We start from the raw sequence: 54,525 nt of genomic DNA, 5'->3' as shown, positions 1-54,525 counted from the left end.
GGCGGCCATGGCACGATGTTCGACTACCCCATCTCCGAGCCGCTAGCCCGTCTGGTCGAACGCTTCGATCGTTCGGGCAAGGTCGTCGGGGCGGTCTGCCACGGCCCGGCCGGCCTGGTCGCGGCACGCAAGGCGGATGGCTCGCCCTTCGTCGCCGGTCGTCGCCTCGCCGCCTTCACGGACAGCGAGGAACGGGCCGTCGGCCTGGACCGCGCGGTCCCGTTCCTGCTGGAGACGCGCCTGCGCGAACTCGGCGCCCGGCATGAAGGCGCGCCGGACTTCACGCCCTTCGCCCTGCGCGATGGCCGGCTGGTGACGGGGCAGAACCCGGCCTCGGCAGGACCGGCCGCGGCGCTCGTGATGGAAGCGCTCCTGCAGGAGGCGGCGCGATGAACTACCTGCACACGATGATCCGCGTGGCCGATCCCGCGGCGACGCTTCACTTCCTGGAGCTGCTCGGCCTCCGCGAACTGCGCCGGGTGGAGAATCCTGCCGGACGGTTCACGCTGATCTTCCTGGCCGCACCAGGCGACATTGACGCGCAGGGCCGCGGTCGGGCGGAAGTCGAGCTCACCTGGAACTGGCCGCCGGAGGATGGCAGCGCGCCGGAAACCTACAGCGGTGGGCGGAACTTCGGCCACCTCGCCTACCGGGTCGACGACATCTACGAGACATGCGGGCGCCTGATGGCAGCCGGGGTGACGATCAACCGCCCACCGCGGGACGGCCACATGGCCTTCGTGAAGACCCCGGACGGCATTTCCATCGAGTTGCTGCAGCGGGGCGAGCCCCTGCCCCGGGCGGAACCCTGGGCGTCCATGCCGAATACCGGCTCATGGTGAAATCTCCGGCGACCGCATGCCATGGTCACCCGCCATGGCATGCGGCGCCGTGAGCATGTGCGTCGCGTCGGTCCTGTCGCGTCATCCAAGTTGAAGCTGGGCGGAGCGCAGTGCCACCATGCAGGAGGGGCCTGAGGGGCTGCCCCCTCAGTTGCTGCTCACCGCCGGCGCCAAGCCCACACTCTTCGCCGCCGGATGCCCCGGATTGCGGAAGCGCAGCTCGCCCTCCGGCGCGCAATCGCCCAGCGCGAAGAATTCCTGCCGCGTCGTGCAGGTCACCGCCACCACCAGCTTCGCCTCGGGCTCCGTCAGGAAGCGGCGGATCACGCCCTCCAGCTCCAGCGTGTCGCGCAGCGCGTGCCATTCGGCGGCTTCGAGGTCATCGAGGAACACCGCCACGATCCCCGGCCGCGTGCCGGTGAAGCGCGTGGTCGCCGCCGCGGAGACGCGGCGCTTCACGGCCAGCGAGATTTCATTCTCCCGCCCCGCCCGCGCCGCCATCACCATCACCGATCCGCTGGAAGGGTCCGCCGTCACGGCCAGATGCGCCTCCACGCCGAACACCTCGCGCAGGCGGGCCGGCAGGGCACGCTGCGGGTCGCTCGCCGCCTGGGCGCCGGCCAGCACCAGCGGGTCGAGCTTCAGGATGGCATCGGCGCTCGAATCCTGGCGCTTCTGCGTGGCGAGCATGGTCGAGATGCGGCCATGCAGCTCGGAGAGCTGGGTCTGGTCGGTCACCCCCTCGGGCAGCGTCATCTTCAGGATGTAGCGGCCGGGATGCGCGGCGAGCCAGGTCTGCAGCTCGGGGTTCACCCGGTCCACCAGCTGCGCCCAGTCGCCCTTGTGCAGCGGGCGGCCTTCCTCGGCCGAGACGGTCTCGCACACCACCTCGGCCTCGGCGCCGTCGCGGCGGATCAGCAGGTCATGCGCCGTGCCGTGCAGCAGCCCGTCGAAGCACACCTCGAAACCGCGCGCGCGCAGCAGGGCCGCGGTGCGGATCAGGTGGAACAGCGGCACCAGCGTGGCATCGCCGGAAAGCCCATCGCCCACCAGGGCGCGCAGCCGCGCGCGCGGCCCGGCCGGCAGGGACTTGGCGAGCTCCGCCGCCTCCCGCGCGAAGGCCAGCACGCGGCGCTCGGCGCGGCCGGCCTTGGCCAGCAATTCGGGGCGCGAGAGCCGCGCCAGGATCAGCTCCAGCGCATGGCGCTGCTGCATGGCCCGGCCCGAGAGCGAGCCCGGCTGCACCCGCGCGCCCAGATCCGCCAGGCGTTTGCGCCAGGCCGCCCCGCCCGCGAGGGCGACGAAGGCCTGGACAGCGGCCGGGTCGGGCTGGGGATCCGGGTGGGTCATGGGCTCTCGGTGAATTCAGGGGACGGCGAAGCATGCCATGTCCGGAAGTTTAGCCGTTTCGTTGCCGTTTCTCAACCGGCCTCAACCGCGCGGCAGGCGCCCGACCGCCGGTGCGTCCGGATTTTGTGCCCGATGGCGCAGCAGATGATCGGCCAGCACGCAGGCCAGCATCGCTTCGCCCACCGGCACGGCGCGAATGCCCACGCAGGGGTCATGCCGGCCCTTGGTCAGGATGTCGGTGTTCCGGCCTTCCACCGTGACGGCCTGGCGCGGCGTGAGGATGGAGGAGGTGGGCTTCACCGCGAAGCGCGCGATGATGGGCTGGCCGGTGGAGATGCCGCCCAGCATGCCGCCCGCGTGATTCGCCAGGAACTCGACCGAGCCATCCTGCCGCATGCGCATCTCGTCCGCATTCTCCTCGCCCGAGAGCTCCGCCGCGGCAAACCCATCGCCGATCTCGACCCCCTTCACCGCGTTGATGGACATGAGTGCCGCGGCGATATCGGCATCGAGCTTGCCATAGATCGGCGCCCCCAGGCCCACCGGCACGCCCTCGGCCTGCACCTCGATCACGGCGCCGATGGAAGAGCCCGCCTTGCGCACGCCGGCCAGCAGCGCCTCCCAGCGCGTGGCGGCGGCAGCGTCGGGGCACCAGAACTCATTCTGCTCGGTCTGGCTCCAATCCCAGGCGGCGCGGTCCACGCGGTCCCGCCCGATCTGCGTCAGCGCGCCGCGGATCACCACGCCCTCGCCCAGCACGCGCCGGGCGATGGCGCCGGCGGCGACGCGCATCGCCGTCTCCCGCGCCGAGGCCCGGCCGCCGCCGCGATAGTCGCGCAGCCCGTATTTCCACTCATAGGCGATGTCGGCATGGCCGGGGCGGAAGCTCTTCGCGATCTCGCCGTAATCCTTGCTGCGCTGGTCCTGGTTCTCGATGACCAGCGCGATGGGCGTGCCGGTGGTGCGCCCCTCGAAGACGCCCGAGAGGATGCGGACCTGGTCCGGCTCCTGCCGCTGCGTCACATATCTGCCCGAGCCGGGGCGGCGCTTGTCGAGGAAGGGCTGGATCCAGGCCTCATCCAGCGGCAGGCCGGGCGGGCAGCCATCCACCACGCAGCCGATGGCCGGCCCATGGGACTCGCCCCAGGTGGTGACGCGGAAGAGATGGCCGAAGCTGTTGTGCGACATGGTGGCTGGCCAGTTACCCCAGATCGCGCAAGGACGGAACGCTCAGCGCGGGGCGAGGAGGCAGGTGAAGCCGAGCGCGCGTGTTTCCGGCGTGGGGCGCACCGTGCGGGTCCGCACCGAATCCGCGTCGCAGAGGCCGCTCGTCTGCAGGGTGATCGCCTGCCCGGCAACGGTCAGCGCGACGTCCAGGCGGCTGCCCGCCATACAGCGGTGGCGCGCCACATCGGCCATGACCTCGGCGGCGCTGCGCAGCGGCTCATGGCCCGAGGCCGCGCAGACGGGCGCCTGCTGCGCCCGGGACGCGGAGGGCAGAAGGAGGCCAAGCAAGGCGAGGAGGGCGAGGCGCATGGCGGGCTCCGATCCTGGCGGGGCGCGGCGCGCGAAGCCAGCCACCTGGATGCGCCCCCCGGGAGGTGGCAGCCTGTGGCGCAATGCGCCATCCGGCAAGCCTGCGCGCCACGCTGATCCTCCTGCTCCTGGCCGCGGCGCCCCCGGCCGCGGCGCAGGTGACGGATCTGTGCCGCCTGTATCCGCGCGATGGCGAGCACGCCGGTTGCGGGCTGTGCGGCGGCCCGGGCTGGCGCAGGCCCGATGGCCGCTGCGCCCGCTGGAGCGATGTGGGCCCGCCCGATTGCCGCGCGCTGCGTCGCGAATTGAGCGACCCCGCGCGCTGCGCCCAGCAACGGGAGCGCGGGCGCCGGATGCCCTGACCCCCCATCGCGGCGCGGCCTGAGGCAGGTTACGCTTCCGCCATGCACCACACGGCGCCGCTGCTCGCGACCTTCGTCGTCGCCCTGGCCCTGGCCTTCGCCCTCGGGCTTGCCGCCCGGCTTTTGCGGGTGCCGCCATTGCTGGGCTACCTGGCCGCCGGGCTGGTGATCGGGCCGCATACGCCGGGCTTCGTGGCCGATGCGGGCGTCACCTCCGCCATGGCCGAGATCGGCGTGGCGCTGCTCCTCTTCGGCGTCGGCCTGCATTTCCGCCCGCGGGACCTGCTGGCCGTCTGGCGCGTGGCGGTGCCCGGCGCGCTCGCGCAGATCGCCATCGGCACGGCGCTTGGCGCGGCTCTCGGGCATCTGGCCTTCGGCCTGGGCGCCGGTTCGGCCATGGTGCTGGGCTTGGCGCTCGCCATCTCCTCCACGGCGGTCGCCACCCGCACGCTGGAGGAACGTGGGCGCCTTGGCGGTGATGCCGGGCGGCTGGCGCTGGGCTGGCTCGTCATGCAGGACCTGGTCGTGGTGCTCGCCCTTGTGCTGCTGCCGGCGCTAGCGCGCGGCGGGGATGGCGCGGGCCTCGGGCCTGCCTTGCTCCGCACCTCGGGCGAACTCCTGGCCTTCCTGCTGGTCATGGCCTTCGCCGGCCGCGTGCTGCTGCCGCGCCTGCTGGGCCTGGTCGCCGCCACCGCCTCGCGGGAGCTGTTCACGCTCGCCGTGGTGGTCGTGGCGCTGGGCACCGCCTTCGGCAGCGCGGCGCTGTTCGGCGTCTCGCCGGCGCTCGGCGCCTTCTTCGCCGGCGTGCTGCTGGCCGAAAGCCCGCTCGGCCATCAGGCGGCCGCCGAGACCGCGCCGCTCCAGCGCGTCTTCGTCGCGCTGTTCTTCGTCTCCGTCGGCATGCTGGTGGATCCGCTGGCGGTGCTCGCCGCGCCCGGCCTCACGCTCGCCGTCTTCCTCGTCGTCCTGCTCGGGACTGGCCTGGCCATCCTGGCCCTGCTGGTGGGGCTGCGGGTCGCCCTGCCGACAGCCGCCGTCGTCGCCGGCAGCATGGCGCAGATCGGCGAATTCTCCTTCGTGCTGGCGGCGCTCGCGATCGGCCAGGGCCTGCTGCCCGAGGCGGTGCGCGGCCCGATGCTGGCCGCCGCCACGCTCAGCATCGTCCTCACACCCCTCACGCTGCGCCTGGCCGAGCGGCTGGCCGCCCGGATGGTGGGGGATCGGCGCTATCGCGCCTGGGAGACCCGCCGCGCCGGCGCCCGCGCCTTCCCCTCCCCGCCGCCCGGCCTGTCCGGCCATGCGGTGATCGTGGGTTTCGGCCGCGTGGGCCGCGTCGTGGCGCGCGGCCTCGCCGCGCATGGCATCCCCGTCGTCGCGATCGAGGCGGACCACGCCCGTGCCGAGACGCTCCGCCGCGAGGGCGTCTCCGTGGTCTGGGGCGATGCGGTGCAGACCGAGGTGCTGGCCGCCGCCCGCCCGGAGACGGCCAGCCTCATCGTCCTCGCCCTGCCCGATGCCTTCAGCTGCCGCCGTGTGCTGGAGCTGGCGCGCGCGGCCAATCCCGCGTTGCCCGCCGCGATCCGCGCCCATGACGAGGAGGAGGCGGCATTGCTGGAGCGCATCGACGGCGTGGGCCTGGTCGTGATGGGCGAGCGTGAGATCGCCCTCGGCATGGCCGGCTTCGCGCTGCGGCATTTCGGAGTGGAGGCGAGTGGCGCGCAGGCGACGCTCGAGGTGCTGCGCGCAGCCCGCGGGTGAGCGTCAGTCCAGCGTCATGGCCATGAGCAGCGTCACAGTCTCCACGCCCTCCACCCGGAGCGAGGCCAGCTCGGTGCCGTAGAGGGTGAAGCCCGCCCGCTCATAGAGCCGCCGTGCGGCGGAATTGCCCTCGCCGACCATGATCTGGAGCACGCTCACCTCGCTGCGCGCATGCGCGATGGCAGCGCCGATCAGCGCCGCGCCGAGCCCCTGCCGGCGCGCCGCGTGGCGCACATACATCCCCCACAGATGGCCGATATGCGCGCGCTTGAGCATGGAATCGCGCTGGTAGCCGAGCATGCCGCAAAACCCTCCCGCCGCATCGGCGGCCGCGAAGATCGCGCAGCGTTCCAGCGTCTCGCCGAACCAGGAGAGGGGCTTGCCCGCCTCCTCCTCGAAGGCCCGCCCGAAGGCGGAAGGCACCACCCGCAGCGCCTCGAGACGCAGCGCGCGAAAGGCGTCGGCGTCCCGCGGGGCGAGGCGCCGGATCGCCATCTCAGCCCTTTTCGATGGTGAGGTCGGGCGCGTCGGGATTCTTCATGCCGACGATGTGATAGCCGCAATCCACGTGATGCACCTCGCCCGAGACGCCGGTGGAGAGCGGGCTCACCAGATAGAGGCCGGCGCCGCCCACTTCCTCCAGCGTCACATTGCGCTCCATCGGCGCATTGTACTGGTTCCACTTCAGGATGTAGCGGAAATCGCCGATGCCCGAGGCCGCGAGCGTCTTGATCGGGCCCGCGCTGATCGCGTTCACGCGAATGCCGTCGGGGCCGAGATCGGCCGCCATGTAGCGCACGCTCGCTTCCAGCGCCGCCTTGGCGACGCCCATCACATTGTAGTGCGGCACCCACTTCTCGGCGCCGAGGTAGCTCAGCGTGAGCAGCGAGCCGCCCTCGCTCATCAGCGCGGCGGCGCGGCGGCCGGTGGCGGCGAAGGAATAGCAGGAGATGTCGAGCGCCTGCAGGAAGGCCTCGCGCGGCGTGTCCAGGAAGCGGCCGCGCAGATACTGCTTGTCGGCGAAGCCCACGGCATGGACGAAGAAATCGAGCTTGCCCCAGCGTTCCTCGACCGCGCCGAAGGCGGCGTCCATGTCGTCATCGCTGGAGACGTCGCAGGGCACGACGAAATCGCTGCCGACGCTCGCGGCCAGCGGGCGGACGCGCTTTTCCAGCGCCTCGCCCTGATAGGTGAAGGCCAGTTCCGCGCCCTGCGCCGCGCAGGCGCGCGCGATGGCCCAGGCGATGGAGCGGTCATTGGCCACGCCCATGATCAGGCCGCGGCGACCCTGCATCAGGGTTCCCGTGGGCAAGGAGGGTGCAGATTCGTCCTTCATGGGGTTCCGTGATCCGGTTGCGGGGGCCAGATGGTGGTGGCACATGCCCCACAACCGGGCAAGGCCCCATAGGAAAAGCGAATGAACGAAGACCCTTACGCCCTCTTCGCCGAATGGATGGCGGAAGCCGCGCGGAGCGAACCGAATGATCCCAACGCCATGTGCCTGGCGACCGCGACGCCCGAGGGCCGCCCTTCGGCCCGCATGGTGCTGCTCAAGGGCCATGATGCGCGCGGCTTCGTCTTCTACACCAACCTCGAATCGCGCAAGGGCGGTGAGCTTGCGGCCAACCCCTTCGCCGCACTCTGCTTCCACTGGAAGACGCTGACCCGCAGCGTGCGCGTCGAAGGCCGGATCGAGGCGGTGACGGCCGAGGAGGCCGATGCCTATTACGCCTCCCGCTCGCGCGGCAGCCGCATCGGCGCCTGGGCCTCGCGCCAGTCCCGCCCGCTGGAGGGGCGCTGGGCGCTGGAGAAGGCCGTCGCGGAATACACGATGAAGTTCGGCGTGAGCGAGATCCCGCGCCCGCCCTTCTGGTCCGGCTTCCGCCTGCTGCCCGAGCGCATCGAGTTCTGGCGCGACATGCCCTTCCGCCTGCATGAGCGCCGCGTCTTCGTGGCAGCCGAGGCCGGCTGGCGCACCGAGGCGCTCTACCCCTGATGGCGATTCCCGCCATCCAGGCCGAGGCCGCCGCCTTCCTGCGGGAGCTGGTCGGCCGTGATCCGGTGGAGACCCACATCTCCGCCGTCTTCCTGGGTGAGCGGGAGGCCTTCAAGCTGAAGAAGGCGGTGGATTTCGGCTTCCTCGATTTCACGACGCTGGCCGAGCGCGCGCGCCTCACGCAATTCGAGCACGCGCTGAACGCGCCGCATGCGCCGGGGCTTTATCTCGGCGCCGAACCCCTCACGCGCGGTCCGGATGGCACGCTCCGCCTGGGCGGCGAAGGCGAGCCGGTGGAATGGGTCCTGCGCATGACGCGCCTGCCGCCCGAGGCCTTTTTCCAGGGCGCCCTGCCCGCCGCGCTGCTGGACCCGCTCGCCGATGCCGTGGTCGCCCTGCACGCCACCGCGCCGAAGCGCGAGGGCGATGGCCGGATGGCCCGCGTCATCACCGGCAACCGCGAGGCCGCCCTTTCCGCCGGCCTGCCCGAGGCAGCGGTGCGCGCCTGGGCGGAAGCCGCGCTCACCGCCGAGGCCCGCCTCGCCCCCTGGCTCGCGGGGCGTGCGGCGGCAGGATTGCTGCGCCGCTGCCATGGCGACCTGCACCTGGGCAACATCTGCCTGATCGAGGGCCGCCCCATACCCTTCGACGCGCTGGAATTCGACGAGGCGCTGGCCACCATCGATGTCGGCTATGACCTGGCCTTCCTGCTCATGGATCTCGACCAGCGGGACAGCCGTGCGGCGGCCAACCGGCTGCTGAACCGCTATATCGCCCGCACCGGCGATGTGGCGCTGCTGCGCGGCCTGCCGCTCTGGCTCTCGCTGCGCGCGCTGATCCGCGCGCATGTCGCCGCACGCTCAGGCCAGGACGGCGCGGCCCTGCTGGCGGCGGCGCGGACCTATCTCGATCCCGCCCCCCCGCGCCTCGCGGCCGTCGGGGGCTTGCAGGGCACGGGCAAGTCGCATCTCGCCCGTCGCCTCGCGCCCGATCTCGGCCCGGCACCGGGTGCGGTGATCCTGCGCAGCGACGAGATCCGCAAGCGCCAGGCCGGCGTCGCGCCCGAGACGCGCCTGCCCGCCGAGGCCTATGCCGCCCATGCCAGCGCCGCCGTCTTCGCCGAGTTGAACGCCTTGGCCGCGCAAGCCCTGGCAGCCGGCCACGCCGTCATCGCCGACGCCGTCTTCCAGCGCGCGGCGGAGCGCGACGCTCTGGCCACCCTCGGCCATGGCTTCACCGGCTTCTGGCTGGAGGCGCCGCTCGAATTCCTTGCGGCGCGCATCACGGCGCGGAAGGGCGACGCCTCTGACGCGACGCCCGAGGTGCTGGCCACAACCGCCGCGCGAGACGCGGGCGAGATCACCTGGCACCGCCTGGACGCGACCGGCGCGCCGGAAGAGGTTGCCCGCAAGATACTGGACTTGCCCCCTCAGCCTTCGCCATAACGTAGCCCCAACAACCGGTTGAGGGATCAAGACCATGGCCTATCGCCGCCTGCTGCTGCCTATGACCGGGACCGCCGCCGGGGAAGCTGCCCTCGCGACCGCGCTCATGGTGGCGCGCATCTGGGGCGCCCATGTGCATTGCCTGCATGTGCGCGTGGATGCGCGCGATGTGGCGCCGCTGGCCGGCGAGGGCCTCTCGGGCGCCATGATCGAGGAGATGATGGCGGCGACCGAACGCGAAAGCGGCGACCGCGCCGGCCGCGTCCGCGCCATGTTCGAGCGTTTCGCGGCGACGGCCGGTGACGTGACCATCGCCAATTCGGCCGAGACGGCGCTGAAATCCGGCGGCCCCACCCTCTCCTTCGAATCCATCGCAGGGCGGGAGGAGGATATCGTGGCGCAGCAGTCGCGCCTCTACGACATGGCGGTCGTCCCCCACCCTGAGGCGGGCGAGGATGTCTCGAGCTCGGACGCGCTGCATGCGGTGCTGTTCGATTCCGGCCGCCCGGTGCTGATCGCGCCCCGCGTCGCACCCGCCACCATCGGCACGCGCATCTGCTGCGCCTGGAACGGCACGGCCGAGAGTGCGGCCGCCATGGCCGCGGCGCTGCCCTGGCTGCACCGCGCCGATGCGCGCCGCATCCTCTATGCCGATGACTACCAGCGCCGCGGCCCCAAGGTGGAGGGCATCCTCGCCTATCTGCACTGGCACGAGATCCAGGCCGAGGCGATGCAGTTCAAGCCCATCACCAAGGATGTCGGCGCCGGCCTGCTCGGCGCCGTGCGCGACTTCGAGGCGGACCTGCTCTGCATGGGGGCCTACAGCCATTCCCGCCTGCGCCAGCTCATCCTGGGCGGTGTCACGCGCCACGTGCTGGAGAATGCTGATGTGCCCGTGCTGATGTGTCGGTGACGGCAGCTCATCACGGGCCTGAATGACGCCGATCATCGGGCGTGAGTGGCAATCCGGCCCCACGCCCCCTATCTGGGCCCCGAACGCAGCCACAAACCGGCGCGTCGGGATTTTCACCATGATTGACATCCGCCCCTTCAACTCGCTGGGCCATGCCAATTTCGGCTGGCTCAACGCCCGCCACCACTTCTCCTTCGGCCATTACAACGACGCCAGCCGCATGGGCTGGGGCCGCCTGCGCGTCTGGAATGATGACGAGATCGCCGCCGGCACGGGCTTCGACCCGCACCCGCACCGCGACATGGAAATCATCACCTATGTCCGTGAGGGCGCCATCACCCACCGCGACAACATGGGCAATGAGGGCCGCACCGAGGCGGGCGACGTGCAGATCATGTCGGCCGGTACGGGCGTGGTGCACAGCGAATACAACCTCGAGCCCGGCACGACGAAGATCTTCCAGATCTGGATCCTGCCGGATGTGCGCGGCGCCAAGCCCAATTGGGGGGCCAAGACCTTCCCCAAGGCCGCACGTGAGGCGAAGTTCGAGGTTCTGGCCGGCGGCCGCCCCGGCGATGCCGAAGCCGGCGCCCTGCCCATCAACGCCGATGCCGCGGTGATGGCGACGACGCTGGCCAAGGGCCAGTCGCTGACGCTCACCCTCGCCCCGGGCCGCGCCGCCTATCTGGTGCCGGCCAAGGGGAGCGCCACGGTCAATGGCAAGCCCCTGGGCCTGCGCGACGGTGCGGCGATCGAGGGCGAGCGCGAAGTGGTGATCGTGGCGAATGACGAGGCGGAACTCGTTCTCGTCGAAGTCGCCGCGTAACGCAAAGGGAGCGGGGCTCAGCTTTTCTGGTCGCATTTTCCGAGTCGCCGCGCGTGACCGCGCGGCTTGAAAATGCTCAGCCCTGCTCCAGCTCGCTGTCCCAATAGAGGTAGTCGCGCCAGCTCTCATGCAGATGGTTGGGCGGGAAGCTCCGCCCATTTTCCTGCAATTCCCAGCTCGTCGGCTGGCGCGGCACCTGGCGGGGCAGCATGTGGCATTCACGCGGCAGCGCGCTGCCCTTGCGCAGATTGCAGGGGCCGCAGGCGGCCACCACATTCTCCCAGCTCGTCCGCCCGCCGCGCGAGCGCGGGATCACATGGTCGAAGGTCAGCTCCTGCGCGGGCAAACCATCACCGCAATACTGACATTCGAAGCGGTCGCGCAGGAAGACGTTGAAGCGGGTGAAGGCCGGGCGCCGCGCCGCCGGGATGTATTCGCGCAGCGCGATGACGGAAGGCAGGCGCAGCGCGAAGGAGGGGGAATGCACCTCGGTGTCGTATTCGCTGAGCACCGAGACGCGGTCCAGAACCACCGCCTTCACCGCATCCTGCCAGGACCAGACCGAGAGCGGGAAATACGAGAGCGGGCGGAAATCCGCGTTCAGCACCAAGGCGGGAAACCCGCCGGGGCCGTTGATCTGAGGGATGAGACTGCCGTCGGGCAAACCAGGCTCCTCTCACTGCCGTGATGGCGGAGTTCAACCGGTTCCGGGTGCGGCCAGGCTCCCGGATTCGGTGGGCCGCCAACAACTGGGCCGAATGCATGGCACCCTTGCTGCATTGCCGCAAGACGGGATTGGCGGCTTTCATCCGGACGTCACACCATGCGCCCCATGCCCCCCACCCCGCCGCCCGGCAGCGTCACGCGATTCGCGCCCTCGCCCACCGGCTTCCTGCATCTGGGTCACGCGCATTCGGCGCTCTTCGCCGCACGCCTCGCCGAACAGGCGGGCGGCCGCTTCCTGCTGCGGATCGAGGATATCGACGCGACCCGCTGCCGCCCGGAATTCACCACGGCGATCTGCGAGGATCTGGCCTGGCTCGGCCTCGCCTGGGAGGAGCCGGTGCGCGTGCAATCCGCCCGCATGGCGCATTACGGCGCCACGCTGGATTCGCTGCGGGGCCGCGGCCTGCTCTACCCCTGCTTCTGCACGCGCGGCGACATCGCGGCCGCCATCGCCGCGGCGCATGGGCCGGCCGCGATCTATCCCGGCACCTGCCGGAACCTGCCCGCCGCCGAGGCCGATGCACGCATCGCCGCCGGCCGCCCCTATGCGCTGCGCCTCGACGTCACCCGCGCGCTCGCCGAGACCGGCCCGCTGCACTTCACCGACCTGATCCACGGCCCGCGCCGCTGCGTGCCCGAGGCGCAGGGCGATGTGGTGCTGGCCCGCAAGGACATCCCCGCCTCCTACCATCTCTGCGTCACGCAGGATGACGCGGAGCAGGGCGTGACCCTGGTGACCCGCGGCGAGGATCTGCTGGAAGCGACGGACATCCACCGCCTCCTCCAGGCGCTGATGGGCTGGCCTGAGCCGCTCTACGCCCATCACGGCCTCATCACCGACGAGGCCGGCAAGCGCCTGGCCAAGCGCGACCAGGCGCCCACGCTGCGCGCCCTGCGCGCAAGTGGCATGAGCCCGGCGGAGGTGCGCGCCCGCGCGGGTTTCCCCTAAGCTCGTCCGGGTGAGCCCAAGAACCACCGGCCTGTTGCTGCTTGTCCTGACCGGCCTGGGCTGGGGGTCCAACTGGCCCGCCCTGCAGGTTCTGCTGCGCGAGATGCCGCCGCTGGCCGCGCGCTCCTATGCCGGCCTCGCCTCCTCCTTCGTCTTCGGCCTCGGCGCGCTGGCCTTCGGCGTGCGGCTGGCCGTGCCGCGCCCGCTCTGGGGGCGGCTTGCGCTCTATGCGGCGCTGAACGTCACGGCCTGGATGGGCCTCGCGACCGTCGGCCTGCTCTGGCTGAGTGCCGCCGAGGCCGCGACACTCGCCTACACCATGCCGGTCTGGGCCGCGCTGCTGGCCTGGCCCATCCTGGGCGAGAAGCCGAGCCTGACCAAGCTGCTGGCGCTGGCGCTCGGCATCGGCGGCGTCGTGATCCTCTTCGCCGGGCGGGGGCTGGATGTGGGCCTGGCCAAGCTGCCGGGGATGCTGCTGCTGCTGGGCTCGGCCATGTTCTTCGCGTTGGGCGCCGTGCTGGCCAAGCGCTACCCGCTGCCCATGCATCCCGTGGCGGCGATGGTCTGGCAGGTGGGGCTGGGCTGCCTGCCGCTGTTTCTGCTGTCGCCCTTCCTGGAGACGGTGCGCCTCTCCGAGCTCTCGCCCCTCGGCTGGTTCCTGATGGCATGGATGGCGGTGGTGGCACTCGGCATCGCCTATCTCGCCTGGTTCGGCGCGCTGGCGCGGCTGCCGGCCTCGACGGCCACCATCGGCACATTGCTGGTGCCGATCGTCGCCGTCCTCGCCACGGGCCTCCTGCTGGGCGAGCCGCTCGGCCTGCGCGAATGGTCGGCGCTCGGCTTCACGCTGGCGGGCGTGCTGCTCGCCACACGGCGGCCGGCATGAACCAGCGCCAGGTCGGGCTCCTGCTGCTGATGCTGACGGCGGTGAACTGGGGCGCCACCTGGCCCATCATGAAATTCCTGCTGACGGAATTGCCGCCGCTCACCATGCGCGCCATCGGCACGGCCATCCTCGCCCTGGTGCTGGCGGGCGGCGCGCTGGCCTTCGGCGTGAGGCTGCATGTCCCGCGCGAGCAGCGGCCGCGCCTCATCCTCTTCGCGCTGCTCAACATCACCGCCTGGATGGCCTTCGGCACGCTGGCGCTGCGCTGGCTGACGGCGTCAGAGGCCGCAATCCTCGCCTACACCATGCCGGTCTGGGCCGCGCTCTTCGCCTGGCCCATCCTCAGCGAGAAGCCGGGGCCGCGCCGCATCGCGGGGCTCATCCTCGGCTTCGGCAGCATCCTCATCCTTTTTGCCGGGCGCGGCGTGGAACTGGGCCTCGCCAAGCTGCCCGGCCTGCTCTTCATCCTCGCCTCCGCGCTGCTCTTCGCGCTGGGGGCCGTGCTGTCGAAGCGGCGCCCGCTGGTGCTGCACCCGATCACGGCGCTGGCCTGGCAGATGGCGATCGGCTGCCTGCCCATGGCGCTCCTCGCGCCGCTGCTGGAGACGTTCCAGCCCTCCCTCGTCACGCCGCCCGTCTGGTTCTGGTTCGGCTGGTTCATGATCTTCTCCATGGGCGTCTCCTACCTCACCTGGTTCGGCGCGCTGGCCCGCCTCCCCGCCTCCACGGCGGCCATCGGCACGCTGCTGGCGCCCGTTCTCAGCGTGATGGGCGCTGGCGTCTTTCTGGGCGAGCCCTTGGGCTGGCGCGAGGCGCTGGCGCTTTGCGGCACGCTGGCCGCGGTGGCGCTGGCGGTGGGAGTGCGCGATAAGCCGGCATGACCCCGCTTCTTCGCCTGCAGCCCGGCCGCGACCGCCGCGTGAAATCCGGCCACCCCTGGGCCTATTCCAACGAGATCGTGATGGATGCCGCGGCCCGCGCCCTGCCGCCCGGCAGCGCCGTCCGCCTCGAAGGCGATGACGGCGTGAAGCACGGCATCTGGCACTTCAACCCGCACAGCCTGATTGCCGCCCGCGTGCTGGACAGAGGCGCCACCGCCGCGCCCGACGCCGCCTGGTTCACCGCCCGCATCGGCCGCGCGCTGGCGCTGCGTGAGCGGCTGGGCGTGGCGCGCCATTGCCGCCTGGCGCATGCGGAAGCCGACGGCCTGCCCGGCCTGATCATCGACCGCTTCGACGATGTGGTGGCGATCCAGGCCAATACCGCCGGCATGGAGGCCGCGACACCGCTCATCGTCGAAGCGCTGCGCAGCTTGCTCAACCCGCGCAGCATCCTCGCCCGCAATGACAGCGCCGTGCGCGGCCTGGAAGGCCTGCCGCTCGAGACGAAGCTGCTGCACGGCAGCGAGGCCGAGGCGCGCGTCGAGGAAGGCGGCCTCGCCTTCGCGGTGGACCTGCTCTCGGGCCAGAAGACCGGCTGGTTCTTCGACCAGCGCGAGAACCGCGCGCGCGTCGCCGCCCTGGCGGAGGGCGCCACCATGCTCGACGCCTTCTGCCACACCGGCGGCTTCGGCCTCATGGCGGCGAAGGCCGGCGCGCGGCAGGTCACGCTGCTCGACCGTTCCCAGCCCGCGCTTGATCTGGCGCTCGCTTCCGCCGCCGCGAATGGCCTGGCCGATCGCGTCACCGCCCGCCGCGGCGAGGCGCTGGAGACGCTGGAGCGCATGATCGGCGCCGGCGAGCGCTTCGACGTGGTGGTGGCGGACCCGCCCGCCTTCGCCAAATCGCGCAAGGACATTCCGCAGGCGCTGCGCGCCTATCAGCGCCTGGCGCGCATCTGCGCGCAGCTCGTGAACCCGGGCGGCTTCCTCTTCATCGCCTCCTGCTCGCACCATGCTTCCCCGCCGGAATTCGCGGCCGCGGTGGCAGAGGGCGTCTGGCGCGCGCGGCGCGAGGCGCGGCTGTTGGCCAGCGTTGGCGCGGGGCCGGACCATCCGGTGCACCCCATGCTGCCCGAGAGCGCCTATCTCAAGGGGCAGCTCCTGCAACTCGCGTGACGCGGGCGGAGGCCTATCGGCGCACGCTCTATCACGCGGGCGAAGTCCGCGTGCGCATCGGTCGGCGCAGCGCCTCGGCAGATGCCTGGATGGCCCGGCACGGCGCGCGGGAGGCCGGCTTCATCACCGCCTGGAACCCGATGAGCCGCCCCATGCCAAGCGCCTGGAACCGGGCGGCCCAGGCGCGCCTCACGCGTGATCTGCGCGGCGCCGCCCGCGCCATGGGCGAAGGCGCGCTGAACAGGTGGCGGGAGGAGATGTGGCTCGCCGCCCTGCCGCGGCGCGACCTGCTGCGCCTCGCCCGGCGCCATCGCCAGGCCGCCATCGTCTGGCTGCGCCATGGCCGTCCGGCCCGGCTGCATTTCACCTCTGCGGGATGACCGACACTTCCCGTGGAAAATCTGCGAGACGCCACAGCCCGAGGTAATGCGTGCGCCAAATCGGCTCCGGCGCGCCGAAGGGCGGCAGCATGATGTCGCGGTGCCGCGATTGCCGGACGCCGAAACGCGGCATTTCGACATTCGGATGGCCGACATTGTTTGACGCGAGCAGCAGCCGGGAGCCTGAGCGGCGCATGTTCACGAGCGCGGCCGCCACATCGGCGAAGCAGAAATGGTTGAGCAGGTCCTTGCAGAAGATCAGGTCCACGCGGGGCGGCACCTCGCGTGTGATGTCCAGCCGCTCGAACCGCCGCCCCGGGTGACGGGCGCGGTTGTCTGCGATGATCTCCGGCACGATGTCGAAGCCCAGATAGGCGAGCCCGGGGACGCTCTCCAGAAACAGCGGCATCCAGTTGAAGTCGCCGCAGGGAATGTCGGCGAGGCTGCGCACCTCATGCCCCTCCACCGTCCCGCGCAGGGCCTCGATCGCGTCCCGCACCTGCCCGGAATCAAGCCGCGAGCCGGGCCCGGAGCGGGTCTCCGGGTCGCCCCAGCGGTTGCCGCGGTAGAAGCGGGCGAAGCGGTCCTGCAAGGTCCGGTCGCGGCGGGCGACAAGGACGGCCTTCATACGGTTCAGCAACCACACGCCCCGCCCCCCAACGCTTGCGGGGCGCGTCAGAGATAGCGCTGGATGTCCAGCGTGCTCTCGCGCCCCACCTTGTCCAGGCTCTCGCGGATGAAGAGGTCCGCCGCCTCCCAGCCATAGTCGCGCAGCGTCTGGAGAAAATCCCAGTCGCCGTTGAACTTGGTGCTGAGCTTGAAAGCGCGCATGCGCGGCTCATCCTCGATGGAATGGAGGAAGATGCGGCGATAGCGCGGCTGCTCCAGCCGCCCCGCCTCCAGCATGCGCTGCACGAAATCAATGGCGCGCATCTCGCTCATCAGCGAGGCGTTGAAGCTGATCTCGTTCAGCCGGTTCATGATGTCCGACGTCGTGGTCGGCAATTCGGGCCGCAGCAGCGGGTTCAGCTGCACCAGGATGATGTCCGCCGCCATGCGCTCGTGATAGAGCGGCCAGAGCGCCGGATTGCCGAGATAGCCGCCATCCCAATAGGCCTCGCCGTCGATCTCCACCGCCTTGAAGACGTTGGGCAGGCAGGCCGAGGCCAGCAGCGCATCCACCGTGATCTCGCTGCGCGTGAAGACCTTGGGCTTGCCCGTCCGCACATTGGTGGCCGAGATGAACAGGCGGATCGCGTTCTTGTCGGCGCGCAGCCGTGCGAGGTCCAGGCTCTGGTCCAGCGCCTTGCGCAGCGGGTTGAACTCCATCGGGAAGGGGTTCAGCTGGTACGGCGACATGACGCGCGTCATCGTGTCGAAGGCATTCCAGGCCAGGCTGTATTGCAGATCCCAGCCCCAGAGCGCCTTCTCGATCGGTGTCGCCTTCAGCGGCGAGACGGCGAATTTGGCCCCGAGCGCGCGCCAGAAGCGGTTCAGTGCATCCTTCGCCCCCTGCCGCCCGCCTTCCAGCAGGCCCAACGCCAGCACAGCGCCGTTGATGGCGCCTGCCGAGGTGCCGGAAAGCCCGTCGAACTCGATCCGCTCCTCCTCCAGCAGCCGCTCCAGCGCGCCCCAGGTGAAGGCGCCATGCGTGCCGCCACCCTGCAAGGCGAGGTTCACGCGGCGCGTGGTCTTCTGGACGACCGCCGGCGTGGCGACGGAGGGGGTGCTGTCCATCAGGCCGCGAGCCAGCCGCCGTCGATGGACAGCGCCGAACCATTCACCCCGCCCGAACCGGGGCCGACGAGCCAGAGCGCCATCTGCGCCACCTCATCCACCTCGATCCAGCGCTTGGAGGGCTGCTTGGCCAGCAGGTGATCCTTCAGCGCCACCTCCTCGCTCACGCCGAATTTTTCCGCCAGCGGCGGCACCTGGGCCTCGGCGAGCGGCGTGCGGACGAAGCCCGGGCAGATCGCGTTGCACGTCACATTCGCCTGCGCGATCTCGAGCGCCACCGACTTCGTCAGCCCCACCACGCCATGCTTGGCGGCCACGTAGGCCGTCTTGTAGGGGCTCGCCACCAGGCCGTGCGCACTCGCCACATTGATGATGCGGCCGTAATTGCGCGAGAGCATCCCCGGCAGCGCCGCCGCGATCGCGTGGAAATTGCTGCTCATGTTGATGGCGATGATCGCGTCCCACTTCTCAGGCGGGAAATCCTGCACGGGCGAGACGAACTGGATGCCCGCATTGTTCACCAGGATGTCGAGCTTGCCGAACTCGGCCTCGGCGGCGGCCACCATGCCGCGCACCTCGGCCGGCTTGGACATGTCGGCGCCGCTATAGGGCGCCTCGGCCACGCCCATCAGCGCGCCGATCTCGGCCCGGGCCTTCGCGATCTCCTCGGGCTTGCCGAAGCCATTGAGCATCACCTTTGCCCCGGCCTCCGCGTAAAGCCTGGCGATGCCGAGGCCGATGCCGCTCGTCGAGCCGGTGATCAGGGCGGTCTGCCCCTCCAGGATGCGTTCCATGTGATGAGCCTCAACCTTGATCTTTGTGCATCGCAATACCGCAAAGGTCCGGAAGTCTCAACCGCGCGACAGATGAGACAGAGCCAAGGATCATCCTGCGACAGAGGGAGGGCATTCTGCGTTCAACAGAGCTTCACCCCTTCGGAGACAATCCCATGCGCCAGATCCTGATCGCCGCCGCCGCCCTGATCGCCCTGACCGCCCAGGCCGATGCCGCCTCGCGCATCCCGGCGCCGCAGACCAGCGCGGTGCAGCTGACGGGCGGGCTGGGCAATGGCCTGCGCCCTGCCCTGCCGGCCGATGGCCAGGTGGCGCAGATCGCCCCCGCCCGCGGCGAGTGAAGCTTGCGGCGCAGCGTCCGGCATGGAAAATGCCGTCTCCCAGCCAGGAGTTGCGCCCATGTCCACCACCCAGGACCCCGCCGCCGAGATTCTCGCCGAGCAGCGCCGCCAGGCCCGGATCGACATGGCCGCCGCCCATCGCCTGGCCGTGATGCACGATTATCACGAGGCGATCGACAACCACTTCACCCTGCTGGTCCCCGGCCGCCCGGGCCGCTTCTACCTCAACGCCTTCGGCCTGCACTGGTCCGAGGTGACGGCGAGCAACCTGATCGAAGTGGCGTTCGACGGCACGATCCTGGAGGGCACGGGCCCCGCCGACCGCACCGCCATCTGCATCCATGCGCCGATCCACGCCATCACCGGCGCCGAATGCGTGCTGCACACCCACATGCCCTACATCACCGCGCTGTCGCAGCTCGAGGACATGACGCTGGAGATGACCGGCCAGAACGCGCTGCAATTCCACGACCGCATCGCCTATGACTATGACTACAACGGCTTCGCCCTGGAACATGAGGAGGGCGAGCGCATGGCCGCCCTGATGCAGGGCAAGCCCATCCTGATGCTGGCCAATCACGGCGTCGTCGTCACCGGCAAGTCGGTGGCCCAGGCCTATCACCGCCTCTATTTCCTGGAGCGCGCGGCGCGCACGCAGCTCTTCTCCATGTGGACCAATGCCCGCCGCCGCTTCGTCAAGGCCGAGGTGCTGGAGAAGATGAAGGCCCAGGCCGCCTGGCAGGACCCGACGCACAGCATGAGCGGCCCCGAATACCATTTCGCCGCGCTGAAGCGCGTGTTGGACCGGACCGATCCCGGCTACGCGGACTGATGTTTGCGCTCCGGCCGAGCCGGTCCATATGGGGGCGATGACCGCCCCCGCTTTGCTCTGGTTCCGTCAGGATCTTCGCCTCGCCGACAATCCCGCCCTCGCCGCGCTCGACGGGCGGCCGGCGCTTTTCGTCTATATCCTGGATGACGAAACCGCCGGCGCCTGGGCCCATGGCGGCGCGCAGCGCTGGTGGCTGCATCATTCGCTGGCCTCGCTCGCCGAGGGCCTCGCCGCGCGCGGCGCCACGCTGCACCTGGCGCGCGGGCCGGCCACCCGCATCATTCCCGAACTGGCGGCCGCCATCGGCGCAGGCGAGGTGATCGCCGGCCGCCTCTACGAGCCCTGGGCCCGCAGCCGCGACGCCGCCATCGCGAAGTCGCTGGAAGCCGAGGGCCGCAAGCTCAGCCTGCACACCTCCTCCCTGCTGCATGAGCCGCACCGCATCCGCACCGGCACGGGCAAGCCCTATTCGGTCTACACGCCCTTCTCCCGCGCGCTCTTCGCCCTGGGCGAACCGCCGCCGCCCATCCCCGCGCCGGAGCGCCTGAACAGCGTCACGCATCCGGGTCTGCCGCTCGATGCGCTGGAACTGCTGCCCAGGCTCGACTGGGCGCGGGAATTCCCCACGCACTGGCAGCCGGGCGAGGCGGGCGCCGCCGCCCGCATCAAGGCCTTCACCGCCATCAGGCGCTACGACGACACGCGCAATACGCCCGGGATCGCCGGCACCTCCGGCCTCAGCCCGCATCTGCGCTTCGGCGAGATCAGCCCGCGCCAGCTCTGGCACGCGGCGCGGGCGGCGGGTGTCACGGGCGACGCCACCTTCCTCAAGGAAATCCTCTGGCGCGAATTCGCCTATCACCTGCTCTGGCACCGCCCCGAACTGCCCGAGGCGCCGCTGCAGGAGAGCTTCGCGAACTTCCCCTGGCAGCCCGATGACAAGCTGCTGCGCGCCTGGCAGCGCGGGATGACGGGCTATCCCATCGTGGATGCCGGCATGCGCCAGCTCTGGCGGACGGGCTGGATGCACAATCGCGTGCGGATGATCACCGCCTCCTTCCTGGTGAAGCACCTGCTGCAGCCCTGGCGGGCGGGCCAGGCCTGGTTCTGGGACACGCTGCTGGATGGGGACCTCGCCTCCAACGCCGCCTCCTGGCAGTGGGTGGCGGGCTGCGGCGCCGATGCCGCGCCCTATTTCCGCGTCTTCGCCCCCGTCCTCCAGGGCGAGAAATTCGACGCGGATGGCGCCTATGTCCGCCGCTGGGTGCCCGAGATCGCCGCCCTGCCGGACAAGTACATCCATAAGCCCTGGGAAGCGCCCGACATCCTCCTGCGCGGCGCCAACCTCCGCCTCGGCGTGGATTATCCGCGCCCCATCATGGACCACGCCAAGGGCCGCGCCCGGGCGCTCGACGCCTATGCCGAGATGCGCGGCGCCGCCCCATGAAGCTCGACCCGGCAAGCCTGCGTGCCCGCGGCTTTTCCGGGCTGCGCGTGGTGGGCGATGTGCATGGCGAGCCCACGGCGCTCGCCACCGCCATCCGTGGCGCGGCGGAGGAAGGGCTGTTCCTGCTGCAATTGGGCGACCTGACCGATTACGGCCCGGATTCGCCCGGCGTGCTGCGCCTGATCTTCAACCTGCTGGATGACGAGGCGGGCCTCTTCCTGCTTGGCAACCATGACCACAAGCTGCGCCGCGCGCTGACCGGCGCGCGCGTCCGCAGCCCGGCCGAGGCCACGCCGCGCACGCTGGAACAGCTCCACGCCGCGCCCGACGGCCCGGCGCTGGCCGCGCGGGCCGTGGCCGAGATCGCGCAGGCCCCGGCCTGGTGGCGCATCGGCCCGCTCTTCTTCGTCCATGCCGCCTTTCACAAGGGCATGCTGCTGCAGGCGCCGCCGCGCGAGGCCGGGGCGCGCAAGCCCGATGCCCTCACCTCCCGCGCGCTCTTCGGCCAGGTGACGGGCGGCACGACGCAGGAAGGCTACCCCGAGCGCGTGCTGCATTGGGTGGATGCGATCCCGCCCGGCCTCACCGTCTATGTCGGGCACGACCAGCGCTCGCGCGATGGCCGGCCGTGGGAGACGCGCGGCCGCATGGGCGGGCGGGCCATCTTCATGGACACCGGCTCCGGCAAGGGCGGCCACCTCTCCTGGGTGGATCTGCCGCTGCCCGAGCAGAGGTTCTTGGTGTCTTAGAACTTGCGAGGCTGATTCACCGCTTCGGCGATGCCGCCTCAGCGGATCAGGCCTGACTTCCGCGAGGCTGATTCACCGCTTCGGCGATGCCGCCTCAGCGGATCAGGCCTGACTTCCGCGAGGCTGATTCACCGCTTCGGCGATGCCGCCTCAGCGGATCAGGCTCGGCCCCAGATCGCCGGATTCGCCAGCAATTCCGCGCATTTCGCCGCGATGGCATCGAGCAGCGCGGCCCCCTTCTCCGGGCTCGCGCGCCGCGCATCGCCGACCACGCCGGTCGGCGTGAGTTCCTTGAAGCTTCGGCGCATCAAGAGTCCGGGTGGCTGCCCGGCCACGCGCGTGGAGGCCGGGCCATGCGCCTCCGGCAGCCGGTCCGGCCGCACACCCTCGGGCAGCAGGCTCCACACCATGGAGGTCTCGGCCTCACAGGCATGCATGAGCGTCGGTTGATCCTGCAGCAGGGGCGCGATCACCTCGGGCACCATGTGCCAATAGGTGCCTCCGCCGACATGGATGCCGAATTCCACCGCGAGGTCGGTGGCCGCCGTGCCGATCGCCTCCGCATTGCCGCCATGGCCGTTCAGCAGGAAGACGCGCCTGAAGCCATGCCGCGCGGCGGATTTCACCACATGGCGCAGCACCGCCTGGAAGGTCGCGCTATCGAGCGTCACGGTGCCGCCAAAGGCCATGTGATGCTCGGCGAGCCCGTGCCAGACCACCGGCGTCACCAGCGCGGGATGCCCCGCCGCCACAAGCTTGCGCGCCGTCTCCAGCGCGACGTTGCCGCCGAGGATGATGTCGGTCCCGGTCACCAGCGCCGGCCCGTGCTGTTCCAGCGAGGCGACGGGGACGATGAGCAGCGCGTCCTCCGCGGCCGCCGCCTGCACCTCGGCGGCGGTGAGCTTCATCCATTCAAGACTGCGGGCCATGGGGCGTTCCTCCAGACAGGTCGGCGCGCAGCATTCCGCCGCGCCGCCCCTCCGTCAAACCCCCGCCCGCCCGGCGGAAGGCTTATTCCGCGACGGCGCCCGAGGCTTCCACCAGCTCGCGCCAGACCGGCACCTGCGCGCGCCAGAACTCGCCAAAGGCGGCCGGCGTCGCATCCGGCATGGGCTGGATGGTGAGGCCGAGCAGGCGCGTGCGCACCTCCTCCATCGCCAGAACGCGCGCGATCGCGCCATGCATCGTGGCGATGGCGGGGTCCGGCGTGCCGGTCGCGGCCACCACGCACCACCAGTTCAGCGCATCAATGCCCGAGCCCGGCAGCAACTCGCCCATGCTCGGCACATTCGCGATCTCGGGCACATAGTCCACGCGGGCCTGGCTGCCGACGGCGAGTGCCCGGAACCGCCCCTCGCGCACATGCGGCAGAAGCGCGGGCATCACATCGAACATCATGTCGATATTGCCCGAGATGAGGTCCTGGATGGCCGGTCCGCCGCCGCGATAGGGCACATGCGTCATGTCCGCATTGGTCTGCCGCTTCACGCGCTCGAAGAACAGATGGCTGATCGTGCCCGTGCCGCTGCTGCCCATCGTCACCCGGCCCGGGTTGCGGCGGGCGAATTCGATCTGCTCCTGGAAGGTGCGCCAGGGGCGCTGGGCATTCACCACCCAGAGCAGCGTGCCGATGCCCACGCGCGTGACGGGCGCGAAGTCGCGCAGCGGCACGAAGGGCATGCGGTTGCCGTAGAGATAGGTGTTGGCCGTCAGCACATTGGCCGAGGTCAGCAGCCAGGTGTGGCCATCCTTCTCCGCCTGGATGACCGATTGCGCGCCGATATTGCCGCCGGCGCCGGGCCGGTTCTCCACCACCACCGTCTGGCCCAGGATGGGCTGCAGCCGCTCGGCCATCAGGCGGGCGATGATGTCATTGGCGCCGCCCGGCGCGATGGGAACGACGATGCGGACGGAGCGGCTCGGCATCCAGGCCTGGGCCAGGGCGGGTGCGGCGAGGAGGGGCGCGCCAAGCGCGCCGAGGATGAGGCTGCGGCGGGGGGTGTGGTGCATCTGCGGAACTCTCCTGCGTTGGAGCCCTTCAACCGCGCGAGGGGCCTCCGGTCAAGGCAAGGATGACGTCGCGTTCAGGAATTTCGCGGCCTCGGCGCGCATCGCGGCGATCTTCTCCGGCGCCATCTTGCGGAAGGTGTTGAGCGGCATGGCCATGCGCGGATTTCCGGCGAAATCCTCGGCATGCCGGGCGATGAAATCCCAGTAGAGGAAGTTGAAGGGGCAGGCGCCCTCGCCCGTCGCGCGCTTCACGTCATACCGGCAACGGCCGCAATGATTGCCCATCCGGTTGATATAGGCGCCGCTTGCCGCATAGGGCTTGCTGGCCATGATGCCGCCATCGGCATGCAGCGCCATGCCATGGGTATTGGGCAGTTCCACCCATTCGAAGGCATCGGCATAGACGGCGAGGTACCATTCCTGCACCTGCAGCGGATCAATCCCCGCCAGCAGCGCGAAATTCCCCGTCACCATGAGCCGCTGGATGTGATGCGCGTAAGCGAGGTCCCGCGTCTGGCCGATCGCCGCATCCATGCAGCGCATGCCCGACTGGCCCGTCCAGTAGAAGCCGGGCAGCGGGCGCCGCGCATCGAGCGCATTGGTCGCGCCATAGCCAGGCATCTTGAACCAGTAGAGGCCGCGCACGTATTCGCGCCAGCCCAGGATCTGGCGGATGAAGCCCTCCGCCGCGTTCAGCGGCACGCGGCCCTGGCGATACGCCTCCTCCGCCGCCGCGCAGACCTCGCCCGGCAGCAGCAGGCCGATATTGAGGCTGGTGGAGATCAGGCTGTGGAACAGCGTCGCCTCGCCCTCCGCCAGCGCGTCCTGGTAGTCGCCGAAGCGCGGCAGGCGGTCGGTGATGAAGGATGCCAGCGCCCGCTTCGCCTCCGCCGCCGTCACCGGCCAGTTGAAACCCTCCAGCCTGCCGAAATGCGCGGGGAATTCGCGGGTGACGAGCGCCATCACCTCATGCGTGATCTCATCCGGCGCGAAGCGCGGCGGTGTGGGCGGCACCAGCCCCTTGGGCAGCGGCTTGCGGTTCTCCGCATCGTAGTTCCATTCGCCGCCCTCGGGCTTGTCGCCCTGCATGAGGAAGCCGGTGGCGCGGCGCATCTCGCGGTAGAAGAACTCCATCCGGAGCTGCTTCTTGCCTTGCGCCCAGCGCCGGAAGAATCCGAGATCGGCCAGGAAGCGCGTGTCGTCCCGGATCTCGACGGGCAGGCCATGCGCCGCCTCCCACCCCTCCATCTCTTGCCGCACGCGCCATTCGCCGGGCTCGGTCGCCACGATGCGCGCGGGCTTGTGCCGCGCGACGGCGCGCGCGACCTCGCCCGAGAAGCTGTGCGTATTCGCCGGATCATCCAGCGCGACATGGTCCACCCGCACGCCCCGCGCCCGCAGCGCGCGCGCGAAATGCCGCATGGCGGACAGGATCAGCGCGATCTTCTGCGGATGGTGCGGCACATAGGTGCATTCGCCCCGCACCTCCATCATCAGCACCACATCCCGCGCCGGGTCGAGATCCTCCAGCGCCGAGAGCGAGGCGGAGCACTGGTCGCCCAGGACCAGACGAAGGCTAGGCTGCGGCATAGATCACGGTGCTGCCGTCATCGCCCTTGACCTGATAGGCGGTCCAACGGCCCGAGGCGTCGAATTCCAGCACCGCCTCGATCTCGCCCGCGGTCCGCCAGCGCACGCCGCCCCCCACCGCCTCGCGCGTCCAGCGCAGATCGAGCGGCTTGCCCGTGGTCGTGCCGAAGAGCGGCACCGAACCCCCGAAGCGCTGCGGCTCCCACCAGGACAGCGGTGCGGCCTGCGCCGGCAGGTTCAGCGCGCCCTCGGGTCCGCGCAGCGTCACGCCGGAACCCGTGGCCTGCGCCTCCACCTCCGTGATGGTGCCGTTGCGGTTCAGGCTGGAGCGGACCGAGACGAAGCGCCCGCCCCGCGTCACCTCCGTCAACCTGTGTTCATAGCGATAGACCACCACGCCCATCACCCGCGGTGTCACGAGATTCTCCGAAACCGCGATCCGCTCGCCGCCGCGCTCGGTGAAGGTGATGTTGTGCGTGCCGATGGCGGTCCCGTTGCGCATGACGCGCCAGCGGTAATCCGCCTGGCCCCCCGTCTGCCCTTGGGCCAGAGCCGGGGTCGCCGCGAGAAGCAGCGGCAGGGAACGTCTTGCGATCATGGTCATCCGGCCTTGGTGCGGAGGGTGGAGCGCCCGCCATCCACCGCGATCACCTGCCCCGTGATCCAGCCGGCGGCGGGCGAGAGCAGCATATCCGCCACGGCCGCAATGTCATCCGCCTCGCCCAGCCGGGGCAGCGGATGCAGCCTGGCGATCGCCTCCGCCATGGCCGGGTTGCGCGTCAGCGGCTCGGCCATGGCGGTCCGCGTCAGGCTGGGGGCGATGCAGTTCACCCGGATCGCAGGCGCCAGCTCGGCGGCGAGTGCCACCGTCATTCCCTCCACCGCCGCCTTGGCGGCGGCGATGGCGAGGTGGTTGGCGAAGCCCGTTCGCGCCGCGACGCTGCTGAACAGCACCACGCTGCCGCCCGAAAGCGCGGGGACCGCCGCCTGCACGGCAAGTGCGGCCGCCACCGCGTTCAGCCGGAACGCGTCCAGCAAGTCGGATTCGGTGGTCCGCAGCGCCGGCTTGAGCAGGATGGAGCCCACGCAGAAGGCAAGGCCCGAAAGCGGCGCGCCCAGACCCTGGATCGCGGCCTTCAGCGCCGCGGCATTGGTCACATCCGCCACCACGCTCTCCGCACCGGGCAGTTCCGCCGCCAGCGCCGCGAGACGGCCCGCATCGCGCGCCAGCAGCACGGGCCGGGCTCCCCGCGCCGCCACCCGCCGCGCCAGCGCCGCGCCCACACCGCCCGTGGCCCCCAGGATCAGCACCCGCTCCGTCATGAAAACTCCATATGCGCCCGAACAGGCGGCAGAGGTGGGGTCCCTCGCCCATTCGGAAAGCCCCACCCCTTGAAGGGGGTGGGACAGCGCCGCGCAGCCGTGCCATCATCAGCCCGCCATGCGTCAGCTCCTGCTGCTCCGGCACGCCAAATCCTCCTGGGATGACGCGATGCTCTCAGACCACGCCCGCCCGCTCAACGCGCGCGGGCGCCAGGCGGCGGCGGCCATGGCCCATCAGATGCAGGAACTGGGCCTGGCACCCGACATCGTGCTCGTCTCCTCCGCGCGGCGCACGCTGCAGACGCTGGAGGCGCTGCAGCCCATGGAGAGCTCCCCCCTCATCGAGGTGATGGACGACCTCTACCTCGCCCCCTGGCAGCGGTTGATGGACACGCTGCGCACCATGCCGGAGACGGCGCGCTCGGTGCTGCTCATTGGCCATAATCCGGGCCTGCACGAGCTCGGGCTGGCGCTGATGGGCGCGACGGGCGCGGCCATGGGCGGCGTTCATGCGCGACGCCTCTCCGAAGGCTACCCGACGGGCGCCTTGGCCGAGTTCACCATCGCCGGCCCCTGGGGGCAGTTGCAGGATGGCGGGGGGAGGCTGGTGCGATTCGTGGCACCCCGGGACCTGCCGGAGGTGGCGGCCTGATCCTCGAACTGGCCCCCTGGCAGGAACCGGGGGCGCCACCGCCGCGATGCCCGACCCATCCGCGCTTCGCGCCCCCGCGCTGGCGATCGCACCGTGTCACCTGGCTGCGCGGCGAGGGCGAGGACGCGCCCCTGCTCACCCGCCGGAACCGTGCGTGGCATGCGGTCACCCCCCTGCCACCCACGGGCACGACCGCCTGGCCCGGCATGCTGCCGCCGCCGGAGGCGCGACCGCCCGACCCCACGGCCCGCCCCATCGCCCGCTTTACCGGCCGCAGCACCCTCCTTGCCCCTGGCGCCACCTGGATCGAGGGCCGCCTGGAGGCCGGCGGGCAGGCGCATCGCATCGCCCGACTGGTGCTGCAGGGCGATCCGGCGAAGGTGCTGGCGCTCGCCGCCGAGTTGGCGGGGACATTGCCGCTGCTTCCCGCACCACATGGCCTGGACGAGGCGGCGCTGGCGCTGGCCGAGAGGCGCCCCCCCCACCCGCGCCGCCAGGGCGCGCCCAGCCTCGCTGGCGCCACCACCACCGAAGCCGCCTTCCGCGCGGCCCTGGCCCATCTGCTGGACGTGATCCTGGCCGAGGCTCCGGGTTGCCGTCCGGGCATGGGCCCCCGCGGCGTGCACCAGACGCGCGTGGCGCTGCGTCGCCTGCGCTCCCTGCTGCGTCTGTTCCGCCCGGTGCTGGACGGCCAGGCCTGGCGCGATTGGGACGGACATCTGCGCGACGTCGCCCAGGCGCTGGGCGCCGCGCGCGACTGGGACGTCTTCCTGACGGGAATCGGCCCGGGCACGCTGGCCGCGCTGGAGGGCGATGCGCGGGTCAAGCGCCTGCTCACCGCCGCCGGGCGCGAGCGCGACGCGGCCTATGCGGCGCTGGGCGACTTCCTCGCCTCGCCCGCCTTCCGCGCCGCCATCTTTGAGGGCATGCGGCTCGGCCTGCTGCATCCCCCGCCGCCGGCCGACCCGCCTCTCCCGCCCTTCGCCGCCGCAGTGCTGCGCAAGCGCTGGAAGCGCCTGAAAAAGGCCGGCACCGCGATGCAGGAGCTGGACGCGACCGCGCTGCACGAGATGCGCCTCGACGCGAAGCGCCTGCGCTACGCGGCCGAACCCTTCGCCGCGCTGTGGCCCGGCAGGGCCGCGAAACGCTTCACGAAGCGGCTCGCCGAGTTGCAGGAGGCGCTGGGCCTGGCCAATGACGCGACCGTGGCCGGGCAGCTGGCGCGGCGACTCGTGGGCCGGGGGGCGAGCGGATTCGCCATCGGAACCGTCACGGGCTTCGCCGCCGGGCGGGCGGAGGGGAGCCGAATCGCCGCCCTCGCCGCCTGGAAGCGCCTCCGCAAGGCAGGCCCCTTCTGGAAGTCACCGGAAAACCACGATTTGTAATATGGCGAAACAAGCGGGTTGCCAGCCCCCTTCATCGTGGTTTAACCAAACGACTCATGCGCCGACGCAAAATTTACAAGCCAGCCCGCTCGCCCCGTCGTTGGGGTCGTGCGGCCATGGTGGGGGCCACGGCCCTTCTTGGCGGCGGCCTCGTGGCGCTTGGCCTGCCAGGGCAACTCATGGGCTCGGCGCCGGGCAGCCAGGACTGGTCCACCCCCAACGCGCAGATCCGCATCGTGGATGGCGATACGCTTCGCCTGGGTGACCGCATGCTCCGCCTGCACGGCGTCGAGGCGCCGGAGCGCGGTCAGTTCTGCACCGACGCGCAGGGCCGCCTCTATGATTGCGGCACCGCCGCCGCCGCCGTCCTCGCCGATCTGGTGGGTGAGCGTGGCGTTGATTGCCGCGTCGCCGGGCGGGATCGTTTCGGCCGCGCGCTCGGCGCCTGCCGGGCCGGCACCATCGACCTGAACGCGACGATGGTCGCGGCCGGCTGGGCCTTGGCCGATTCCGGCGCGGCCCCCGCCCTCGCGCAGCATGAGGCGGCGGCCCGCCAGGCCCAGCGGGGCCTCTGGTCCGGCGGCTTCGAGCCGCCCGCGCATTGGCGCCGCGGCATCTGACGCCGCCGGCCGGGCCCCGGCTTGGCCCATCTTCGCGGGAAGACAACAGCGGCCCGCGAGAGCCGGATAGACAACAGCGCTGACCTGCCTACACTGCAATGCAACATCGCGCGGGGGCGGCCCACGCCCCGCGCTCCAACCTGTTGAGGATGTCGCATCATGAGCACGACCGGCTCGATCACCGTTTCCATCGAGGGCAGCAACAGCAGCACCACGCTGCCGCTGCTGGGTGGCACGCTCGGCCCGCAGGTGGCCGATATCCGCAAGCTCTATTCGAGCCTCGGGATCTTCACCTACGACCCCGGCTACGGCGAGACCGCGAGTTGCGAGAGCAAGATCACCTACATCGACGGCGATGCCGGCGTGCTGATGTATCGCGGCTACCCGATCGAGCAGCTGGCCGAGAAGTCCGACTTCATCGAGGTCTGCTACCTGCTGATGAATGGCGAGCTGCCGAACGCCGCCCAGCTCGAGAAGTTCCGCAAGGACGTCACCTATCACACGATGGTGCACGAGCAGATCCGCCGCTTCTTCGACGGCTTCCGCCGCGACGCGCACCCGATGGCGATCATGTGCGGCGTGGTGGGCGCGCTGGCCGCCTTCTACCACGACAACCTCGACATCAATGACGCGCGCCAGCGCGAGGTCGCCGCCTTCCGGCTCATCGCGAAGGTGCCGACCATCGCCGCCATGGCCTACAAGTACGCGCTGGGCCAGCCCTTCGTGTATCCGCAGAACCGCCTGAGCTACGCGGCCAATTTCCTCTACATGCTCAACACCGTCCCGGCCGAGCCCTATGAGGTCTCGCCCGTGCTGGAGCGCGCGATGGACCGCATCCTGGTCCTGCACGCCGACCATGAGCAGAACGCCTCGACCTCGACGGTGCGCCTCGCGGGCTCCACCGGCGCCAACCCCTTCGCCTGCATCGCCGCCGGCATCGCGGCGCTGTGGGGCCCCGCCCATGGCGGCGCCAACGAGGCGGTGCTGAAGATGCTGGCCGAGATCGGCACGCCGGATAAGATTCCGGCCTTCATCGAGAAGGTGAAGGACAAGAACTCCGACGTGAAGCTCATGGGCTTCGGCCACCGGGTCTACAAGAACTTCGACCCGCGCGCGAAGATCATGAAGGAGACCTGCCACGAGGTGCTGGCCGAGCTCGGCATCAAGGACGAGCCGCTGCTCGACATGGCCATGGAGATGGAGCGCATCGCGCTGACCGACGAGTACTTCATCTCGCGCAAGCTGTATCCGAACGTCGATTTCTATTCGGGCATCATCCTCAAGGCGATGGGCATCCCGACCTCCATGTTCACCGTCATCTTCGCGGTCGCCCGTACCGTGGGCTGGGTGAGCCAGTGGAAGGAGATGATCGAGGATCCGAGCCAGCGCATCGGCCGCCCGCGCCAGATCTACACGGGCGCCGGCGCGCGCGACTACGTGCCGATGTCGCAGCGCGGCTGAGGCCGCCAGGCACCCCGAACAAGGCCGTGGTCAGCCATCGCTGACCACGGCCTTTTCTCTTGGGGGGGTGCGGTGCCCCGCATCCGCGACCAGAGCATGATCCGCCGAGCTGGCATCACCGAAGCGGTGCGTCGTCCTCTCAGCAAGGCTGGATCACGGTCCAGTCTCAGGCGCGTTCGAGGATGCTCCGATACCCCGCGGCGGCCACCACGCCGCCGCGCACCGCACCCGCCGCCGTCTCGCCCCAGAGCACGCGCGCGGCCTCGGGCAGGGCCCGGCTGTTGGGCGTGGACAGCCAGAGCCGATAGACCAGCCGCTTGCGCTCCGGATCCACCAGCTCGGTCCGGGCATGGTGCGTGACGTGGTTGTTGAGCAGCTGGATGTCGCCCGGCTCCATCCGCGTGCGCAGCGCGAGCTCCTGCGAGAGCGCGGCCAGCAGGTCCAGCGCCGCCACCTGATCGGGGGTCAATCGCGGCGCATCCTCGAAGCGCTGGGCGGATTCGATGAAGCCGCGGCTGTATTGGCTGGTGAAGCGGCCCTCATGCAGCGCGAAGACCGCGTTGCGATACCAGGGCGCCTCGCCCGGCCGCTGCTCCTGCTGGCGGCTGATCGGCCAGGGCTGAAACAGCAGTTCCAGCAGATCGGGCGCCTGCGCCAGCATGGCGTTGTGGATCGCGGGCGTGGAGACGATCAGGCTGTCGCCGCCGCCCTCGGACTGCCGGCAGCAGAGCAGCGCCACCACGTCGCAGCGGTCGGTGTGGAAGCGCAGCGCCCCGCCGGTGCGGTAGCCGCGGCTTCCCGGCTGGCCCGGCACCTCGCCCGTGTCACGCACCTCGCCCAGCAATTCGCCGTTCTTGCTCTGCGAGAGCGCCACGCCGAGATGCAGGCCGATGGCCCAGAGGATGGCGCGCAGCAACTCGGGCGTCGTCTCCGCGATCGGCAGGCCGCGCAGGTTCACGACGCCTGAGCCATCTTCCAGGTCGCGCTGGATGGCGGCCAGCCGCGGCGCCGTGACCGGCAGCGGCAGATCGGCGCGACGGAACGCCTCGACGGGGCGGCCGCTTGCCAGCATGGCGCGGCCGCAGGCCAGCAGCTCCGCCAGTTCCTCAATGCGCCAATGCCAGATCCAGTCGTTCCGCGCCGCCAAGCCCTCGCCGGTCCAGAGGCTCGGACCGGTCAGCGGCGCGCGGACCATCTCAGCGCGATGCGCCGTGCGGGGCCGCCAGCCGGGCCAGCACCTGATCCACGAACTGGGTCGCACTCCCCAGGTAATTCTCCGGGTTGCACAGGGCCCTGAGCCGGGCGGGATCCACCCGCGCCGCGATCTCGCGATCCTGCTCCAGCGCCGTCACCAGCGGGATGCCGCGCGCGATGGCGAGGTCGCAGGCGCGGTTGACGATGTGATGCGCCTCGCCGCGGCCCAGCACGGGGGCGAGGCCCATCATCACCTGCTCGGAGGCGATCAGCCCCCCCGTGGCGGCCAGGTTCCGCAGCATCCGCGCGGGGTCCACCACCAGCCCCTCGGCCAGGAAACGCGCCTGCGAAAGCGCGCCATGCGTGAGGTTGAAGGCCTGGCCGATGGCCAGCGCCTCCGCCTGCCAGGGGCCGGTGCCGCGCTCCAGGTCCTGCGCCATCGCGGCCATCATCTGCGGCACCAGCGCATGCACGCCGCGCGACTGCGCGAGGATGTACTCGCAGGCGATGGGGTTGCGCTTCTGCGGCATGGTGGAGGAGCCGCCGCGCCCGGTGACATGCGGCTCATTCACCTCGGCGACTTCCGTCTGCATCAGCAGCATCACATCGGTCGCGATCTTGGAGAGCGCGCCGCAGACGAGGCCGAGGAAGGAGACCGCCTCCGTGAAGCCGTCCCGCGCCACATGCCAGGGGATGTCGGGACAGCCGAGACCGAGCTCCGCCGCCAGTTCCCGCTGCACGGCGAGGCCCTGCTCGCCCAGCGAGGCGAGCGTGCCGGCCGCACCGCCAAACTGCACGCGCTCCACGCGCGGGCGCAGCTGCTCCAGCCGCTCCAGCATGGTGATGAGCGGCGACAGCCAGACGGCCACCTTGTAGCCGAAGGTGACGGGCAGCGCGTGCTGCAGATGCGTGCGCCCGGCCATGATCGTGCCGCGGTGCCGCTGCGCCATGGCCGCGAAGCCGCCGATCACCGCGATCAGCTCGGCGCGGATCAAGGCGAGGCCCTGGCGCATCTGCAGCACCACGGCGGTGTCCATGATGTCCTGCGTGGTGGCCCCCCAATGGGTCCAGCGCCCGGCGTCATGGCCGGCGAGTGCCGTGAGCTGCTTCACCAGGCCCACCACCGGATAGCCTGTGTTGCGCGTGGCATCGCCCAGCGCCTGGAGGTCGAGCTTGTCCACCTGGGCGGCGAGCGTGATGGCCGAGGCCGCCTCGGCCGGTACGATGCCCAGGCGCGATTGCGCGCGGGCGAGTGCGGCCTCCACATCCAGCATGCGCTGGAGGAAGGCGCGTTCGCTCATCGCGGCGCGCATCGCCTCCGTGCCGTAGAGCACGCCCAGGACGGGGGAATCGGCGGGGTTCACGGGCATGTCAGATGTCCAGGAAGACGGTTTCGGCGCCGCCGCGCAGGCGGATGTCGAGCTGCCAGGTGCCAGGGGAGACGGGCTCGGCCATGAGGGTCGCGCGGCGCTCGGCGGGCACGAGGCCGAGCAGCGGGTCCGTCTCGTTCAACGGCTCGCCCGCGAAATAGAGGCGCGTGGTGAGGTGGCTCAGCAATCCACGCGCGAAGATCGCGATCTGCACATGCGGCGCCTGCAGCGTATTGCCGCGGCCGGGCACGGGGCCGGGCTTGAGCGTGACGAAGCGGAAGCGCCCCTCGGCATTGGTGGCGCAGCGGCCGAAGCCCTGGAATGCCGCGTCATAGCGGCCGGCGGGGTCGGCGTGCCAGATCTCGACCATGGCATCGGTGACGAGCGCGCCATCGCCATCGGTGATGGTGCCCTCGATGACGATGCGCTCGCCCTCCGCCCCCGCATTCGGGCCATCCGCCCGCAGCAGATCCGCCCAGGCGGGGAAATCGATCATGTGCCAGTAGGGACCGGCGGTCTGGTGGGCGGTCGCCATCAGGGGTGATCCCCCTCTTCGAAGGGTGTCGCGGCCGGGCCGCGCAGCGTGATGTCGAAGCGATAGCCCAGCGCCCATTCGGGCTCCGTCACGCCGAGGTCGAAGCTCGCGATCAGGCGCTGCCGCGCGGCTTCGTCCGCCGTCGTGTTGAAGATGGGATCGAGCGCCAGAAGCGGGTCGCCCGGGAAATACATCTGGGTGATCATCCGCTGCGCATAGCCCTGGCCGAAGAGGGCGAAATGGATATGCACCGGCCGCCAGGCATTGTGGTGGTTGCGCCAGGGATAGGCGCCGGGGCGGATGGTGGTGAAGCGGTAGCGCCCCTCGGCATCGGTGAAGATGCGGGCATGCCCCTCGAAATTCGGGTCGAGCGGCGCGTCATGATCATCGCGCACATGGTGGTAGCGCCCGGCCGAATTGGCCTGCCAGACCTCCACCATGCTGTTCGCGACCGGCCGCCCCGCCTCATCCAGCACGCGGCCGGCGACGATGATGCGCTCGCCCATCGCGGCCTTGCCGTTATGGACCGACATGTCGGCCTGGGCCGGGTAATGCAGCGGCGAAAGGCGCGGCGAGCTGGTCTCGGTCAGCGTGTGGGGCGCGCGGATCGGCGCCAGCAGGGGCGCGCGGCCCTGGGTGCTGCGATAGGCGGGGCTGTCCAGCGGCGGCTGGGTGCCGGGCGCGGGCCGGGCATAGGGGATGGGGTCGGACATGACGCTGATCCTAGGTCAGAAGTCGCACCAGCCAAAGACTGAGGGCGGGGAAGAGCACGCAGAGGACGAGGCGCAGCAGATCCGTGGCCAGGTAGGGCAAGACGCCCCGATAGGTCTGCGAGATCGGGATGTCGCGCGCGATGGCGGAGATCACGAAGACATTCAGCCCGATGGGCGGCGCCGTCAGCCCGATGCCGACCACCACGAGGACGAGGATGCCGAACCAGATCGCCGTCTCCTCTGTCGTCATGCCGAAATCCAGCGCGGTGATGACGGGAAAGAAGACCGGCAGCGTGAGCAGGATCATCGCCAGCTCATCCATGACGGCGCCCAGGATGATGTAGGTCAGCAGCAGCGCCACCAGCACGCCATAGGGCGGGAAATCCTGGTCCGTCACCCACATGGCGAGCAAATCCGGCGCCTGGGTGAGGGCGAGGAAGGCGTTGAACACCTCGGCCCCCAGCAGGATGGCGAAGATCATCGCACTCGTCTCGGCGGTGGCCAGCAGCGCGGCGCGGATCTCCCGCAAGGGCAGGCTGCCGCGCGCCAGGCCCACGGCCAGCACGCCGATGCAGCCGACCGCGGCACTCTCCGTCGGTGTGAAGACGCCGCCATAGATGCCGCCCACCACCAGCACCGCGATGCACAGGACCGGAATCACGTTGCGGAAGGCGCGGGCACGCTCACCCGCCTCCAGCGGCGGCGCAGGCGGGCCCAGTTCCGGCCGCAGCTTCATCCAGAGCCAGATGGTGGCGAGGTAGAAGCCAGTCGCCATCAGCCCGGGGATGAGAGCCGCCATGAAGAGCTTGGCGATGTTCTGCTCGGTGCTGATCGCGTAGACGACGAGGATGACCGAGGGCGGGATGAGAATGCCGAGCGTGCCGCCCACCGCGATGGTCCCGGTGGCGAAGCCCGGCGCATAGCCATAGCGCCGAAGCTCGGGCAGCGCCGCGCGGCCGAAGGTGGCGGTGGTGGCGACCGAGCTGCCGCAGACGGCGCCGAAGGCGGCACTCGCGCCGATCACGCTCATGGCCAGGCCCCCGGGCCGGCGGCCCAGCAGCGCATTGGCGGCGGCGAAGAGGTCCCGCGCCAGGCCGCCGCGCTCGGCCAGCGCGCCCATCAGGATGAAGAGGGGGATGACGGAGAGCGTGTAGTTGGCGAAGAGGTGATAGGGCGTGGTCTTGAGGTAGTTGAACAGCGCCGCCTGATCCAGCACATGCACATAGCCCGCCGCACCGGCGATCAGCATGGCCAGCGCGATCGGCGCCCGCAGGATGATCAGCGCCATCAGCCCGGCGAAGCCGGTCAGCGCCAGCACGAATTCCGGCGCCATCAGCGCTGGCCCCTCAGCAGCCGCGGGATGGTGAGCAGGGCCGCGATGCCGGTCAGCGCGAAGCAGAAGGCCCCGATGCCGATGGCCCACCAATAGGGCAGCGCGAGCAGGCCGATGGTCCGCATGCCGTTGCGCCAGGTGTCGTGCATGCCCTGCCACATCCGCTCAGCGATGAGCAGCGTCACCGCCGCCCAGGCGAGCGACCAGAAGGCGTCGATCAACCCGTTCACCCGCGCCGGCAGCCAGGTGGTGAAGCTGTCCACCAGGATATTCGCCCGCGTCACGCTGCCCCAGGCGAGAAAGCTCAGCACCGCGAGGCCCGAGCCCAGCGAGACCAGCTCGAAATCGCCCTTCACCGGCTGGCTGGTGAGCCAGCGCGAGGTGACGGAGACGACCGTGAGCAGCGCGGTCGCCAGCAGCACCACGCCGCCACAGATGGCGAGCGTGGCGGCGAGGCGCGCGACGGGTCCGCGCGGGGTCAGGTCACGCCCTGCCCGTAGCGGGCGATCAGCGCGCGCGTCTCCTCCAGCAGGGCCGCGCCCTGGATGTTGCGCTCACCCATGGCGCGCACCCAGTTGTCGATCACCGGCTGCGTCGTGCGCTGCCAGCGCTGCGTCTCCTCGGCCGAGAGCTCGATGATGGCATTGCCGCGGCGGCGGACCATCTCCTCCACCACCGGACCCTGCTCGTCCCAGACGCGGGCCGCCATGGCGGCGGCGACCTGCCCGGAATTGGCATCGAGCACGCGCTTCAGATCGGGCGCCATGCCGTCATACTTCGCCTTGTTCATCGCCAGCACGAAGCTCGCCACATAGAAGGTCGGGCTGCCGGCGAATTCCGTGTGGTTGCGCAGCGTCTCATGCAGGCGGATGGAGGGCACGACCTCCCAGGGCACCACGGCGCCATCGATCACGCCCTGGGCCAGCGCCTCGGGCACCTGCGGGATGGGCAGGCCGATCGGCGCCGCCCCCAGCGCGCGCAGCGCCTCGCCCGCCTGGCGCGTGGGGAAGCGCAGCTTCATCCCCGCCAGGTCTTCCTGCCGGCGCACCTCCCGGCGGGAATTGATCACGCCCGCATCATGCGCCCAGGCGCAGATGATGTGCGTGTCGGCGAATTCCTGGCGGAAGCGGGTCTCGTAGAGCTGCTGCACCACGCGCGCATTCACGCTGGCGCGCTTATGCGCGACGAAGGGCAGCTCGATCACCTCGATGGAGGGGAAGCGGCCGGGCGTATTGCCCGGCAGGGTCCAGATGATGTCCACGACACCGTCCTTCGCCTGGTCATAGAGCTGCGGCGGCGCGCCACCCAGCTGCATGGCCGGGAAGATCTGCACGCGCAGGCGGCCCTGGCTCTCCGTGCTGATCTTCTGCGCCCAGGGCATCAGGAAATGGCGGTGCACGTTGGAGACGGCCGGGAGGAAGTGGTGCAGCCTGAGCGTCATCTCGGGCGTCTGCGCGCCGGCGCGCGGCGCCGCGATGAGCGCGGGGGCGGCGAGCGCGCCCAGCAAGGTGGTGCGACGGGTCGTCATGGCCTTGTGGCCTCCCTGGAGCTTGTTTCCTCCGAACCTTCTGCCCTGAACATCCGCCCCGCTCAAGGGCTTTGAAAGGCGGCTTTCCCAGGGGCCCGTCAGGGCCGGACGAACTCCACGAACAGGATGTCGAGGTCGCGCTCGGGCGTGAAATTCGTCCGGCGCATCTCGAAGCGGCGGTCATCCAGGCGGCGGACGCCCTCGCCGCAGAAGCTCAGGATCATCGAGGGGTCGGGCTTCTCGATCACGAGGCGGAACTCGCGGATCGGGCCCGCCCAGTTGGCGCCGGGCGTCAGGCGGTATTGCAGCCAGATCTCGCCGTAATCGGCCCCTCTCCGCGCCCGCTGGATGCGGCGATCGAAGGCGGCGAGGAACCCGTCCTCCATGCAATAGCGGGCACGCAGGGCCCGAAACTCGGACGTTCCGCGCCGCTCGGGCGAGAGCCGCCCACCGACCGAACCGCCGGCGAAGGGCACATAGCTGTGCTGGACCGCAAGGCTGCGCCCGGCCGGAAACACCTGGCGGCGCGTCACGCTGGTGCTGACGGTCCAGAGCGGCTCGTCGATATTCGTGCGCCCCTGCTCGAAGGCACCGAGCACCAGCCCGTCGCGCAGCAGGGCGGCGCGCTGGGGCTCCGGCAGGTCGTTCACGCGGCGCTCGAACTCATCGCCGCCCACCAGCGGCAGGCCCAGCGCCCGCAGCCGATCGGTGATGTCCTGCCCCTTGAAATGCGCCCGCTGCACCAGCTCATAGGTGACCGGCCGCCCCTCCACCACGGTGCGGAAATCCAGTTCCCGCCGGAAATCGGGCACGCGATCCACCGGGCTGTGCGTGAAGTCGGGGAGCGGAAAGGCCACCAGCGTGTCGATGTCGCGGTCGGTCGTGTTGGTGAAGAGGTATTCGACCCGGACCCGCTCGCGGCTGATGAAGAGCTCCTGCCGATCCAGGCGCACCGCCTCGCTGCGGACCAGCGCCAGGCCGCCGATGCCGATCGCGGCCATGCTGTCATTGGCCGGCGCCGGACGCGGGAGGGCGAGGAGGAAAAGCGCGGCGAGGCCGAGTGCGGAGCGAAGCATGGATCGCATTCTGCGGCCAACGAAGGCGGCCGCGTCAAGCGCGCTGGCGCGCCGACCCGCGCCGCCCTAGGCTCCATGAATGGGGCGAGAGACCCCCGTGGAGGAACAGAGATGAAGCAGCTCACCCTCGCCGCCCTTTGCGCGGCGACGCTCGCGGTCCCGCCCGCCCTCGCCCAGCTCGCCCTCTCCGGCAATGACAACAAGGCGGTGTCGCGGAACGGCACCGTCAGCGTCGTGCCCAATCCGCCGGCGGACAATGTCACCATCCTCGATCTCGGCCAGCATCCGCCGCGCGTCGTGGCGACGGTGCAGGCGCCGCATTCCGTGGTGGGCCCGCCCACCTCGGTCGCGCTCACGCCGGATGAGCGGCTCGGCCTCGTCGCCTCCGCGCAGAAGATCGACCCGGCCAATCCGGCCCGCACCATCCCGGACAACCGCCTCTCCGTGATCGACCTCCGCGCGACGCCCCCCGCGGTCGTGCAGACGCTGGAGGCCGGGGCCGGTGCCTCGGGCGTCTCGGTGAACCGCGCGGGCACGCTCGCGCTGGTCGCCAACCGCAATGCCGGGACGGTCAGCGTCTTCCGCATCGCGGACGGCCGCCTCGCCCCGGTCGGCACCGTCACCGTGGGCCCGGCGGCGTCCGGCGTCAGCCATGTGCAGTTCACCCCGGATGGCCGCCACGCCCTGGTGAGCCGTGATGGCGATTTCATGGTGACCGTGCTGCGCGTAGAGGGCGAGACCGTGACGCCGGCCGGGCGTGACATCACCGTGGGCATCCGCCCCTATGGCTTCGGCATCACCAGCGATGGCCGCTGGGCCGCGGTCGCGAATCTCGGCCGCGTCTCGGGCGATGCGGATACGGTCAGCCTCGTCTCCCTCACCGCCGAGCCCTTCCGCGTGACGGACACGATCAGCGTGGGCCCGACGCCGGAGGGCATCCAGGTCAGCCCCGACAACCGCCATGTGGCGGTGGTGGTGATCAACGGCTCGGCACGCGCCAACAACCACCCGCTCTATGGCCGCGGCAAGCTGGTGATGCTGCGCATCGAGGATGGGCGCCTGGTTCGCGTGGCCGAGGCCGAGATGGGCAGCTGGGGCCAGGGCGTGGCCTTCAACCGCGACGGCACGCGGGTTTATGTTCAGAACATGATCGAGCGTGAAATCCAGGGCTTCGGCTTCGACGGCCAGCGCCTGACGCCGCTGCCGGGCCGCATCGCCATCGAGGGTGGGCCTTCCGCCTTGCGCACGGCCCAGCCTTGAATCCAGGCACCCCCGACAAGGCGCCGCGGCCGGCCTGGCTGACCGCGGCGCCCTTCCTCTTCGTCTCGCTCTGGTCCGGCGGCTTCACCGCCATCAAGCTCTGCCTGCCCCATGCGGAGCCGATGACGATCCAGGTCATGCGCTACGCCACCGTGGTGGCGGTGCTGCTGCCCCTCTGGGCCGTGCTGCGCCCTCCCCGGCCGGATCGCGCGACACTCATGCACCTGATCCGCATGGGGCTCCTCGTGCAATTCGCCTATTTCGCCTGCATGAACCTCGCCATGGCGAATGGCATGGGGCCGGGCACCATCGCGCTGCTGATCGGGCTGCAGCCGGTGCTGGTGGCGATCCTCGCCCCGGCCGTGGTGGGCGACCCGCCGGTCGGGCTGCGCGGCTGGATCGGCCTCCTGCTCGGCATGGCCGGCGCGGCCATGGTGATCTCCTCCGGCTCGGGCTTCGCGGCGAGCGGCTGGCTCGGCCTTGGCTTCGCCATGCTGGCGCTCTCGGTGATGACGGGCGGCGCGCTGCTGGAGCGCAAATCGGGCCGGCCCACCCATCTCGTCACCGCCAATCTCGTCATGTGCAGCGTGGCGCTGGTGGCGAGCATCCCCGTCGCCTGGGTGACGGAAACCATGGTGGTGGACTGGGCGCCGGAGCTTTTCATCGGCCTCGGCTACATGGTCTTCGTCAATTCGCTGATCTCGCTCTCCATCCTCTTTGCCATGCTGCGCCATGGCGAGGCCGCGCGGGCTTCTTCGGTGTTCTTCCTCGTGCCGCCGCTCGCCGCCTTCATCGCCTGGATGGTGCTGGGCGATGAGATGGCCTGGCTGGCCATCGCGGGCACCGCCGTCGCGGTGGTCGGCGTGGCCCTGGTGGTTGCCAAGCGCTGACCGCCGCGCCACGCTTCCCGGCAAAGATCGAGGAACCTCCCATGGCCCATGCAGGCTTGAATTTCGGTATTTTTCTCGCGCCCTTCCACCGCCTGGGCGACAACCCGACGCTGGCGCTGGGCCGCGACCTCGATCTTCTCGTGGCGCTCGACCAGCTGGGCTATGACGAGGCCTGGATCGGCGAGCACCACTCCGCCGGCTGGGAGACGATCGCGAGCCCCGAGATCATGATCGCGGCCGCCGCCGAGCGCACGAAGCACATCAAGCTCGGCTCCGGCGTCACCAGCCTGCCCTATCACCACCCGCTGCTGGTGGCGCAGCGCTTCGTCCAGCTCGACCACATGACGCGCGGCCGCGTCATGCTGGGCTGCGGCCCGGGCGCCCTGGTGAGCGACGCCTATATGATGGGGATCGAGGCCCACACCCAGCGCCCGCGCATGGAGGAATCGCTCCAGGCCATCATGCGGCTGCTCGCCTGCGACGGGCCGGTGACCATGAAGACCGACTGGTTCGAACTGCGCGAGGCGCGGCTGCACCTGGCACCCTACACATATCCGCGCTTCCCGATCTCCGTCGCCTCCTCCACCACGCCCTCCGGCGCGCTGGCCGCGGCCAAGCATGGGCTCGGCCTCATCTCGCTCGGGGCCGGCCTGCCCGGCGGCCCGCAGAAGCTCGCCGAGCAATGGCGCATGGCGGAGGCCGAGGCGGCAAAGCACGGCCAGACGATGGATCGCAAGAACTGGCGCCTCGTCGTCAACATGCATTGCGCCGAGGATGACGAGCGCGCGATGCGCGAATGCCGCGTGGGCGAGCGCCTCGAGACCGAGACCTATTTCGGCGAGACGCTGGGCCGCCCGCCCACCCGCACCGAAGATCCGCTCGGCGATGGCCTCAAGGCCGGCACCACGCTGGTGGGCAGCCCCGAGACCGTGGCCAAGGGCATCGAGCGCCTGATCGGCTTCAGCGAAGGCGGTGCCGGCGGCATCCTCTTCCGCAGCCATGAATGGGCCGATCGCGAGCAGACGCTGCGCAGCTATGAGCTGTTTGCCCGCTGGGTCATGCCGCGCTTCCAGGGCTCGCTGCGCATGCCGGCCGAGAGCCGGGAGTGGTGCTACCAGAACCGCGAGGGCATCTTCGCGCCCAATCTCCAGGCGCTGAAGCAGGCCTTCGTGGATGCCGGCCAGGCCGTGCCGGAGATGGCGCGCCTCAAGCTGCGCGAACGCCAACCGGGCGAATAGCCTCCTCCAGCCCGCGCGCCTGGTGTTCGATGCGGGCGGAGACGGCGGTCAGGCTCTCCACGCTCGCGCGCACCTCCACCGCCGCGCTGCGCGCCACGCGCGTGGCCAGGATTTCGGCCCGGGCGGTGGCATTGGCGCTGCGCTCCTCCGCCGTCGCGATGAGCGCGATGAGCTGCTGGCTATGCGCCGCCACCTGATCCACCGCGGCCAGCGTCTCGCGCTGCTGCTGCAGAAGCACCGCCGTGCCCTCGCGCAGCGTGCCGGAGAAGGCGGTGACGGCGCGGCGCATCTCCTCCAGCTCGGCGGCGCTGAGGCCGGGCAGCGGCGGGCGGCGGCGCAGCGCGAACAGGGCGAGGAGGACGCCCGAAAGGAAGCAGAGGCCGCCCAGGCCCAGCGCCAGCGCCTCCGGCGCCACACCCTCCCAAGGTGCGGCGGCGGCCGGGCGCGTGCCGAGCAGCAGCAGCACAGCCCCCGCCCAGGCCGGACGGCAAGGAGCGGACGGTCGTGGCGGACGGGGCTTCATGCCTCGGTCCTAGGCGCGGCGCGGTAAAGAAAGCCTTGCCGCCCAGCCTTTGCGCTTCGTTAACCGCGCCCTGCGACGCTCCCGGCCGAACCCGCCAAGGAGACGCGCCAGGATGGCCGAACCCTTCTCCGCCCCCTGCCCCTTCGCGCCGCTTCTCGCGCGGCTTGGCCACGCGCCCCGCGTCACGCGGCGCGGCCCCGCGCCGCCGGGCCTCGATGGCCTGCCCACCGGCGACCCGGCCGATCTGGTCTGGCTGAGCGAGCCCGCCGCCTTGCAGGAGGCGGATCTGCAAGCCCGCTGGATCGCCTGGCCGCGCGCGGCGGCCTTGCCCATCGAGGTCGCGCAGCATCTCGCCGGTCATGTGCTCGCGCCGCTGGGGGTGTTCGTGCTGGCGCGCCGTCTTGCGCCCGCCGCGCTGCCCAGCGCGGAGGCGGCCGCGCTTCAGGCGCGCGCCGCCACCCTCCCGCCCGAGGAGGCGCTGGCCCTGCTGCGCCTGCTGGCGCCCCGGCATCCGCCAGCCCGCACCGCATTGACCGAGCGCCTCATCGCGGCGGAAGCCTGGGCGGAGGCGCTGGCGCTGGGCGGCACCGAGGCAGCGCCAGGCGCGCTCCTCGCCTTCAACCAGGCCATCGCCGCCGGCGAGATCGCGGCGGCCGAGCGCATCGCCTCGGCCCTCGCCGATCTCCAGCCGGACAACGCCGCCGTGCTGGAAGCGGCGGTGGCCTGCAACCGGCAGCTCGGCCGAGCGGCGCGCGCCATGGCCTTCGCCCGCGCCCTGCTGGCCTGCGATCCCGGCCATGTCGCGGCCAACCTCCTGCGCCTGGAGCAGGCCGAGGCGGAGGGCGACGCGGCGGCCGAGCTGGCCGCACGCGCCGCCCTGGCCCTGGCGCCACCCGGCGCGATCCACCCGCTGCGCCGCCTGCATGAGGCGCATCGCGCCATCAGCCTGCACATGCTTCACCCCCTCGACGCCGCCGGCCGCGACGCCGTGCAGGGGCTGATCGCCGCCGCGCGCGGCGTGGAACCCATGCTGCTGCCCGAGGGCGAGGCGCGCCATTGGGCGCGCCATTACCGCCACCTCGCCGAAGCCGCCGATCCCGCGCTGCTCGGCCGCCCGGCGCCCCCTTTGCCCGTCACGAAGCTGCACCGGGCCGAGGGGCCGCCGCTCACCTGGGCCGGGCTGCGGCGCGAGGCGCGCGGCGCAAGGCTCGCCTTCGTCGTCGCGGCCGATCCCGCCTATCTGCGCCTCTACGGGCGGGCCTATCTTGCCTCCCTCCTCCGCCATGCCGGGCTGCCCTGCGTCATCCTGGTGCATGTGATCGGCGGGGCCGGAAAGCTGGCCGAGCTGATCGCGCTGATGGACATGCCCGACCCGCGCATCTTCTACAGCACCGATGCCTTCGCACCCGGCGCCGTGACCACGCAATGCCATGACAGCGACGGCCCGCGCGCGCTGCCGGTCGCGCATTTCCAGTGCACGCGCTTCGCCATGGCGCGTCGCGTGCTGGAGGAGCTGCGCCTGCCCCTTCTTGTCTCCGACATCGACAGCGTCCTGCAGCGCGGCGTGGGCGAACTTCTCGCCCGCTTCGGCGATTGCGACATCGTGCTCAACCGCAACGAGGCGAGCAGCGCCTTCGGCAGCCACATCACCGCCAACCTGCTGATGGCCTTCCCGACGGAGGGCGGCCGCGCCTACCTCACCGCGTTGCAGGCCTATCTGGAGACGGCCCTGGCCGCGCCGCATGTCACGCGCTGGATTGACCAATGCGGGCTGCAGGCCTGCTGGAACGCCAGCGATGCACGCTTCGGCTGGTTCGACACGACGGCCGACATCAACAATGTGATGTATCCGCGCTGGCAGCCCAACCCCTTCCTCTTCCTCTCGCTCTTCCACGGCTTCGACATGGCGAGCCTGCCGGCCGCCGCCTGATCAGGACCAGAGCCGCCCATCCGCCGGCATGGGCCGCACCGCGTGCCGCCGCGAGAGGCGCGCGCGATACAGCGCGTCCAGGTCAGGCAGCGCCAGCATCTCCTCCGCCTCATGGTCGAGCGAGGCGCCGATCTCGAGATAGGCGTCGAGATTGTCGAGCCGCGGCTCCAGCGTGCGGCCGGCCTTGTGCGCGCGCGCCGCCTGGAGGAACAGCGCCTCCAGCCGCTTCACCAGCTTCTCCATGTTGAACAGGTCGCAGCGGCCGCGCTGTGCCGCCAGGGTCCGGCGGTGGCGGGCCAGCTCCCTCGGCTCCTCGGCGAGGGCGATGGCGCGGCGCACATACTCATCCGGCGTGGCGCAGACCATCTCGGGCAGGCCGGCCGACCGCACCAGGCTGCCGCAGACGCGCGAGGCGAAGCTGCGGCCCGACAGCGTCAGCACCGGCACGCCGAGCCAGAGCGCATCCGACGCCGTGGTGTGCGCCCCATAGGGCACGGAATCGAGGAACAGGTCCGCGAGGCGATAGCGGGCCAGATGCTCGGCATTGTTGATCTTGGGCGCGAAGACGAGGCGCCCCTCGGCCACGCCGCGGGCGGCGGCGAAGGCGCGCAGATTGGCGCGCATCTCCTCCCCGGAATCAAGCAGCCAGAGCACGCTGCCCGGCACCGCCAGCAGGATCTGCATCCAGCGCTCGAGCGTGAAGCGGGAGAGCTTCTGCGCGGCGTTGAAGCAGCAGAAGACGAAGCCCTGCTCCGGCAGGCCGGCCGCGGCCCGGCTGGGTGTCGGCGCGATCACGCGCTTGCGGTCATTGGGCTGGTAGCAGGGCAGGCGCAGCACGCGCTCGGAGTAATGCCGCTCGGCCTCGGGCGGGATGATCCAGGGATCGGCGATGATGTAGTGGTGCCAGGGCGTCCCCAGCGTGCCGGGATAGCCGAGCCAGTTCACCTGCACCGGCGCCGCCCGCCGCGCGAAGAGCGCCGTCCGGGCATCGCGCGTGTAGCCGTTCACATCCACCAGGATGTCGATCTCATCGGCCGCGATGCGCGCCGCCGCGGCGTCGTCGTCCAGGTCGCGGATCTCCACCCAATGCTCCACAGCGGCCTTGATGCGGGCCTGGAGCGGTGCGGAGGAGGGTGGGCCGCAATAATAGGCCGTGACCTCGACGCGCGATCGGTCATGCAGCTCGAACACCTCGGCCATCAGCGTGCCGATCGCGTGGTCGCGCAGGTCCGAGGAGACATAGCCGATGCGCAGCCGCCGCCCCCCTGGTGTGATGGCAGCGCTCCGCCGGTCATGACGCGAGAGGTCGCGTGTCTCATCCACGAGGCAGCGCGCATAGTGATGCGCGAGGCCCAGATGCAGCCACGGATCATCCGTATAGGCCAGCATGGAGAGCGGGCTCGTCCCGCGCAGCAGGCGCCGCCGCTCCGCCGCGTCGCCGGGCGGCAGCACGGGCCAGGCGCATTGCACGAGGCGGAGTGCCACCAACTGCTCGATCACGTCGCGCTGATCGGGCTGCAGTTCCAGGCATTGGCGCAGCATCGCCTCGGCCAGGGCGGGCTTCTGGTGCTCGCTCAGCACACGCGCGATCTGCTTCAGGGCGGTCAGCTTGTAGGCGATGGCGGCACCGGTGACAGCGACAACGCGCTGCGCCACCCCCTGCCATTGCTCGATCGCCTGCGGCACCTGGCCGGCCCGCTCCAGCAGCCCGCCGAGATTGATGCTGGCCGGCAGGAAATCCGGATTGAGCGTGAGGCAGACCTGCAACGCTTCCCGCGCGGCTTCGACCTGGCCGAGATCAGTCAGCAGGCAGGCATGGTTGAAGCGGGCGATGTAGAGCTGCGGATCGGCCGGATGGGCCGCGATCCAGCCGGCATAGAGCCGGCTGGCCGCCGCGCGCTCACCGGCGGTGGCGAGGCGCTGCGCCTCCGCCACCAGGGCTGCCAGGGTCATGGCGAGGGTCTCGGACATCCTGTCCTCCTCTGTTCGGCCTTACAGGCGGAGATAGGCCGTGATCTGCTCATCCGACATGCTGCCCACCTGTGTCGCGTCGAAGCCGGCCAACTGCGTGTCGCTCAACGAGGCGATGTTGGTGGTGGAGAGCTGGTCGATCTGCGTCGTCGTCAGGGCGCGGATCTGCGTGGAGGTCAGCGGCTCCATGTTGGTCGTGCTCAGCGCGCCGATCACCGTTGTGGTGAGCGCGCCGATCTGCGAGGCGCTCAGCGAGGAGAGCTGGGTCTCGGAGAATTCGCCGATATCCGTGCTGGAGAGACCCTGCACCTGGGTGGTGGTGAAGCCCCGCAGCTGCAGCGTGCTCATCGCCCCCACCTGGGTGGCGTCCAGGGCGGAGAGGTTGGTGGCGGAAAGCGCCGCGATCTGCGAGACGCCCAGCGCCGCCACCTGCGTGGCGCTCAACTCGCCCACATCCGTCGCCGTCAGGCCGCGGATCTGCGTGGCGGTCACGCCGCCCAACTGCGTGTTGCTGAGCGCTCCCATCTGCGTGGCATCCATGGCCGAGAGCGCCGTCGCCGTCAGCCCGCTGATCTGCGATGCGGCAAGCCCGCCGATCTGCGTCTGATCCAGCTCACCGATATCGGTGGCACTCAGGCCGCCCATCTGCGTCGCGGTGATGCCGCGCAGCTGCGTGGTGCTCAGCGCCCCCATCTGCGTCGCATCGAAACCCGACAGCACGGTCGCCGTCAGCCCACCGATCTGCGAGGCGGTCAGCCCACCCATCTGGGTTTCCGACAGGCTCGCCAGGTTGGTGGCGCCGAGCGAGCCGAGCTGCGTCGCACTCAGCGCGCCGATCTGGGTCGCGGTCAGCTCGCCCACATCCGTGGTGGAGAGGCCACCCAGCTGCGTGTTGGTGAAGCCCCGCACCTGGGTGGTGCTGAGCGCACCGACCTGGGTCTCATCCAGCGCCGAGAGGCTGGTGGCCGAGAGGGCGCCCACCTGCGAGGCCGTCAGAGCCCCCACCTGCGTGGCGCTCAGCTCACCCAGATCGGTCGTCGTCAGGCCCTGCACCTGCGTGGTGGAGAGCCCCCGCAGCTGCGTGCCGCTCAGCGCGCCCATCTGCGTCTCGTCCAGCGCCGAGAGGTTCGTCGCACTCAGCGCGCCGATCTGCGAGGTGCTGAGCGCCCCCACCTGCGTGGCGGACAGTTCACCCACATCCGTGGCCGTCAGCCCGCGGATCTGCGTCGCCGTCACACCCCCCAGCTGGGTGTTGCTGAGCGCCCCCATCTGCGTGGCATCCAGCGCGGAGAAGGCGGTCGCGCTCATGCCGCCGATCTGCGTCCCCGCGAGGCCCCCGATCTGCGTGGCGCTCAGCTCACCGATATCGGTGGCGTTCAGGCCGCCCATCTGCGTCGCGGTGACGCCGCGCAGCTGCGTCGTGCTCAGCGCACCGACCTGGGTCTCGTCGAAGGCGGAGAGGGCGGTCGCCGAGATGCCGCCGATCTGCGAGGCGGTCAGGCCGCCCATCTGCGTCTCGGAGAGGCTGGCCAGGTTGGTCGCCCCCAAGGCCCCCAGCTGCGTGGCGCTCAACGCGCCGATCTGGGTCGCGCTCAGCTCGCCCACATCCGTGGTGGAAAGCCCACCCAGCTGCGCATTGGTCAGCCCGCGCACCTGCGTGGTGCTGAGCGCGCCCACCTGCGTCGCGTCCAGCGCCGAGACGCTGGTCGCGCTCAGTGCACCGATCTGCGAGGCGGTCAGCGCCCCCACCTGCGTGGCGCTCAGCTCACCCAGATCGGTCGTCGTCAGCCCCTGCACCTGCGTGGTGGAGAGCCCACGCAGCTGCGTGCCGCTCAGCGCGCCCATCTGCGTCTCGTCCAGCGCCGAGAGGTTCGTGGCACTCAATGCGCCGATCTGCGACGCGTTCAACGCCCCCACCTGGGTCGCGCTCAGCTCGCCCACATCCGTCGCTGTCAGGCCGCGGATCTGCGTGGCGGTCACGCCGCCCAGCTGCGTGTTGCTCAGCGCCCCCATCTGCGTCGCATCGAGCGCGGAGAAGGCCGTGGCATTCATCCCAGCGACCTGCGTCGCCGCCAGCCCGCCGATCTGCGTGGCGCTCAGCTCACCCACATCCGTGGCGTTCAGCCCGCCCATCTGCGTCGCGGTGATACCCCGCAGCTGCGTCGTGCTCAGCGCCCCCATCTGCGTCGCATCGAAGCCCGACAGCGCCGTCGCACTCAGCCCGCCGATCTGTGACGCCGTCAGCCCGCCCATCTGCGTGGCCGACAGGGCCGAAAGGTTCGTCGTGCCCATGGCCCCCAGCTGCGTCGCGCTCAACGCGCCGATCTGCGTGGCACTCAGTTCGCCCACATCCGTGGTGGAAAGCCCACCCAGCTGCGTATTGGTGAAGCCCCGCACCTGCGTGGTGCTGAGCGCGCCCACCTGCGTCGCGTCCAGTGCGGAAAGGCTGGTCGCGCTCAGCGCACCGACCTGCGAGGCCGTCAGCGCCCCCACCTGCGTGGCGCTCAGCTCACCCAGATCGGTCGTCGTCAGCCCCTGCACCTGCGTGGTGGAGAGGCCACGCAGCTGCGTGCCGCTCAGCGCGCCCATCTGCGTCGCGTCCAGCGCGGAGAGGTTCGTGGCACTCAATGCGCCGATCTGCGACGCATTCAGGGCGCCCACCTGCGTGGCGCTCAACTCGCTGACATCCGTCGCCGTGAGACCGCGGATCTGCGTCGCCGTCACCCCACCAAGCTGGGTGTTGCTCAGCGCCCCCATCTGCGTCGCATCGAGCGCCGAAAGCCCCGTCGCCGTCAGGCCACCGATTTGCGAGGCGGCCAGCCCACCCACCTGCGTGGCGCTCAACTCACCCACATCCGTGGCATTCAGCCCGCCCATCTGGGTCGCGGTGATACCCCGCAACTGCGTCGTGCTCAGCGCCCCCATCTGCGTCGCATCGAAGCCCGACAGCGCCGTCGCACTCAGCCCGCCGATCTGCGACGCCGTCAGCCCGCCCATCTGCGTGGCCGACAGGGCCGAAAGGTTCGTCGTGCCCATGGCCCCCAGCTGCGTCGCGCTCAACGCGCCGATCTGGGTGGCACTCAGCTCGCCCACATCCGTGGTGGAAAGCCCACCCAGCTGCGTGTTGGTGAAGCCCCGCACCTGCGTGGTGCTGAGCGCGCCGACCTGCGTCGCGTCCAGCGCAGAGAGGCTGGTGGCCGAGAGCGCACCGACCTGCGAGGCGGTCAGCGCCCCCACCTGCGTGGCGCTCAGCTCACCCAGGTCGGTCGTCGTCAGCCCCTGCACCTGCGTGGTGGAGAGCCCACGCAGCTGCGTGCCGCTCAGCGCGCCCATCTGCGTCTCGTCCAGCGCGGAGAGGTTCGTGGCACTCAATGCGCCGATCTGCGACGCATTCAGGGCGCCCACCTGCGTCGCGGAAAGCTCGCCCACATCCGTGGTGGAGAGGCCACGGACCTGCGTCGCCGTCACGCCGCCGATCTGCGTGTTGCTGAGCGAACCCACCTGGGTGGCATCCAGCGCGGAGAGCCCCGTCGCCGTCAGGCCGCCGATCTGCGAGGCGGTGAGACCCGAGAGCTGCGTGGTGCTGAGCGCCGCGACCTGGGTCGAGGCCAGCGCCCCCACCTGGCTCACCGTCAGCGCGCGCACCTGCGTGCTGGTGAACTCACCGATATCGGTCGCCGTCAGCGCGCCCAGCTGCGTCGTCGTCAGCGCGCGGATCTGCGAGGTGGTGAGTGCGGCGACCTTCGTCGCATCCAGGCCGGAAAGCTGCGTCGTGGTCAGTGCCCGCACCTGGAATTCGCCCAGCACGGCGAGCTGGTCGCCGCTGAAGCTCAGCTGCGCGGCGAGATAGGGGATCTGCGTCGCGGTCAGGCCCCGCACCTGCGAGGTCGAGAGCGCACCGATCTGCGTGGCGCTCATCGTCTCGACGGCAGAGCTGCTGAGCGCCCCGATCTGGGTCGTGGTCAGCGCGCTGATCTGCGTGGTCGAGAGCGCCGCCACCGAGGTGGTCGTCAGCGCGCGGATCTGGTTGGTCGAGAGCAGCGAGATGGACATGGCGCATTCCTTTTCCAGAGAGGGCGGAACACAGCGTCTTGCTGCCGGCTTCTCTGAGGGGTGCTCTCTGGAAACACCACTCCCGCATCACGAAATTCCCAGGCGAAGGCTTACAATTCGTGAATCGCGCGAAATTTTTTCGGCGCCCTCACGCCGCCTTGCGCGCCGGCTGCGTGTCGAAGGCGATGGCGCCGCGCCATTGGAGAAAGGCCGGCATCGGCTGGCGGCCCGGCGCCAGCCGCAGGCCGCCCTCGCCCGCCTCCCAATGCCAGTTCTGGCCAGGCATGGCTTCGACCACGCCGGCGGCAGCGACGCGCGGCAGCATGTCGAGCAGCAGGCTCGCCTCCGCGAGACGCCCCGGCGGCAGCCGCGCCACCGCATAGGGGAAGCGGCCCTGGCGCGCGGCGAGGCGCAGCAGCGCGTCCCAGTCCCGCAGCCGCGCAGGATCGCCCGCAATGGTCAGCGGCGCACCGGGCGCGCCGAAACCCACATCCGCGTCGAACCCCGCCTCGCCCACGGCCAGCACGGCGAAATCCGCGCAGCGCGCGCGCCGCTCGGCGAGCCAGGCCGGGAGGCCGGCCACCGGCCCACGCAGCGCCTGGGACGGGCGCGGCACCTCTCGCTCGAAGAGGAAGTCGAGCTGCAGCAGCGCGCCGTCCTGAACCCCGCGCAGGCGGTGGAACTCCGCCACCTCGGCGCTGCGGAAGCCGAGCGCGGAAAGGGCGGCGAACACCTCCTCCGCCCGCGCGCCGCCCTGGTTGTATTCGACGAGCGAGACCTCGATCAGGATGTAATCCGCCTGGCGCAGCACCGCCTGCCCGCCCAGCAGCACGTCCAGCTCGGCGCCCTGGGTGTCGATCTTCACCAGGTCGAAGCGGCGGCCGGCCAGCACGTCATCCAGCCTGCGCCTGGGCACGGGCGTGCGGATCAGCACCTCGTCGCGGAAGAAAGGCGTGTTCTCGCGATAGAGCGAGGTGCCGGTGGATTGCAGCCATTCCCGCGTCAGGAACAGCTCCGCCTCGCCATTCTCATGGCTCGCGGCGAAGCCCAGCACCTCATGCCCGGTGGCGGCCAGCGCCGGCAGGCAATGTGGGTTGGGCTCGATCAGCGTCGGCACGCAATCGGGGAAGACCTGCCGCAGCCCTTGCGTGAAATGCCCGAGATGGGCGCCCACATCGAGCAGGGTGCGGGGCGCATACCCCGCGAAACGCAAAGCCTCGAGCCGTTCCGGTCGCATCATGCCCCTCGCAGGCCGGCCCTTTTGCCGGCGGGGCGAGAGTGACGGGTGGGCCTTAGCGGGCGGTTAACGGCCCGCTCAGCTCTCCGGCTTGATGTCGGCGCGGCGGATCACCGCGCCCCATTTCACAAACTCCTCCTGCTGGATGCGGGCCAGTTCCTCGGGCGTCGAGGCCACCAGCTCATAGCCCAGCTCGAAGAAGCGGCGCGAGACATCGGGGTCCCGTGCCGTGGCGACCGTCGCCGCGTGCAGCCTCTGCACCACCGCGGGCGGCGCGCCGGCGGTCATGTAGATGGCGGCCCAGGTGTAGCTCTCGAATTCCGGCAGCCCCTGCTCGGCCACCGGCACCAGCTCGGGCAGGTTGGGGATGCGCGTCTTCGTCCCCGCGCCGATCGCCCGCAGGCTGCCCTGCTGCACCTGGCCGATGGCGGGCGCCAGCGCGTCGATCATGAAAGTGACGCGCCCGGCCAGCAGCTCGAGGATGGCGGGGCCAGAGCCGCGCGTGGGCACATGCGTCGCCTGCACGCCAGCCAATTGCAGGAAGAGCTCCGGCGCCAGATGGGTGATGGAGCCCGCGCCGGTGGAGACGTAATTGTGCCGCCCCGGCTCCCGCCGCAGCAGCGCGATGAGCTCCTGCACATTGGTGATGCCGGAGGCCGGGTTCACCAGCACCACATGCGGCACGCGGGCGATGAAGCTGATCGGCTGGAAATCCCGCACCGGGTCGTAGCGCAGCGCGGGAAACAGCGCGGGGGCGATGCTGTTGGTGGCGCCCGTGGTGCTGAACAGCGTGTGGCCATCCGTCGCGCGCGCCACCACCTCGGCGGCGATGGTGCCGCCCGCGCCGGTGCGGCCCTCGATGATGACGGGCTGGCCCAGGCGGTGCTGCAGCCCGGGCGCCAGCAGCCGCGCGGTCAGATCGGTCACGCCGCCCGAGGCGAAGGGCAGGATCATGCGCATGGGCTGGCGCGGCCAATCCGTCGTCTGCGCTTGCGCGGCCAGGGGCGAGGCCGCAGCGGCGGCGAGCAGGGCGCGACGTTTCATGCTTGTCTCTCCAGCAGGGCCTCGGGGATGGTCACGGTGAGTTCGAGCAGGCGGAAGGAATTCGTCTTGCCATGCCCGTCCAGGTTCAGGCTGCCATTCACGCCGCCCTCCAGCACCTCGTCCACCACGAAGTTGAAGGCGTGCAGCAGCGGCAGATCATGCCGGACGCAGGCGGTCGCGCCACGGTGGCGGAACAGCGCCAGCACGCGCTCCGCCGTCACCTGCTCGGCGAGGATCGGGTAAAGCTCCGGCCGGTAGGGGATGAGCGACATGTTGAGGCGGTTGCCCTTGTCGCCCGCGCGGCTGTGCGCGACCTGATGCAGGGGGACCTCGATCATGCCAGGATCTCCCGCGCCGTCTTCACCGAGACCGTCACGGGCACCCGCTCGCGCAGCACCAGGTGGCTGCGCGTCAGGATGCGCGGTGTCACGCGCCAGCGCGCGCCCCCCGTGCCCGCCGTGCCGCAGCAGAGCAGCGCCAGCACCTCGCGCGAGGCCTGGTCGGCATCATCGCGCGTCCGCGCCTCGACGGCGAGGCGGATGCGGATTTCCGGCGGCTCTGGCCCGTCATAGCCGCGCCAGAGCGCGCCATCATCGCTGTCATGCACGCTGGCGACGCCGATCAGGTCCACGCGCGCGCGCACCTCCAGGCCGCGGATCTTCATGCGCTGCAACAGCACATCGGCCGTGGCGCGGGCGCGGGCCAGCGCATTGGGACCGGCGACAGAGACCTCGCCCTCGCCCAGCCAGCTTCCCTCGAAGCTCGCCGTCACCTTCAGCGTGTCCGGCCGCGGATGGCCGCGCAGGCCGCGCACCGCCACGCGATCCGGGCCAACCTGCTCGGCCGTGCAGCCGGTGATGTCGAGCACCACATCGGGCGTGATGTAATGCGCCGGGTCGTGCAGCTCATAGAGCAGTTGCTCCTTCACCGTGCGCAGATCCACGAGGCCGCCGGTGTTCGCCGCTTTGGTGATGACGAGGCCGCCGTCCCGCGTCACTTCCGCGATGGGAAAGCCGATCTTCGCGGGGTCGGGGATGTCCTTGAAGCCCGGGTCCCAGAAGACGCCGCCCGTCACCTGGCTGCCGCATTCCAGCAGGTGACCGGTGGCCGCCCCCAGTGCCAGCTTCTCCCAATCATCGGCACGCCAGCCGAAGTGATGCGCGAGAGGTGCGATGGCGAGCGCCGGGTCGCTGGTGCGGCCGGCGACCACCACATCGGCCCCTTGCGCCAGCGCCTCCACCAGCGGTTCCGCGCCGATATAGGCATTGGCGGCGATGAGGTTCCAGGCGCCCATGTCGAGCCCCGCATCCGCCTCATGCACCGGCAATTGCCCGCCGGCGACGAGGCCCGTCACGTCATCCCCCTCGACAAGCGCGATGCGCAGATCAGGCATCCCCTGGGCCAAGGCGAGCCGCGCCACGGCCCGCGCGGCGGCGGGCGGATTGGCCGCGCCCCAATTGCCCAGCAGCGGGATGCCATGCTGCTTCGCCAGCGCCAGGATCGGCTCCAGCAGCCGCTCCAGCATGGGCTCATAGCCCGCCTCGCGGTCGCGGCGCTTTTCCAGATGCGCCAGCGCCACGGTGCGCTCGCCCAGCGTCTCGAAGAACATCGCGGAGGGCAGGCCGCTCGCGATCAGGGTGCGCAGCACCGGCAAGGGCGCATCC

The 54,525-nt window shown here is 70.8% G+C and carries 54 protein-coding genes (2 of these 54 cut by a window edge); 25 read left to right on the top strand and 29 right to left on the bottom strand.

What is annotated here, in order from left to right; genetic code table 11:
* Window positions 1-393 carry the 3' portion of a type 1 glutamine amidotransferase domain-containing protein gene (locus tag KTR66_RS00815; RefSeq protein WP_213609382.1) on the top strand. Its footprint begins 315 nt before the window's first position, so 393 of the gene's 708 nt are visible here — the last part of the coding sequence; its start codon lies beyond the left edge, outside the window; the stop codon is at window positions 391-393.
* A complete protein-coding gene (locus KTR66_RS00810; RefSeq protein WP_213609381.1) occupies window positions 390-842 on the top strand; it encodes a VOC family protein in 453 nt (150 codons plus the stop codon). The genes KTR66_RS00815 and KTR66_RS00810 overlap by 4 nt, the downstream gene beginning before the upstream one ends.
* Before the next feature lie 147 nt (window positions 843-989).
* On the opposite strand, the gene KTR66_RS00805 is transcribed toward KTR66_RS00810, so the two are convergent.
* The 3 genes from KTR66_RS00805 to KTR66_RS00795 all read right to left on the bottom strand — a co-directional run bounded on the left by KTR66_RS00805 (window position 990) and on the right by KTR66_RS00795 (window position 3,728).
* The gene (locus KTR66_RS00805) at window positions 990-2,192 is read right to left on the bottom strand and encodes a hypothetical protein (protein WP_213609380.1); all 1,203 of its coding nucleotides are present in this window, start codon (window positions 2,190-2,192) and stop codon (window positions 990-992) included.
* Between the two features lie 81 nt (window positions 2,193-2,273).
* A complete protein-coding gene (gene aroC, locus KTR66_RS00800; protein WP_213609379.1) occupies window positions 2,274-3,380 on the bottom strand; it encodes a chorismate synthase in 1,107 nt (368 codons plus the stop codon).
* A 42-nt stretch (window positions 3,381-3,422) separates the two neighbouring features.
* On the bottom strand, window positions 3,423-3,728 hold the full coding sequence (locus KTR66_RS00795; RefSeq protein ID WP_213609378.1) for a hypothetical protein: 306 nt from the start codon (window positions 3,726-3,728) through the stop codon (window positions 3,423-3,425).
* Between the two features lie 83 nt (window positions 3,729-3,811).
* Here KTR66_RS00795 and KTR66_RS00790 point away from each other — a divergent pair, with 83 nt between their 5' ends.
* Together KTR66_RS00790 and KTR66_RS00785 are read left to right on the top strand one after the other, a co-directional pair.
* Complete coding sequence (locus tag KTR66_RS00790; protein WP_213609377.1) at window positions 3,812-4,090, top strand: hypothetical protein; 279 nt, start codon at window positions 3,812-3,814, stop codon at window positions 4,088-4,090.
* 42 nt (window positions 4,091-4,132) lie between these two features.
* Entirely contained in the window at window positions 4,133-5,848 is a 1,716-nt protein-coding gene (locus KTR66_RS00785) for a cation:proton antiporter (RefSeq protein WP_213609376.1), read from the top strand.
* A 3-nt stretch (window positions 5,849-5,851) separates the two neighbouring features.
* Here the strand turns inward: KTR66_RS00785 and KTR66_RS00780 are convergent, their stop codons facing one another.
* Together KTR66_RS00780 and fabI are read right to left on the bottom strand one after the other, a co-directional pair.
* The gene (locus tag KTR66_RS00780) at window positions 5,852-6,343 is read right to left on the bottom strand and encodes a GNAT family N-acetyltransferase (RefSeq protein WP_213609375.1); all 492 of its coding nucleotides are present in this window, start codon (window positions 6,341-6,343) and stop codon (window positions 5,852-5,854) included.
* Window position 6,344: 1 nt separating this feature from the next.
* Window positions 6,345-7,142: an enoyl-ACP reductase FabI gene (gene fabI / locus KTR66_RS00775; RefSeq protein ID WP_213609374.1), complete on the bottom strand. Its 798-nt coding sequence runs from the start codon at window positions 7,140-7,142 to the stop codon at window positions 6,345-6,347.
* Window positions 7,143-7,265: 123 nt separating this feature from the next.
* On the opposite strand from fabI, the gene pdxH reads away from it, so the two are divergent.
* From pdxH to KTR66_RS00755, 4 genes are all read left to right on the top strand, one after another.
* Window positions 7,266-7,844, top strand: coding sequence for a pyridoxamine 5'-phosphate oxidase (gene pdxH / locus KTR66_RS00770; RefSeq protein WP_213609373.1), 579 nt, complete (start codon window positions 7,266-7,268; stop codon window positions 7,842-7,844).
* Window positions 7,844-9,289, top strand: a complete 1,446-nt coding sequence (locus KTR66_RS00765) for an AAA family ATPase (RefSeq protein ID WP_213609372.1) — start codon at window positions 7,844-7,846, stop codon at window positions 9,287-9,289. The genes pdxH and KTR66_RS00765 overlap by 1 nt, the downstream gene beginning before the upstream one ends.
* 34 nt (window positions 9,290-9,323) lie before the next feature.
* Window positions 9,324-10,202, top strand: a complete 879-nt coding sequence (locus KTR66_RS00760) for a universal stress protein (protein ID WP_213609371.1) — start codon at window positions 9,324-9,326, stop codon at window positions 10,200-10,202.
* Window positions 10,203-10,320: 118 nt separating this feature from the next.
* Window positions 10,321-11,028, top strand: coding sequence for a pirin family protein (locus KTR66_RS00755; protein WP_213609370.1), 708 nt, complete (start codon window positions 10,321-10,323; stop codon window positions 11,026-11,028).
* Between the two features lie 76 nt (window positions 11,029-11,104).
* On the opposite strand, the gene KTR66_RS00750 is transcribed toward KTR66_RS00755, so the two are convergent.
* Window positions 11,105-11,692: an HNH endonuclease gene (locus tag KTR66_RS00750; RefSeq protein ID WP_249731752.1), complete on the bottom strand. Its 588-nt coding sequence runs from the start codon at window positions 11,690-11,692 to the stop codon at window positions 11,105-11,107.
* Between the two features lie 168 nt (window positions 11,693-11,860).
* Between KTR66_RS00750 and gluQRS the strand changes: the two genes are divergently transcribed.
* The 5 genes from gluQRS to KTR66_RS24670 are packed head-to-tail and all read left to right on the top strand — an operon-like array spanning window position 11,861 to window position 16,025.
* A complete protein-coding gene (gluQRS, locus tag KTR66_RS00745; protein ID WP_213609896.1) occupies window positions 11,861-12,703 on the top strand; it encodes a tRNA glutamyl-Q(34) synthetase GluQRS in 843 nt (280 codons plus the stop codon).
* Window positions 12,704-12,737: 34 nt separating this feature from the next.
* Window positions 12,738-13,589 carry a DMT family transporter gene (locus tag KTR66_RS00740; RefSeq protein ID WP_249731750.1) on the top strand — a complete coding sequence of 284 codons (852 nt, stop codon included), beginning with the start codon at window positions 12,738-12,740 and terminating at the stop codon, window positions 13,587-13,589.
* Window positions 13,586-14,470 (top strand): DMT family transporter, encoded by an 885-nt coding sequence (locus tag KTR66_RS00735; protein WP_213609369.1) that lies wholly within the window; start codon window positions 13,586-13,588, stop codon window positions 14,468-14,470. Before KTR66_RS00740 ends, KTR66_RS00735 begins: the two co-directional genes overlap by 4 nt.
* Window positions 14,467-15,645, top strand: coding sequence for a class I SAM-dependent rRNA methyltransferase (locus KTR66_RS00730; RefSeq protein ID WP_213609368.1), 1,179 nt, complete (start codon window positions 14,467-14,469; stop codon window positions 15,643-15,645). Before KTR66_RS00735 ends, KTR66_RS00730 begins: the two co-directional genes overlap by 4 nt.
* On the top strand, window positions 15,642-16,025 hold the full coding sequence (locus KTR66_RS24670) for a DUF3293 domain-containing protein (protein WP_213609366.1): 384 nt from the start codon (window positions 15,642-15,644) through the stop codon (window positions 16,023-16,025). Before KTR66_RS00730 ends, KTR66_RS24670 begins: the two co-directional genes overlap by 4 nt.
* Here the strand turns inward: KTR66_RS24670 and KTR66_RS00720 are convergent.
* From KTR66_RS00720 to KTR66_RS00710, 3 genes are read right to left on the bottom strand one after another with little or no spacing between them, the layout of a single operon-like run.
* On the bottom strand, window positions 16,009-16,653 hold the full coding sequence (locus tag KTR66_RS00720) for a trans-aconitate 2-methyltransferase (RefSeq protein WP_213609364.1): 645 nt from the start codon (window positions 16,651-16,653) through the stop codon (window positions 16,009-16,011). The genes KTR66_RS24670 and KTR66_RS00720 overlap by 17 nt on opposite strands.
* Before the next feature lie 47 nt (window positions 16,654-16,700).
* On the bottom strand, window positions 16,701-17,762 hold the full coding sequence (locus tag KTR66_RS00715; protein ID WP_213609362.1) for a patatin-like phospholipase family protein: 1,062 nt from the start codon (window positions 17,760-17,762) through the stop codon (window positions 16,701-16,703).
* Window positions 17,762-18,556, bottom strand: coding sequence for a 3-hydroxybutyrate dehydrogenase (locus KTR66_RS00710; RefSeq protein ID WP_213609359.1), 795 nt, complete (start codon window positions 18,554-18,556; stop codon window positions 17,762-17,764). The genes KTR66_RS00715 and KTR66_RS00710 overlap by 1 nt, the downstream gene beginning before the upstream one ends.
* A 155-nt stretch (window positions 18,557-18,711) precedes the next feature.
* Here KTR66_RS00710 and KTR66_RS00705 point away from each other — a divergent pair, with 155 nt between their 5' ends.
* From KTR66_RS00705 to KTR66_RS00690, 4 genes are read left to right on the top strand one after another with little or no spacing between them, the layout of a single operon-like run.
* Window positions 18,712-18,897 (top strand): hypothetical protein, encoded by a 186-nt coding sequence (locus tag KTR66_RS00705; protein WP_213609357.1) that lies wholly within the window; start codon window positions 18,712-18,714, stop codon window positions 18,895-18,897.
* Between the two features lie 58 nt (window positions 18,898-18,955).
* Entirely contained in the window at window positions 18,956-19,729 is a 774-nt protein-coding gene (locus KTR66_RS00700; RefSeq protein ID WP_213609355.1) for a class II aldolase/adducin family protein, read from the top strand.
* A gap of 28 nt (window positions 19,730-19,757) precedes the next feature.
* Window positions 19,758-21,176: a deoxyribodipyrimidine photo-lyase gene (locus KTR66_RS00695; protein ID WP_213609352.1), complete on the top strand. Its 1,419-nt coding sequence runs from the start codon at window positions 19,758-19,760 to the stop codon at window positions 21,174-21,176.
* Complete coding sequence (locus KTR66_RS00690; RefSeq protein ID WP_213609350.1) at window positions 21,173-21,925, top strand: metallophosphoesterase; 753 nt, start codon at window positions 21,173-21,175, stop codon at window positions 21,923-21,925. The genes KTR66_RS00695 and KTR66_RS00690 overlap by 4 nt, the downstream gene beginning before the upstream one ends.
* 158 nt (window positions 21,926-22,083) lie before the next feature.
* Here the strand turns inward: KTR66_RS00690 and KTR66_RS00685 are convergent, their stop codons facing one another.
* The 5 genes from KTR66_RS00685 to KTR66_RS00665 form a co-directional block, all read right to left on the bottom strand.
* Window positions 22,084-22,854 carry a creatininase family protein gene (locus tag KTR66_RS00685; RefSeq protein ID WP_213609348.1) on the bottom strand — a complete coding sequence of 257 codons (771 nt, stop codon included), beginning with the start codon at window positions 22,852-22,854 and terminating at the stop codon, window positions 22,084-22,086.
* Window positions 22,855-22,936: 82 nt separating this feature from the next.
* Window positions 22,937-23,935, bottom strand: coding sequence for a tripartite tricarboxylate transporter substrate binding protein (locus tag KTR66_RS00680; protein WP_213609345.1), 999 nt, complete (start codon window positions 23,933-23,935; stop codon window positions 22,937-22,939).
* Window positions 23,936-23,986: 51 nt separating this feature from the next.
* Complete coding sequence (locus tag KTR66_RS00675; protein WP_213609343.1) at window positions 23,987-25,525, bottom strand: cryptochrome/photolyase family protein; 1,539 nt, start codon at window positions 25,523-25,525, stop codon at window positions 23,987-23,989.
* A complete protein-coding gene (locus tag KTR66_RS00670; protein WP_213609340.1) occupies window positions 25,512-26,123 on the bottom strand; it encodes a DUF6134 family protein in 612 nt (203 codons plus the stop codon). Before KTR66_RS00670 ends, KTR66_RS00675 begins: the two co-directional genes overlap by 14 nt.
* A 2-nt stretch (window positions 26,124-26,125) precedes the next feature.
* A complete protein-coding gene (locus KTR66_RS00665) occupies window positions 26,126-26,848 on the bottom strand; it encodes an SDR family NAD(P)-dependent oxidoreductase (protein WP_213609338.1) in 723 nt (240 codons plus the stop codon).
* Window positions 26,849-26,966: 118 nt separating this feature from the next.
* Between KTR66_RS00665 and KTR66_RS00660 the strand changes: the two genes are divergently transcribed.
* The 4 genes from KTR66_RS00660 to gltA all read left to right on the top strand — a co-directional run bounded on the left by KTR66_RS00660 (window position 26,967) and on the right by gltA (window position 30,966).
* Window positions 26,967-27,500, top strand: a complete 534-nt coding sequence (locus KTR66_RS00660) for a histidine phosphatase family protein (RefSeq protein ID WP_213609336.1) — start codon at window positions 26,967-26,969, stop codon at window positions 27,498-27,500.
* A gap of 206 nt (window positions 27,501-27,706) precedes the next feature.
* Window positions 27,707-28,885 (top strand): CHAD domain-containing protein, encoded by a 1,179-nt coding sequence (locus tag KTR66_RS00655; protein ID WP_213609334.1) that lies wholly within the window; start codon window positions 27,707-27,709, stop codon window positions 28,883-28,885.
* A gap of 116 nt (window positions 28,886-29,001) precedes the next feature.
* On the top strand, window positions 29,002-29,505 hold the full coding sequence (locus KTR66_RS00650; protein ID WP_213609332.1) for a thermonuclease family protein: 504 nt from the start codon (window positions 29,002-29,004) through the stop codon (window positions 29,503-29,505).
* Between the two features lie 159 nt (window positions 29,506-29,664).
* Entirely contained in the window at window positions 29,665-30,966 is a 1,302-nt protein-coding gene (gltA, locus tag KTR66_RS00645) for a citrate synthase (protein WP_213609330.1), read from the top strand.
* 166 nt (window positions 30,967-31,132) lie between these two features.
* Here the strand turns inward: gltA and KTR66_RS00640 are convergent, their stop codons facing one another.
* From KTR66_RS00640 to KTR66_RS00605, 8 genes are all read right to left on the bottom strand, one after another.
* Window positions 31,133-32,161, bottom strand: a complete 1,029-nt coding sequence (locus KTR66_RS00640) for a TauD/TfdA family dioxygenase (RefSeq protein WP_213609328.1) — start codon at window positions 32,159-32,161, stop codon at window positions 31,133-31,135.
* A 1-nt stretch (window position 32,162) separates the two neighbouring features.
* Window positions 32,163-33,530 (bottom strand): 3-carboxy-cis,cis-muconate cycloisomerase, encoded by a 1,368-nt coding sequence (pcaB, locus tag KTR66_RS00635; RefSeq protein ID WP_213609326.1) that lies wholly within the window; start codon window positions 33,528-33,530, stop codon window positions 32,163-32,165.
* 1 nt (window position 33,531) lies between these two features.
* Window positions 33,532-34,065 carry a protocatechuate 3,4-dioxygenase subunit alpha gene (pcaG, locus tag KTR66_RS00630; RefSeq protein ID WP_249731748.1) on the bottom strand — a complete coding sequence of 178 codons (534 nt, stop codon included), beginning with the start codon at window positions 34,063-34,065 and terminating at the stop codon, window positions 33,532-33,534.
* A complete protein-coding gene (gene pcaH, locus KTR66_RS00625; RefSeq protein ID WP_213609324.1) occupies window positions 34,065-34,778 on the bottom strand; it encodes a protocatechuate 3,4-dioxygenase subunit beta in 714 nt (237 codons plus the stop codon). The genes pcaG and pcaH overlap by 1 nt, the downstream gene beginning before the upstream one ends.
* 10 nt (window positions 34,779-34,788) lie before the next feature.
* The gene (locus tag KTR66_RS00620) at window positions 34,789-36,111 is read right to left on the bottom strand and encodes a TRAP transporter large permease (protein ID WP_213609322.1); all 1,323 of its coding nucleotides are present in this window, start codon (window positions 36,109-36,111) and stop codon (window positions 34,789-34,791) included.
* Complete coding sequence (locus KTR66_RS00615; protein WP_371818961.1) at window positions 36,111-36,533, bottom strand: TRAP transporter small permease; 423 nt, start codon at window positions 36,531-36,533, stop codon at window positions 36,111-36,113. Before KTR66_RS00615 ends, KTR66_RS00620 begins: the two co-directional genes overlap by 1 nt.
* Before the next feature lie 56 nt (window positions 36,534-36,589).
* Window positions 36,590-37,639: a TRAP transporter substrate-binding protein gene (locus tag KTR66_RS00610; RefSeq protein WP_213609320.1), complete on the bottom strand. Its 1,050-nt coding sequence runs from the start codon at window positions 37,637-37,639 to the stop codon at window positions 36,590-36,592.
* A gap of 98 nt (window positions 37,640-37,737) precedes the next feature.
* Complete coding sequence (locus KTR66_RS00605; RefSeq protein ID WP_213609318.1) at window positions 37,738-38,715, bottom strand: DUF4424 family protein; 978 nt, start codon at window positions 38,713-38,715, stop codon at window positions 37,738-37,740.
* Window positions 38,716-38,826: 111 nt separating this feature from the next.
* Here KTR66_RS00605 and KTR66_RS00600 point away from each other — a divergent pair, with 111 nt between their 5' ends.
* The 3 genes from KTR66_RS00600 to KTR66_RS00590 are packed head-to-tail and all read left to right on the top strand — an operon-like array spanning window position 38,827 to window position 42,103.
* On the top strand, window positions 38,827-39,975 hold the full coding sequence (locus tag KTR66_RS00600) for a YncE family protein (protein WP_213609316.1): 1,149 nt from the start codon (window positions 38,827-38,829) through the stop codon (window positions 39,973-39,975).
* Window positions 39,972-40,865 carry a DMT family transporter gene (locus KTR66_RS00595; RefSeq protein ID WP_213609314.1) on the top strand — a complete coding sequence of 298 codons (894 nt, stop codon included), beginning with the start codon at window positions 39,972-39,974 and terminating at the stop codon, window positions 40,863-40,865. Before KTR66_RS00600 ends, KTR66_RS00595 begins: the two co-directional genes overlap by 4 nt.
* Before the next feature lie 41 nt (window positions 40,866-40,906).
* Window positions 40,907-42,103, top strand: a complete 1,197-nt coding sequence (locus KTR66_RS00590; RefSeq protein ID WP_213609311.1) for an LLM class flavin-dependent oxidoreductase — start codon at window positions 40,907-40,909, stop codon at window positions 42,101-42,103.
* Here the strand turns inward: KTR66_RS00590 and KTR66_RS00585 are convergent.
* Entirely contained in the window at window positions 42,072-42,626 is a 555-nt protein-coding gene (locus tag KTR66_RS00585) for a hypothetical protein (protein WP_213609309.1), read from the bottom strand. The two genes, KTR66_RS00590 and KTR66_RS00585, sit on opposite strands and share 32 nt — an antisense overlap.
* Window positions 42,627-42,738: 112 nt before the next feature.
* Here KTR66_RS00585 and KTR66_RS00580 point away from each other — a divergent pair, with 112 nt between their 5' ends.
* On the top strand, window positions 42,739-44,556 hold the full coding sequence (locus KTR66_RS00580; protein ID WP_213609307.1) for a hypothetical protein: 1,818 nt from the start codon (window positions 42,739-42,741) through the stop codon (window positions 44,554-44,556).
* Here KTR66_RS00580 and KTR66_RS00575 read toward each other — a convergent pair whose 3' ends face one another.
* The 6 genes from KTR66_RS00575 to KTR66_RS00550 form a co-directional block, all read right to left on the bottom strand.
* A complete protein-coding gene (locus KTR66_RS00575) occupies window positions 44,557-46,527 on the bottom strand; it encodes an O-linked N-acetylglucosamine transferase (protein WP_249731747.1) in 1,971 nt (656 codons plus the stop codon).
* Window positions 46,528-46,548: 21 nt separating this feature from the next.
* Window positions 46,549-50,580, bottom strand: a complete 4,032-nt coding sequence (locus tag KTR66_RS00570; RefSeq protein WP_213609305.1) for an S-layer family protein — start codon at window positions 50,578-50,580, stop codon at window positions 46,549-46,551.
* Window positions 50,581-50,728: 148 nt separating this feature from the next.
* Complete coding sequence (locus tag KTR66_RS00565; RefSeq protein WP_213609303.1) at window positions 50,729-51,820, bottom strand: FkbM family methyltransferase; 1,092 nt, start codon at window positions 51,818-51,820, stop codon at window positions 50,729-50,731.
* Window positions 51,821-51,895: 75 nt separating this feature from the next.
* Window positions 51,896-52,861, bottom strand: a complete 966-nt coding sequence (locus KTR66_RS00560) for a tripartite tricarboxylate transporter substrate binding protein (protein WP_213609301.1) — start codon at window positions 52,859-52,861, stop codon at window positions 51,896-51,898.
* Window positions 52,858-53,199, bottom strand: a complete 342-nt coding sequence (locus tag KTR66_RS00555; RefSeq protein WP_213609299.1) for a hypothetical protein — start codon at window positions 53,197-53,199, stop codon at window positions 52,858-52,860. Before KTR66_RS00555 ends, KTR66_RS00560 begins: the two co-directional genes overlap by 4 nt.
* Window positions 53,196-54,525: the 3' portion of an acyclic terpene utilization AtuA family protein gene (locus KTR66_RS00550; RefSeq protein ID WP_213609297.1), read on the bottom strand. 50 nt of this gene lie beyond the right edge of the window; the window shows 1,330 of its 1,380 coding nt (coding positions 51-1,380); its start codon lies off the right edge, out of view; its stop codon occupies window positions 53,196-53,198. Before KTR66_RS00550 ends, KTR66_RS00555 begins: the two co-directional genes overlap by 4 nt.

It is taken from the genome of Roseococcus sp. SDR, assembly GCF_019083995.1.
Lineage (GTDB): Bacteria > Pseudomonadota > Alphaproteobacteria > Acetobacterales > Acetobacteraceae > Roseococcus.
Note: the sequence above shows the minus strand (reverse complement) of the source record. Positions and strands in the feature narration are given on the sequence as shown.

What these genes read in the sequence shown, in the direction of transcription:
- KTR66_RS00650 (WP_213609332.1), top strand. Translation starts at nt 29,002, where the DNA reads ATGGTGGGGGCCACGGCCCTTCTTGGCGGCGGCCTCGTGGCGCTTGGC.
- KTR66_RS00600 (WP_213609316.1), top strand. Translation starts at nt 38,827, where the DNA reads ATGAAGCAGCTCACCCTCGCCGCCCTTTGCGCGGCGACGCTCGCGGTC.
- aroC (WP_213609379.1), bottom strand. Translation starts at nt 3,380, where the DNA reads ATGTCGCACAACAGCTTCGGCCATCTCTTCCGCGTCACCACCTGGGGC.
- KTR66_RS00760 (WP_213609371.1), top strand. Translation starts at nt 9,324, where the DNA reads ATGGCCTATCGCCGCCTGCTGCTGCCTATGACCGGGACCGCCGCCGGG.
- KTR66_RS00655 (WP_213609334.1), top strand. Translation starts at nt 27,707, where the DNA reads ATGCTGCCGCCGCCGGAGGCGCGACCGCCCGACCCCACGGCCCGCCCC.
- KTR66_RS00565 (WP_213609303.1), bottom strand. Translation starts at nt 51,820, where the DNA reads ATGATGCGACCGGAACGGCTCGAGGCTTTGCGTTTCGCGGGGTATGCG.
- KTR66_RS00705 (WP_213609357.1), top strand. Translation starts at nt 18,712, where the DNA reads ATGCGCCAGATCCTGATCGCCGCCGCCGCCCTGATCGCCCTGACCGCC.
- KTR66_RS00755 (WP_213609370.1), top strand. Translation starts at nt 10,321, where the DNA reads ATGATTGACATCCGCCCCTTCAACTCGCTGGGCCATGCCAATTTCGGC.
- KTR66_RS00670 (WP_213609340.1), bottom strand. Translation starts at nt 26,123, where the DNA reads ATGATCGCAAGACGTTCCCTGCCGCTGCTTCTCGCGGCGACCCCGGCT.
- KTR66_RS00640 (WP_213609328.1), bottom strand. Translation starts at nt 32,161, where the DNA reads ATGGTCCGCGCGCCGCTGACCGGTCCGAGCCTCTGGACCGGCGAGGGC.
- gltA (WP_213609330.1), top strand. Translation starts at nt 29,665, where the DNA reads ATGAGCACGACCGGCTCGATCACCGTTTCCATCGAGGGCAGCAACAGC.
- KTR66_RS00605 (WP_213609318.1), bottom strand. Translation starts at nt 38,715, where the DNA reads ATGCTTCGCTCCGCACTCGGCCTCGCCGCGCTTTTCCTCCTCGCCCTC.
- KTR66_RS00580 (WP_213609307.1), top strand. Translation starts at nt 42,739, where the DNA reads ATGGCCGAACCCTTCTCCGCCCCCTGCCCCTTCGCGCCGCTTCTCGCG.
- KTR66_RS00710 (WP_213609359.1), bottom strand. Translation starts at nt 18,556, where the DNA reads ATGGAACGCATCCTGGAGGGGCAGACCGCCCTGATCACCGGCTCGACG.
- KTR66_RS00610 (WP_213609320.1), bottom strand. Translation starts at nt 37,639, where the DNA reads ATGACGACCCGTCGCACCACCTTGCTGGGCGCGCTCGCCGCCCCCGCG.
- KTR66_RS00765 (WP_213609372.1), top strand. Translation starts at nt 7,844, where the DNA reads ATGGCGATTCCCGCCATCCAGGCCGAGGCCGCCGCCTTCCTGCGGGAG.
- KTR66_RS00790 (WP_213609377.1), top strand. Translation starts at nt 3,812, where the DNA reads ATGCGCCATCCGGCAAGCCTGCGCGCCACGCTGATCCTCCTGCTCCTG.
- KTR66_RS00675 (WP_213609343.1), bottom strand. Translation starts at nt 25,525, where the DNA reads ATGCCGCAGCCTAGCCTTCGTCTGGTCCTGGGCGACCAGTGCTCCGCC.
- KTR66_RS00735 (WP_213609369.1), top strand. Translation starts at nt 13,586, where the DNA reads ATGAACCAGCGCCAGGTCGGGCTCCTGCTGCTGATGCTGACGGCGGTG.
- KTR66_RS00620 (WP_213609322.1), bottom strand. Translation starts at nt 36,111, where the DNA reads ATGGCGCCGGAATTCGTGCTGGCGCTGACCGGCTTCGCCGGGCTGATG.
- KTR66_RS00810 (WP_213609381.1), top strand. Translation starts at nt 390, where the DNA reads ATGAACTACCTGCACACGATGATCCGCGTGGCCGATCCCGCGGCGACG.
- KTR66_RS00555 (WP_213609299.1), bottom strand. Translation starts at nt 53,199, where the DNA reads ATGATCGAGGTCCCCCTGCATCAGGTCGCGCACAGCCGCGCGGGCGAC.
- gluQRS (WP_213609896.1), top strand. Translation starts at nt 11,861, where the DNA reads ATGCCCCCCACCCCGCCGCCCGGCAGCGTCACGCGATTCGCGCCCTCG.
- KTR66_RS00805 (WP_213609380.1), bottom strand. Translation starts at nt 2,192, where the DNA reads ATGACCCACCCGGATCCCCAGCCCGACCCGGCCGCTGTCCAGGCCTTC.
- KTR66_RS00715 (WP_213609362.1), bottom strand. Translation starts at nt 17,762, where the DNA reads ATGGACAGCACCCCCTCCGTCGCCACGCCGGCGGTCGTCCAGAAGACC.
- KTR66_RS00570 (WP_213609305.1), bottom strand. Translation starts at nt 50,580, where the DNA reads ATGTCCATCTCGCTGCTCTCGACCAACCAGATCCGCGCGCTGACGACC.
- KTR66_RS00665 (WP_213609338.1), bottom strand. Translation starts at nt 26,848, where the DNA reads ATGACGGAGCGGGTGCTGATCCTGGGGGCCACGGGCGGTGTGGGCGCG.
- KTR66_RS00730 (WP_213609368.1), top strand. Translation starts at nt 14,467, where the DNA reads ATGACCCCGCTTCTTCGCCTGCAGCCCGGCCGCGACCGCCGCGTGAAA.
- KTR66_RS00695 (WP_213609352.1), top strand. Translation starts at nt 19,758, where the DNA reads ATGGGGGCGATGACCGCCCCCGCTTTGCTCTGGTTCCGTCAGGATCTT.
- KTR66_RS00720 (WP_213609364.1), bottom strand. Translation starts at nt 16,653, where the DNA reads ATGAAGGCCGTCCTTGTCGCCCGCCGCGACCGGACCTTGCAGGACCGC.
- fabI (WP_213609374.1), bottom strand. Translation starts at nt 7,142, where the DNA reads ATGCAGGGTCGCCGCGGCCTGATCATGGGCGTGGCCAATGACCGCTCC.
- KTR66_RS00780 (WP_213609375.1), bottom strand. Translation starts at nt 6,343, where the DNA reads ATGGCGATCCGGCGCCTCGCCCCGCGGGACGCCGACGCCTTTCGCGCG.
- KTR66_RS00690 (WP_213609350.1), top strand. Translation starts at nt 21,173, where the DNA reads ATGAAGCTCGACCCGGCAAGCCTGCGTGCCCGCGGCTTTTCCGGGCTG.
- KTR66_RS00560 (WP_213609301.1), bottom strand. Translation starts at nt 52,861, where the DNA reads ATGAAACGTCGCGCCCTGCTCGCCGCCGCTGCGGCCTCGCCCCTGGCC.
- KTR66_RS00575 (WP_249731747.1), bottom strand. Translation starts at nt 46,527, where the DNA reads ATGTCCGAGACCCTCGCCATGACCCTGGCAGCCCTGGTGGCGGAGGCG.
- KTR66_RS00660 (WP_213609336.1), top strand. Translation starts at nt 26,967, where the DNA reads ATGCGTCAGCTCCTGCTGCTCCGGCACGCCAAATCCTCCTGGGATGAC.
- pdxH (WP_213609373.1), top strand. Translation starts at nt 7,266, where the DNA reads ATGAACGAAGACCCTTACGCCCTCTTCGCCGAATGGATGGCGGAAGCC.
- pcaG (WP_249731748.1), bottom strand. Translation starts at nt 34,065, where the DNA reads ATGGCGACCGCCCACCAGACCGCCGGTCCCTACTGGCACATGATCGAT.
- KTR66_RS00590 (WP_213609311.1), top strand. Translation starts at nt 40,907, where the DNA reads ATGGCCCATGCAGGCTTGAATTTCGGTATTTTTCTCGCGCCCTTCCAC.
- pcaB (WP_213609326.1), bottom strand. Translation starts at nt 33,530, where the DNA reads ATGCCCGTGAACCCCGCCGATTCCCCCGTCCTGGGCGTGCTCTACGGC.
- KTR66_RS00685 (WP_213609348.1), bottom strand. Translation starts at nt 22,854, where the DNA reads ATGGCCCGCAGTCTTGAATGGATGAAGCTCACCGCCGCCGAGGTGCAG.
- KTR66_RS00700 (WP_213609355.1), top strand. Translation starts at nt 18,956, where the DNA reads ATGTCCACCACCCAGGACCCCGCCGCCGAGATTCTCGCCGAGCAGCGC.
- KTR66_RS00585 (WP_213609309.1), bottom strand. Translation starts at nt 42,626, where the DNA reads ATGAAGCCCCGTCCGCCACGACCGTCCGCTCCTTGCCGTCCGGCCTGG.
- KTR66_RS00795 (WP_213609378.1), bottom strand. Translation starts at nt 3,728, where the DNA reads ATGCGCCTCGCCCTCCTCGCCTTGCTTGGCCTCCTTCTGCCCTCCGCG.
- pcaH (WP_213609324.1), bottom strand. Translation starts at nt 34,778, where the DNA reads ATGTCCGACCCCATCCCCTATGCCCGGCCCGCGCCCGGCACCCAGCCG.
- KTR66_RS00680 (WP_213609345.1), bottom strand. Translation starts at nt 23,935, where the DNA reads ATGCACCACACCCCCCGCCGCAGCCTCATCCTCGGCGCGCTTGGCGCG.
- KTR66_RS00785 (WP_213609376.1), top strand. Translation starts at nt 4,133, where the DNA reads ATGCACCACACGGCGCCGCTGCTCGCGACCTTCGTCGTCGCCCTGGCC.